This is a genomic window from Ensifer soli (assembly GCF_041928815.1).
GTDB lineage: Bacteria > Pseudomonadota > Alphaproteobacteria > Rhizobiales > Rhizobiaceae > JBHFEI01.
This window is the reverse complement of record NZ_JBHFEI010000015.1, coordinates 1-54,529: the sequence shown is the minus strand read 5'-3', so window position 1 is coordinate 54,529 and position 54,529 is coordinate 1. Positions and strand designations below refer to the sequence as shown.

The following is a 54,529-nucleotide window of genomic DNA, read 5'->3' as shown; positions in this document are numbered from 1 at the left end:
CCGATCGTCGTGCCTGAAAGTCGGCGGAACTCGCCGATCAGCAGCGAGATGCGCAACGTCATCGAAATCCTGCTGGCGAGGTGGAAGAGGCGGCCGTTCTGCCCCTCGAAATAGACGGGCACGACGCTCGCGCGCGCCGACTGGATGAGCTTCGCCGGAAACATCTTCCAGGGCAGGTCCTCGGCCCGGCCGAAACCGCGCCGCGCCGTCGCCACGCCGCCGGCCGGGAAGACCACGACGGTGACGCCGTCCTTCAGCAGCCGGACAGCCTCGTGCCGCGTCGCCATGTTGAGCGCCAGCGCCTCCTTCGTCTCGTCGAAGGAGATCGGCAGCGAATAGGGCGCCATTTCGGGCACCTTCAGCAGTTCGTTGTTGATGAGCACGCGGAAGGGCCGCCCGAGTTTTTCGGCAAGCGCCAGCACGGCGATGCCGTCGCCGATGCCGAAGGGATGGTTGGCAACGAGGACCAGCGGCGTGTCGGGCAGGTCTGGCGGCGGCCAATCCCCCTTCACCGTCATCTTCACGTCGATCAGGTCGAGCATGTCGGCAAAGACCGAGGCACTGCGGCCGACGACGTCGCTGCGCCAGCGCGCGTAGAGCCGCGTGTAGCGGTTGCGCCCGGAAAGCGTCTCGATGGAGCGGATGAGCCAGCGCTTCAGCCGGCGGTCGTTTTCATTGGCATAGGACAGTTCTTTGAACTGCACGGAGATCCCCGATGGCTCGATGGTGTCGGACGGCCGAAAGAAAAGGCGGCGGGCCGAAGCGCCGCCGCCTTGAGTCTCCGGTCGTCTCTCCGTCGCATTCGAATGTGACGGATTTCTAACAAAATCGCCAATGCCTCAGAATTTCGGCAGGGACCGCCCTTTCCGCACCAGATCCGGCGGGGTCGCCTCGGCGATCAGCGCGCCCATCGCCTCCTGCAGCGCCATCGGCACCTGCGCCTGCGACCCGAGGCGGCGCATGTTGACGGAACGCTCCTCCGCCTCGCGCTTGCCGATGACGAGGATCACCGGCACCTTGGTCACCGAATGCTCGCGGACCTTGTAGTTGATCTTCTCGTTGCGGAAGTCGGTCTCGACCACCAGCCCTTCCGCCCGCAGCAGTTCCGCCACCTCGCGGCCGTAGTCGTCCGCCTCCGAGGTGATGGTGGCGACGACGACCTGCACCGGCGCGATCCAGAGCGGCATGTGGCCGGCGAAGTTCTCGATCAGGATGCCGAGGAAGCGCTCCATCGAGCCGCAGATGGCGCGGTGGATCATTACCGGCTGCTGCTTCTCCGACGCCTGATTGATGTAGAAGGCGCCGAACCGCTCCGGCAGGTTGAAATCCACCTGCGTCGTGCCGCACTGCCATTCGCGGCCGATCGCGTCCTTCAGCGTGTATTCGAATTTCGGCCCGTAGAAGGCGCCCTCGCCCGGCAGGATCCCGGTCCTGATCCGCCCGCCGGACTGTTCCTCGATCGTCTTCAGCACTTCCGTCATCACGCTTTCGGCGCGATCCCAGAGCGCGTCGGAACCGACGCGCTTTTCCGGCCGGGTGGACAGCTTGACGACGATCTCGTCGAAGCCGAAATCCTTGTAGACCGAGAGGATCAGGTCGTTGATGCGCAGGCATTCCGCCGCCATCTGCTCGTCGGTGCAGAAGACATGCGCATCGTCCTGGGTGAAGCCGCGCACACGCATCAGCCCGTGCAGCGCACCGGACGGCTCGTAGCGATGGACGTTACCGAATTCCGCAAGCCTTATCGGCAGTTCGCGGTAGGACTTCAGGCCATGCTTGAAGATCTGCACATGGCCCGGGCAGTTCATCGGCTTGAGCGCGAAGACGCGGTCGTCGTCATTGTCGTCGCCGGCGACCGTGACCTTGAACATGTTGTCGCGGTACCAGCCCCAGTGGCCGGAGGTCTCCCAGAGCGACTTGTCCAGCACCTGCGGCGCATTGACCTCCTGGTAAGTGCCGGCGAGCCGGCGGCGCATATAGGCGACCAGCGTCTGGAACACGCGCCAGCCCTTGCCGTGCCAGAAGACGACGCCGGGGCCCTCCTCCTGGAAATGGAAGAGGTCCATCTCGCGTCCGAGCCGGCGATGGTCGCGCTTCTCGGCTTCCGCCAGTATATGCAGGTAGCGGTCGAGATCCTCCTGCGTCGCCCAGGCCGTGCCGTAGATGCGGGTCAGCATCGGATTGTTGCTGTCGCCGCGCCAGTAGGCGCCGGCGACCTTCATCAGCTTGAAGGCGGTGCCGATCTGGCCGGTCGCGGCCATGTGCGGCCCACGGCAAAGGTCGAACCAGTCGCCCTGGAAATAGATCTTCAGATCCTGCCCTTCGGGGATCGCGTCGGCAAGCTCCACCTTGTAGCTCTCGCCCTTGGCGGCAAAGGTCTCCTTCACCTTCTCGCGCGACCAGATCTCCTTGGTGAAAGGCCTGTTGCGGGCGATGATCTCCTTCATCCGCTTCTCGATCTTCGGCAGGTCGTCGGGCGTGAACGGCTCGTTCCTGGCGAAATCGTAATAGAAGCCGTTCTCGATGACCGGGCCGATCGTCACCTGCGTGCCGGGCCACAGTTCCTGCACGGCTTCGGCCATCACATGGGCGGTGTCGTGGCGGATGAGCTCCAGCGCGCGCGGATCGTCGCGCGTGACGATCTCGATGCGGCCGTTCTCGACGGGATCCGAGAGGTCGCGCAGCGTTCCGTCGAGCGCGATGGCGACAGCCTTCTTCGCCAGCGACTTGGAAATCGATTCCGCGACGTCACGCCCCGTCGCGCCGCTCGGGAAGGAACGCTCGGAACCATCGGGAAATGTGAGGGAAACGGTGTCGGACATCTGAAAGTCTCCTGTCCAGTCCCGCCAACGAATGCGGGTGGTGTGATCGGGAAGCGCTTTTTGCGCGCCGCCCTTTTAGTCGAGGCCGGTTTGGCGGTAAAGCCCGGCGCGCGCCCTCAGCGGCGATAGCGCCAGGGCAGGTACCAGCGATGCCGGTCATCGAGCGCGGGCGGCACGGGATCGAAGCCCCAGCCACCGAAGGGACCGCAACGGCCGACACGAAACAGCGTCATCCAGCCGCCCGCCCAGAGCCCGTGCCGGGCGATCGCCTCGTAACCATATTCGGAACAGGTGGGCAGGTGGCGGCAACTGCGGCCGACGAGGCTCGACAGCGTCAGCTGGTAGGCGCGCACGAGCGCCATTCCGACGATCCGCCCGGGTGTACGGCGGAAGGGGCCGGACCAGTTGCGGCCGGAGGACCTCTCGTCCTTGCCGCAGGCGGCACACATCCGCGCCGCCTAGAGCGCCGAGACGGCGGCCGGGCGAGCGGCGCGGTCCTCGATCTGGCCGATGGCATCGACCACGGCGTCGAAGGTCAGCATGGTGGAGGCGTGCCGCGCCTTGTAGTCGCGCACGGGAAGCAACGCGCGCATGTCCTCGAAGCGGCCGGAAGGCCCCTCGCCGCCCTCCTTCAGCATCGAAAGCATCGCCGACCGCGCGGCGCGCACGTCCTCCGCCCGCGCGCCGACGATGTGGCGCGCCAGGATCGAGGACGAGGCCTGGCCGAGCGCGCAGGCCTTGACCTCGTGGGAGAAGCCGGTGACGACGCCGTCGCGCATCTTCAGCCAGACGCGCACCCGGGAGCCGCAGAGCCGCGAATGGGCAGACGCCTCGGCATCGGCATCCTCGAGCCGGCCGATCGCGGGGATGTTTCCGGCGAAGTCGAGGATGCGGGCGTTGTAGATGTCGTCGATCATGGTTCTGCCGGCCTTTCTGGAATGCCATGCTCCGGGTGGGCCGGATCGGCGACGTCGCTTTCAAAAAAGAACGATGTGTAAACCGACCGGCCCTTTCGTGAAGGCACAGCGATAATATATGGTAGATCGTGGCGCGGTTGAAGGTATGGACGACCTGACCGCGCCACTTGTTTGGGAAATCGTTCGGTCGATGATCCGCGCTGGCGGTCAGAGCGTATATCCCGGTCAAACGCGCCCACCGCCGATCTTGCCGACGGCGCGCGTTGCGGAGACACGAGCATGGATGCCATTGTCAAGACTTTTCCCAACATGAACAACCCGACCGACCGGCCGAGCCAGAAGGAAGCCGAGGACGCCGTCCGCGTCCTGCTGCGCTGGGCGGGAGACGACCCCGAACGCGAAGGCCTCATTGACACGCCTGCCCGCGTCGCAAAGTCGTACAAGGAGCTTTTCTCGGGCTACGACCTCGCCGCCGAGGACGTGCTCGGCCGCACCTTCGAGGAGGTGGCGGGCTATGACGACATGGTCCTCGTCAAGGACATTCCCTTCTTTTCCCATTGCGAGCACCACATGGTGCCGATCATCGGCAAGGCGCATGTCGCCTATCTGCCGAACGGACGGGTGCTGGGCCTGTCGAAGATCGCGCGGGTCGTCGATATTTTCGGCCGCCGGCTGCAGACGCAGGAGGCGATGACCTCGCAGGTCGCCCGCGCCATCGACGATACGCTGCGCCCGCGCGGCGTGGCGGTGATGATCGAGGCGGAGCATATGTGCATGGCGATGCGCGGCATCCAGAAACAGGGCTCGACCACGCTCACCACCACCTTCACTGGCGCCTACAAGACGCAGCCGGCCGAGCAGGCCCGCTTCATGATGATGGTGCGCGGCGCCTGAACGCCGCGACCGGAGACGCGCCGCGCCCGAGGCCTCGCTCCGGATCGAAGGCGGCATCGGGCGCTCTGAACATGAGAATGCGCCGATGACCCTATCCTTCCCCGTCCCGCCCGGAGACAAGCACGCGCTCGAAGCCGCCAGCGTCTTCTCGCCGCGCTTCGACGACCGCGGCCTGATCACCGCGATCGTGACCGATGCGCGGGACGGAGAATTGCTGATGGTTGCATTCATGAACGCGGAAGCGCTGTCGTTGACGCTCGAAACCGGCATCGCCCATTATTTCAGCCGGTCTCGCGGCCGGATCTGGAAGAAGGGTGAAACCTCCGGCAACCTCCAGTCCGTCATCGAGCTGCGCGCCGATTGCGACCAGGATGCCCTGTGGCTCAAGGTGTCCGTCGCCGGCCACGACGCGACATGCCACACGGGTCGGCGCTCCTGCTTCTACCGGACGGTGACGCTTGCGGAGGGCGTGGCCACCTTGACCGTGGTCGACGACGCGATACATTTCAATCCTGAACAAGTGTATCACAAATAGCGGGCAATTGCCGTTTTTTGGGTCAGTTCCGGTCCGCATTCACCAAACTGCAACCCGTTCCGGCCTAGCATGGACGCAATGGGACCGCTCGGCCCAGACGGTTCGAAGGCGCGCTGGCGGCTTCCAGATGGCCTTCCCGATCGTGCTGACCCGATCCTGCCGGCATCGGCAGGCGCAACGAGGGTGCGGAATGCTGAACTGGACGTTTCATCGCTCTCCCCTGTCCGCCGGCCCGCTTTCGACGGCCCCTCACCTCTCGCCTGCATCCACCGCAATCGTCGAAAAGCCGCCGGCTCCGGCCCGCGCGAAGATCGCGCTCGCGCTCGGCGGCGGCGCGGCGCGCGGCTGGGCCCATATCGGCGTTCTGCGCGCCCTCGACGAGGAGGGCATCGCCGTCGGCATGATCGCCGGCACCTCGATCGGCGCGCTCGTCGGCGGCTGCTATCTCGCGGGAAAGCTCGATGCGCTCGAGGAATTCGCCCGATCGCTGACGATGCGGCGCATTGCCGGTCTCCTCGATTTCGCCATCGGCGGGGGCGGCCTGCTCGGCGGCATGCGGCTGACCCGGCGGATGCAGGAACATATCGACGACAGAAGCATCGAAAGCCTAGACCGTCCCTTCGTCGCCGTCGCCACCGACGTCAACAGCGGCCACGAGGTCTGGATCAACGAAGGCTCGCTGATCACGGCGCTGCGCGCATCCTACGCCTTGCCGGGCATTTTCGAACCGATCCGCTGCAACGGCCGCATGCTCGTCGACGGCGCGCTGGTCAATCCGGTTCCGGTCTCCGTCTGCCGCGCCTACGAACAGCCGCTCGTCGTCGCGATCAATCTGCATTACGATCTTTACGGGCGTTCCGCCGTGATCAAGCATCGCGCCTCGCCCCCCGGCACGGAGACCGCTCCGGCGCCCTCGACGCCGACGACGCGCATGGGCCTGACCGGCGTGATGGTGCAGGCCTTCAACATCATCCAGGATCGCATTTCGCGGGCCCGCCTTGCCGGCGATCCGCCGGACCTGTCGCTGCACCCGAAATTGAGCGACATCGGTCTTTCCGAGTTCCATCGCGCCGGAGAGGCGATCGACCGGGGCTACCAGGAAGCCAAGATGAAGATCGGCGAGCTGCGCCGGCTGCAGGAGACGGTCCTCCGATAGAGGCGTCTCTCTTGAAGTGCAACCGGCGGAGGGCCCGTCAGCCGGCGATATAGGCCTTGATCTCTTCCGCCTCGCGCTCGATCGCGCGGATGTGGTTCTTGACCACGTCGCCGATCGAGACGATGCCGGCGAGCGTGTTGTCGCCGACGACCGGCAGATGCCGGGCGCGCCGCGAGATCATCATCTCCATCAGCGTGTTGACGGTCATCTCCTCCGTGCAGACATGGACGTTGCGCCACATCACCTCGGACACGGGCATTGCGAGGCTGGCGGCGCCGTGATGGGCGACGGCGGCGACGATGTCGCGCTCCGTCAGGATGCCGACGACCTTGCGGTTGACGCCCAGAATGACGACGGCGCCGATCCGGTTCTCGTGAAGGATGCGGGCCGCCGCCTCCACGGTCAGGTCCGGCGCCACGGTGACGACCGACCGGCCTTTTTCATCGAGAATGGTCTTCACGGTTACCGACATGCTCGCTCCTCCTGTTCGATGTCACGGCCTGTCCCGCGATGCGGACGGAACAGGTGTTTGCCGGCCCGGACATGTCCCGCCACGCCTGAGCGCGCGCACGCCGCTTTTCTCCATCCCCCGATCCGCCTCTTCCCGGGAGGCGGCAGACGCATGGTGCGGCAAGGGAGGCATGAAATCAACCGTCTTTCGCGAAGCCCTGAAATGCAAATCGATTTAGCGACTTAGAGAATTTTCGGCGGACGGGCCTCCCTCCGCCGTCATCGGTCCCGTCGCAGTCCGGCACGGACCCTGCCCTCAGCGCCGCGGATCGAACAGCGCAAACAGGAGGAAGCCGAAAAGGAAGCCGCCGATATGGGCCTCCCAGGCGACAGGCGCCGTTCCCGCGACCGAGAACAGTCCGAGGCCGATGAAGATGTTGGTGGCGAACCACAGGCCGGAAAAGACGAGCACGGAGCGATTCGCGAGGCATTCGGACAGCGACAGCCTCCGATTGAGATGGGCGAGGCGCCGGTCGACGCCGCCATGGGGCGCGAAGACGAAGCGCGCCGCCGCCCCCATCAGCCCCGCGACCGCGCCGGAGGCGCCGACGACGATGCCGAAATCGGCCCAGTGGAAGAGCGTGTGAAAGCCGACGGCGGCCGCCGAGGACAGGCACCAGAACGCCGCGAAACGCCCCGGCCCGATACGCCGGACGACGGGCGCGCCGAAGGCCGCCATCCAGAAGGCGTTGAAGATCAGATGCTCGAAGCCGCCATGCAGGAAGGAATAGGTGACCGGCGTCCAGAGCCAGGCAAGCGACTGTTCGGCAAGCGGGAAGGCGTAGCGCGCCGGCGTGAAGGCGAATTCGAACAGCACGTAGCCGTCCTGGTCCGGCGTCAGGAGGTAGGCCCGCACCAGATGGATCGCGACGAGGACACCGAGCAGTCCGGTCAGCGCCGTGGGAAGGTTGAAGGCGGGCTCATGGCGACGGGGCCTCAGGTCGGGCTCGGGTCGGCCGCCCTCCTCGGGCGGGGCATCATGGGACATCGGGCGCTCTTTTCGGGACAGCGGGGCAGGCACGGGATCGCGGCCACGTTAGCGGACAAAAACCGCCACCGCCATCGCCTGGCGCAGATCCGCGCCGCCTTGCCGACAAAAAGAAAGCCGCCGGAAAGGACCCGGACGGCTGACCGGCCCGGAAAACCGGGCGTTCGAGGAGGTGCCGAAGGCTGACCTTCATCGACACGTCTCTTCGCACGGCCCCCGGTGCGCTTCAATCGAAACGCTTTGTTAACCTTAACGGTCCCGCCGGACGGGAGGCTGGCGCGCTGGCACGGATTTCGCTGCGTGGATGCCAGAAACGCGGTCGCCCCTTTCATCCGTGCCAGATCGGAACAGGCCGGCCGCCCCATTGGAATTTGGAATCATGCGCAGCAAGTCGGCCATCGAGATCTTCACCTACTGGAACGACCTTCGCGGAACCCGCAAGGCGCCCTACCGGCAGGAAGTCGAGCCCGCCGGTATCCGTGGAATCCTGCCGGACCTCTTCATCCTCGAAATGCGCCCGGAGGCGGATCTGCGGTTCCGCCTGGCCGGCACCCATGTCTGCGCCCTCTTCGGCCGGGAGCTGCGCGGGACGACCTTCGACAGCCTCTGGCGGGCCGACGAGACGAAGCGCGTCAACCGCGTGGCAGCCGAGGTGATGACGGAGGCGACGCCGATCGTGCTCTCCGCGACCGCGCTGTCGATGACGCGCGAGCCGTTGCAGACGGAACTCGTGCTGCTTCCCCTCGCCTCGCCGGACGGCGAGATCGACCGCATCATCGGCGCGATCGCGCCGCTGTCCCGCCCGGGCTGGCTGCACGCGACGGCGATCGCCTATCTCGATCTCGCCGGGCTGAGGGCGATCGACATCGACAAGACGGAGCCCTTCCTGCAGAACCGGCCGGAAATCGTGCTGCCGCCTCCGGCTCCGGCGCGGCCCGCGCCGGAGCCGCTTTTCGGCGGAACGATCCGCCGCGTGCTGCATCTGCGCGTCTTCGAGGGTGGCCGCCAGGACTGAAAGGTTACCTCTGCCCGGCCGGTTTCAACCCTTTGTTAAGCCGGATTTGCTAGGACGAAGGGTGTCGTCAGTCTGTCTGGTTAGGATGAAGATGTATTCGTTTCAACAGGCACAGCCGTCCGGCCGCAAGGAATACGACGAGCGGGCGTTCCAGCGCGTCGCCGTCAACCTCAACGGCCGCCTCATGCTTGACAATCATGATGAATATGATTGCAAGGCCATAGACATGTCTCCGGGCGACGTGATGCTCGCCTCGGACGCCAAGCCGCGCGCGGGCGAGCGCATCATCGCCTATGTGGAACATGTCGGGCGCCTCGAAGGCACCGTGACGCGCATCGCCGAGCGCAATTTCGTCATCCGCATCAATGCGACCGACCGCAAGCGTGAAAAACTCGCGGCGCAACTGACGTGGATCGCCAACAAGCACGAACTCGGCCTGCCCGAGGATCGCCGCCACGACCGTCTGACGCCGCGCAGGACGCGCACCGAACTGACCTTCGACGACGGCACGAAATACCATTGCCGCATCATCGATCTGTCGCTGTCCGGCGCCGCCGTCGACATCGAGGTGCGCCCGCCGCTCGGCATGGCGGTGATGATGGGCAGCATGCGCGCCCGCGTCGTCCGGCATTTCGAGGAGGGCGTCGCCCTTGAATTCACCGGTGTGCAGTCGCGCGAGGCGCTGACCGAATTCCTGTAAGCCATCGTCCCGCGAATGCGGGAGGGCGCGCGAACGCGCTCACTCGCCGGGCGGACAGGGGGCGACCGCGATATCGACCCAGAACCGGGTAAAGCCCTCGGCGAAACGGCGATAGCCGGTTACCGAGGAGGGCTTCAGCGCATAGGCATTGGCGCCGTTCTCGTAGGAACGGTAGATGTCGATCTGGCTCATCGACGACGTGAACATGATGACTGGCAGCACCGCCGTCCTCTTGTTGTCGCGAATGCGCCGCAACAGGTCGACCCCACTGATGCCCGGCATGTTGATGTCGAGCAGGACATAGTCGAAATCCTGGGAATCCAGCATCAGCGTCGCCGCGTCGGCGTCGTCGGCATGGGTGATCGCGACCTCATGGGTCACTTCCGAAAACGCTCTCACGACGAAGCGCACATCGACGCCGTCATCGTCGACGATCAGCAGCTTCCGTTTCAGTCTGGCACTCATGGCCCCTCTCTTCCGGCGGCCGATGCCTTCGGAAACGTCACGACGAACCGGGCCCCACCGGTGAATCGACGATCCAATTCTATGAAACCATTGTGGCTTTCGGCAATACGTTTTGCGAGCGCCAGGCCTATTCCGGTGCCTGGATAGACGCTTTCGTCGCGGTGAAGCCGCTGGAACACATCGAAGATCTTCGTCGCGAAGCGCGGATCGATACCGATGCCGTTGTCCTCCACCGTCAGGCGGACGCTCTCTTCGCTGTCCTCGGTGCGGATCTGCACCACCGGCGCAATGCCGGGCCGGCGATATTTGACGGCGTTGCCGATCAGGTTCTGCAACAGGCGCTTCAGCAGTTCGGGATCGCCGGTGATGGCGACCAGATCGCCGAGGCGGATCTCGGCCTGCGCCTCGCGGATGAAACTTTCGAGATCGAGCACCACCGTGTCGATGACCTCCTTCAGGTCGACGGTCCGCCACTGGCCGATCTGGTAGGCGATCTGGGAGTAGTCGAGCAGACTGTCGATCAGCCGGTCCATGCGGCGGGCGCTGTCGCGCAGATGGCCGGCATAGACGGGCAGTTCGTCGAATGTCTCGGAGCGGATGTCGTCGACGATCATCTCGGAAAACATCGAGATGTGCCGCAGCGGCGCCTTGAGATCATGCGACACGGTGGCGGTGAACTGGTTCAGCGCCTCGTTCTTGCGGTGCAGTTCGTCGCTCTGCCTCGCGATCCGTGCCTGCTGCTGTTTCAGCCGCGTGATGTCGCGGCCGACGGTGACATATTCGACCAGAATGTCGTTCTCGAAGACCGCCATGTTCGACCACATGATCCAGAGGATGCGGCCGTCGGCCATGACGCGCTTCTGCTCGGTGGTGATCAGCGGCATCTTCGGTCCGAGACTGTCGAGCACGCCCTCGACACGCCTCCAGTCGTCGGCCGGGACAAGATCACGCAGCGGGCGGCCGACGAACTCCTCTGCCGGCAGGCCGACGAAGCGGGCATAGGGGTCGTTGGCGAAAAGGACCGTCTTGTCGGCGGCGATCCGGGTCACGAAATCCGGGATGTTCTGCACCAGGGTATAATATTCGAGACGTTGCCGCTCGAGCGCCACCTGCGCCTGCTTCAGTTCCGTGATGTCGATGCGCATGACGGCGGTGTTGCCGTCGGCGGTGCGCCGGCTTTCGACCTGCACCCAGCGCCCGTCGCTGTAGGGAAAGGCGGCGGGCCGCCCGTCCGGCGTGCGGAAATCCCGCAGGCGTCTCGCGATCCATTCCTCGACATTGGCCGCCCCCGGCAGGGCCTCGGGGAAGATCGCATCCTCCTGGAGGAGGCGCACGATCTCCTCGGCGGTCATGCCTGCGCGGATCATCGGCGCCAGGTGGCCGAAGGCGCCGCGATAGGCCTCGTTGAAGGCGATCAGACGCTCCATCGGATCGAAGATTGCGAAACCGCCCGGCATGGCGTGGAGCGCGGAGTCAAGCACGGAAAGCGCCTTCTGGCGATCGACCTCCAGCGCGAGATAATCGGAAATGTCCTGCACGACGGCAATCATGCCGCATTCGTCACCGGCATCGTCGAAGACGCGCGTGGTGCGCAGCCGCGCGGAAAAGACCGAGCCGTCCTTGCGGCGATAGCGGTAAACCGAGGATGTTTCGGGCGGTGTCGCGATGCCGAAGCCGCGCACCGACATGCAGTTCGCATAATCCTCGTCGTCGGCATAGAGCATGCGCGCCGGCGCGCCGACGAATTCGCCCACCTCGTAGCCGAAGTGCTGCAGGGCCGCGCTGTTGGCGGCCAGAAGGATCTTCTCGTTGCTGACCGCCACCACGGGATCGGGGAAGCTCTCATAGAGCGCCCTGACGAAATGTTCCTGCTTGAACGGCATGACGACGGGCCCGGTTCTGGCGCTTCCCCCAACCGCCGCAGGACCGGCGGGACTTCACTTTCGACGGATCCCGCCCGAAGACCGCCGGCCGGCTCGCCCGCGCCTCAGGCGGATCAGCCCGCGCGCACCACCGCATCGCCGCGGGCGGCGAGCGCCGCAAGATCGGCGGGCTTCAGTTCGACCGATTCGCCGCAACCGCAGGCGGATGTCTGGTTCGGATTGGTGAAGGTGAAGCCCGAGCGCAGGCGCGTCGCCTCGAAGTCCATCCGCGTGCCGAGCAGGTAGAGCACGGCCTCCGGCGCCACCCAGACCTTCGCGCCCGCATGCTCGACCAGGTCGTCCCTGGCGTTCACATTGGCATCGGTGACGAGGTCGACGGCATATTCCATGCCGGCGCAGCCGCCCTTCTTGATCGAGACGCGGATGCCCCGCGCCGCCTCTCCCGCATTCTCGACGATGGCCTTGACCCGGCCGGCGGCCGCGTCGGTCAGCGACATCACTGCAAAACCCATATCCGCTTCTCCTGGATGCTGCCGGGTTCAAGGCCCGGCGCCCACACTCCGAATGTAGTGCTTTGCGCGCAGGCGATCAACTGCCGCAAGGCCCCGAGATCTCGCGGTTCAGTACCAGCCGACGGCGACCTTCGCCTCCTCCGACATGCGATCCGGCGTCCATGGCGGATCGAAGGTCATCGACACCTCGACGCCGGAGACGCCCTCGACAGCGCCGACGGCATTTTCCACCCAGCCGGGCATCTCGCCCGCGACCGGGCAGCCGGGCGCCGTCAGCGTCATGGCGATCTTCACCATGCGGTCGTCCTCGACGTCGATCTTGTAGATCAGCCCGAGTTCGAAGATGTCGGCCGGGATCTCCGGATCGTAGACCGTCTTCAGCGCGGCGATGATGTCGTCGCTGAGCCGTGCCAGTTCGTCGGCGGGAATGGCGGAATGGATGATGCCCTCGCGGACATCCACCTCTTCGGCGGCATCGGTGGACATGAGGCGTCTCCTCTCAGGAAAAGAAGGCGCGCGCCTGGTTCAGCGCGTCGGCAAGGATATCGATTTCGGCGCGGGTGTTGTAGAGGCCGAAGGAGGCGCGGCAGGTGGAGGTGACGCCGAAGCGCTTCAGCAGCGGCTGGGCGCAATGCGTGCCGGCACGCACGGCGACGCCGGCGCGGTCGATGACCATCGAGACGTCATGGGCGTGGATGCCTTCGAGCTCGAACGAGACGATCGCTCCCTTGCCCGGCGCGTTGCCGATGATACGCAACGCATTGATCGCCCGCAGTTTCTCCGTGGCATAGGCGGCAAGGTCGGCCTCGTGCGCGGCGATCGCGGCACGCCCGATCCCTTCGATATAGTCGAGAGCATGGCCGAGCCCGATCGCCTGGACGATCGGCGGCGTGCCGGCCTCGAAGCGGTGCGGCGGATCGTTATAGGTGACGGCGTCCTCCGACACGTCGACGATCATCTCGCCGCCGCCCATGAAGGGCCGCATCTCCTTCAGCCGCTCTGCCTTGCCGTAGAGAACGCCGATGCCGGACGGGCCGTAGAGCTTGTGCCCGGTCATCACATACCAGTCGCAATCGATGTCGCGGACGTCGACCGGCAGGTGAACGGCGCCCTGGCTGCCGTCGATCAGAACCGGGATGCCGCGTTCATGGGCGATGCGGCAGATCTCCTTGACGTTAACGATGGTGCCGAGCGCGTTCGACATGTGGGTGATGGCGACGAGCTTGGTCCGGTCGGTCAGCCTCGCGGCAAAATCCTCGACATGGAGCGCGCCCTCGTCGTCGACGGGGACCCAGACGAGCCTCGCCCCCTGCCGCTCCCGGATGAAATGCCAGGGCACGATGTTGGAGTGGTGCTCCATGATCGAGAGGACGATCTCGTCGCCGGCGCCGATCGCCGGCATGCCATAACCATAGGCGACCGTGTTGATCGCCTCGGTCGAGGACTTGGTGAAGACGATCTCGTCGACGGAGGACGCGTTGAGGAAGCGCCGGACCTTTTCCCGCGCCGCCTCGTAGGCATCCGTCGCCGCATTGGAGAGGAAGTGCAGGCCGCGATGGACATTGGCATATTCGTTCGAATAGGCCGACGAGATCGCGTTGATCACCGATTGCGGCTTCTGCGCCGAGGCACCGTTGTCGAGATAGACGAGCGGCTTGCCGTAGACGCTGCGCGACAGGATCGGGAAATCCCTGCGGATCGCCTCGACATCGTAGGCGGGGGTCGGCGCGGTGCTATCCATCCTGGTCCTGCCTCATGCATGCGCCTCCAGCCAGTCGGCGATGATGCCTTCCAGCACCTCGACCAGCGCCTCATGCTCCAGTTCCTCGACGATCTCGTCGACGAAGGCGTTGACGAGCATGGCGCGCGCCCGGCCTTCCGGAATGCCGCGGGCGCGCAGATAGTAGAGATGCGTGGGGTTGATGTCGATCACGGTCGCGCCGTGGCCGCACTGGACGTCGTCGGCGAAGATCTCCAGTTCCGGCTTCGCGGAGAAATCCGCGTCGTCTGACAGGAGCAGCGTGTTGCACGCCATCTTCGCATCGGTCTTCTGCGCATCCTTGGCGACGCGGATCTGGCCCTGGAAGACGCCCTTTGCCCGGTCGAAGACGACGTTGCGGATGATCTCCGACGAGGTCGTGTTCGGCACGTCATGGCCGAGCGTGAAAGTGACGTCGGTATGCGTGTCGCCGCCGAGAAGATTGATGCCGCGCAGGTCGAGATGGGCGCCCTCGCCGCTCGTCACGCCATGCACCTCCTGGCGCACCAGCCTGCCGCCGGCATTGACGACGTAGAGCTTCAGCCGCGCATTTTCCGCAAGATCGAAGTTGATCTGGCCAAGATGGGTGTCGGCGGCCCCCTGCTGCTGCAGGATGATCCAGGTGACGTCGGCGTCCTCGTCGAGGATCAGGTCGCTGACGCAGGTGACGAAGCTCGCATCCGCCGAGGTCGAGACGTGGCGCTCGACCACCGTCGCCTTCGCGCCCGCTCCGAAGGTCACCGGCAGGCGGACATGGCTCTGGCCGCTGCTCTGCACGACCTGGAGTTCCAGAACCGCGTCGATGTCGGCCTTGTCGGCGATCTCGATCTCGTAGCCGTCGCGGACGAAGGCACCGTTGATCCGGCCGATCGCATCGTCGCCGCCGCGCTCGATCAGATCGGCGGCGGCCGTGCCGTCGGTCAGGCTTTCCCGATAGGCCTTGACGGCGATCGTCTCCGGCAGATCGACGGAAGAGGAGACACCGTTGCGCAGCGTCATCACCAACGCCCCGTCGACGAGCGGCTCGATCCTGCCGACGAAGGCGGCCGGATCGAAGGCCGGAACGGCGCGCAGCAGCGTGCGCAGGTCGGTATAGTGCCAGGCCTCGACGCGGCGCGTCGGCAGGCCGGCGGTCTTCAGGTCGTCGAGGAGCGTGTCGCGGGCGGTCACGACCGCGCCGTCGCCCGGCAGGTCGCCGGCCTGGGCGACATAGGCGTCGACCAGCGCCGTTTCGGCGGCCGTCATCCGGATGCCCGTTTCGATAGTCATGCCGTGCCTCCTCAGGCCGCCGCGCCGACGATGTCGGCGTAGCCGTTGGCCTCGAGTTCATGCGCCAGCGTCTTGTCGCCGGACTTGATCACCTGGCCCTTGTAGAGGACATGCACCGTGTCCGGCACGATATAATCGAGCAGGCGCTGGTAGTGGGTGATGACGATGACGGCGCGCTCCGGCGAGCGCAGCGCGTTGACGCCGTCGGCGACGATCTTCAGCGCATCGATGTCGAGACCCGAATCGGTCTCGTCGAGGATGCACAGCTTCGGCTCCAGGAGCGCCATCTGCAGGATCTCGGCGCGTTTCTTTTCGCCGCCGGAGAAGCCGACGTTCAACGGTCGCTTCAGCATGTCGGGATTGATCTGGAGTTTCGCGGAGGCTTCCTTGACGCGGCGGATAAAGTCCGGCGTCGAAAGCTCCGGTTCGCCGCGGTATTTCCGCTGCTCGTTCAGCGCGACCTTCAGGAACTGCATCGTCGCGACGCCGGGGATTTCGACCGGATACTGGAAGGCGAGGAAGATGCCCTTGGCGGCGCGTTCGGACGGGTCGAGTTCGAGGATGCTCTCGCCATTGTAGAGGATGTCGCCCTCGGTGACCTCGTAGTCCTCGCGGCCCGAAAGGATGTAGGAGAGCGTCGACTTGCCGGAGCCGTTGGGGCCCATGATCGCCGCGACCTCGCCGGCCTTCACCGTCAGGTTCAGGCCGCGGATGATCTCGGTGCCGTCTTCGGCGATACGGGCGTGAAGGTTCTTGATTTCAAGCATCTTGTTCTCTCAAGCTTCCGATTGTGACATAGCGATACGTCAGCATTCTCATAATCTCGATTTCGAGTTTCGAAGCAGTTTCAAAACCGAGCTTTCCTCGACTTTCCAGCTCCATAGGACTAGGCCACCACGTCAAATCGAACACATTAGGTCCGTAGCATACGATATCGAGACTGCTGCCGCTTTCGCTTTTCAGTTCAACTATATTTTCGGTGAGGGAGACCTCAATTTTTTGATCGTTATCTTCCACTAATTCTCGAACTTGATTCGATAGAATCTGCGCTCTCATACGGCATTCAACGATATCAAAATTCTCCCTATAGTCGTCCGGCACAGGCACGTCGCGATCGAACTGCCAGACGGTTACAACTAAAGGATAATTTTCGTCCATCAGCCGACGGAACCCTCCAGCGAAATTCCGATCAGCTTCTGCGCCTCGACGGCGAACTCCATCGGCAGTTCCTGGATGACCTCCTTGACGAAGCCGTTGACGATCAGCGCGATCGCGGCCTCCTCTGGAATGCCACGCTGCAGGCAGTAGAAGAGCTGGTCTTCGGAGATCTTCGAGGTGGTCGCCTCGTGCTCGAACTGGGCGGTGGCGTTCTTCGCCTCGATATAGGGGACCGTGTGCGCGCCGCAGGTGTCGCCGATCAGAAGCGAATCGCACTGGGTGAAGTTGCGCGCATTCGCCGCCTTGCGGTGGGCCGAGACCTGGCCGCGATAGGTGTTCGACGAGAAGCCGGCGGAAATGCCCTTGGAGATGATGCGGCTCGATGTGTTCTTGCCGAGATGGATCATCTTCGTGCCCGAATCGATCTGCTGGTAGCCGTTCGACACCGCGATCGAGTAGAATTCTCCGCGCGAGCCGTCGCCGCGCAGGATGCAGGACGGGTATTTCCAGGTGATCGCCGATCCGGTCTCGACCTGCGTCCACGAAATCTTCGAGTTCCGTCCGCGGCAATCGCCGCGCTTGGTGACGAAGTTGTAGATGCCGCCCTTGCCCTGCTTGTCGCCGGGATACCAGTTCTGCACCGTCGAATACTTGATCTCGGCCTCGTCCAGCGCGACGAGCTCGACGACGGCGGCGTGAAGCTGGTTCTCGTCGCGCTGCGGCGCCGTGCACCCCTCGAGATAGGAGACGTAGGCGCCCTCGTCGGCTACGATCAGCGTGCGCTCGAACTGGCCGGTGTTCTTCTCGTTGATGCGGAAATAGGTCGAAAGCTCCATCGGGCAGCGCACGCCCTTCGGCACGTAGACGAAGGAGCCGTCGGTGAAGACCGCAGAATTCAGCGTGGCATAGTAATTGTCGGTCGTCGGCACCACGGAGCCGAGATATTTGCGCACCAGTTCGGGATGCTCGCGGATCGCCTCAGAGATCGACATGAAGATCACGCCGGCCTTCTTCAGCTCCTCCTTGAAGGTGGTGACGACCGACACCGAATCGAAGACGGCATCGACGGCGACGCGCGGCCTCTCGACGCCGGCGAGGATTTCCTGCTCGCGCAGCGGAATGCCGAGCTTCTCATAAACCTTCAGCAGTTCCGGATCGACCTCGTCGATCGACTTCGGCCCGCTCTGGTTCTTCGGCGCCGCGTAATAATGGAGGTCGTTGAAGTCGATCTTCGGATAGTCGACGCGTGCCCATTGGGGCTCGTCCATGGTCAGCCAGCGGCGATAGGCGTCCAGGCGCCATTCGAGCATCCAGTCGGGTTCGCTCTTCTTCGCCGAGATGAAGCGGATGATCTCCTCGGACAGGCCTTTCGGCGCCTTGTCCATCTCGATGACGGTCTCGAAACCGTATTTGTACTGGTCCACATCGATCAGGGCGACCTGATCGATTGTTTCCTGCACGGCAGCCATGTCGTTCTCCAATCTCGCCGGTTCAAGGCCGGCAGCTTGTCGGCGCGATGGATAGCATCGTCGCACCGCCTATGTAGTGGCTGGAAGGCCATTTTCACACGCCTTGCAAGCGAAAACGCCGTCCTCTCCCCATTCTTTCCGCCTTACGCCGCGATTTCCGCCGCCCGACGCCGCGCCGCGACCCGGGAAAAGGCCAAAAGCGCCCCGTCGATGTCCTCCGCGCGCGTCGCGGGCCCGAGCGAGATCCGCAACGCCCCGAGGCGCGGGTCGCAGCCCATCGCCGTCAGTACATGGCTGCGCCCGACCTTGCCGGACGCGCAGGCGGAACCGGCCGAGAGCGCGATCCCCTCGAGATCGAAGGCGATCTGCCCCGTCTCTGCCTTCAGTCCCGGCAGGCTGAAGAAGCAGGTGTTGCCGATGCGCTCGGCGCCCTCACCATGGAAGACCACATCGGAAGCGATCGCACGCATTCCCGCCTCGAGCCGGTCGCGAAGCGCCCGCACCGCCTCGGGCACTCCCTGGTCCAGCATCTCGCGGCAGGCACGCGCCGCAGCCGCGAACCCCGCGATCGCCGGACCGTTCTCCGTGCCGGAGCGGTGGCCCCGCTCCTGCCCGCCGCCGCGAATCACAGGCGCGGGCATCAGGGCGGAACCGCGGGCGATCAGCGCACCGGCACCCTTCGGGCCGCCGATCTTGTGGGACGAGACGATCAGGAAATCGGCACCGAGATCGCCGACCGACAGCGCCATCCGTCCGGCCGCCTGCACCGCGTCGACGACGAGGAGGCCGCCCCGCGTCTTGACCCGCGCCGCGACCTCGGCGACGGGCTGGACGATCCCGGTCTCGTTGTTGGCCAGCATCACCGCCACCATCGGCAGGCCGAGCGCGGCATCATGGGCATCGAGCATGGCCGAAAGCGCGTCGAGATCGACGATGCCGGCCGGCGTCACCGGAATTTCGCTGACGCGACCGGCGGAAAAGCGCCCGCCTTCGCGCACCGCCGGATGCTCGATCGCGGAGACGTAGAGATGGCCGATGGCGAGCGGCGTGCGCCCCATGCGATAGTCGGGCGTCAGAGCGAGGCTCGTCGCCTCGGTCGCCCCGCTGGTGAAGACGACGTCGCCCGCCTCAGCGCCGGCCAGAAGCGCGACGTCGCGCCTGGCATTCTCGATCAGCGCGCGGGCCGCCCGTCCCTCCCTGTGCACGGAGGACGGGTTGCCGCCCTGGTCGAGCGCGGCAAGGACAGCCTCCCGCGCCGCCGGCAGAAGCGGCGCCGTGGCATTCCAGTCCAGGTAGATGCGCCGATTGGCCATTCCCGTGTCCCGCATGGTCCTTCGCGCGCGACGGTCGCGCAGCCGTGCATTTTCCTTGAAAGTTCCGCGCCGCTTGCCGTAAAGACGGGGCACATCGCGGAATGACCGTGTCCAGTTTTTGAACGGTTCTAAACTGACTTCTAGAAAAGCTGACCCGTTTCGTCAAGACAGGCCGGCGGCCGAATGCGGTTTTGAACCCAGAATCACACCCGGAGATCGAATGCCCGAAATCATTTTCAACGGACCTGCCGGCCGCATCGAAGGCCGCTACCAGCCGTCGAAGCAGAAGAGCGCGCCGATCGCGATCATCCTCCATCCCCATCCGCAATTCGGCGGAACGATGAACAACCAGATCGTCTACCAGTTGTTCTACATGTTCCAGAAGCGCGGCTTCACCACGCTGCGCTTCAATTTCCGCGGCATCGGCCGCAGCCAGGGCGAATTCGACCACGGCGCCGGCGAGCTTTCCGATGCGGCCTCCGCCCTCGACTGGGTGCAGAGCCTGCATCCCGATTCGAAGAGCTGCTGGGTGGCCGGCTACTCCTTCGGCGCCTGGATCGGCATGCAGCTCCTGATGCGCCGGCCGGAGATCGAAGGCTTCATCTCGATCGCCCCGCAGCCGAACATCTACGATTTCTCCTTCCTCGCCCCCTGCCCCTCGTCCGGCCTGATCATCAACGGCGATGCCGACAAGGTGGCGCCGGAGAAGGACGTCAACGGGCTGGTCGAGAAGCTGAAGGCGCAGAAGGGCATCCTCATCACCCATCGCACGGTGCCCGGCGCCAACCATTTCTTCAACGCCCAGGTCGAGCCGCTGATGGCGGAATGCGAGGACTATCTCGACCGGCGGCTTGCCGGCGAACTGACGCCGGAGCCGGCGGCCAAGCGCATCCGCTGAAACCGACCCATGCGCATGTCGGGCCGCCGGATTGCCGGCGGCTTTTTTCATGTTCAGGTGCCGGGCCTTGCGAGCACCCCGCCGCTGACTGGCATGCGTACTCCTGTCGTCCCTGGAAATGTCAGCGGCAGGCCCTTCAGCGAACGCACGGCGAGATAGGCCCAGGCCTCCGCCTCCATCGCGTCGCCGTCGAGCCCTGCCTCTTCCGCCGTCATGACCGACGCGCCGATTTTTCCCGCCAGATCCGCCAGATCGTCCATGATGATGCGGTTCAGGCGTCCGCCGCCGGAGACGATGAAGGTGCGCGGCGGTTCCGGCAGATGGCCGGCCGAGCGCAAAATGGCGGCGGCGGAGACGTAGGCGAGCGTGCGGGCGCCATCCGCAAGGCTCGCCTCGGTGCCGGACGGCGGCAGGAAATCGTTGCGGTCAAGGGAGCGCCGCTTTTCCGCCGCGAAGAAGGGATGATCGAGGTATCGCGCCGCGAGCGCGGCGACGACGCCGCCCTCGCTGGCGATCATGCCGCCCTGGTCGAAGGGAATGCCGGCATGGGCCTCGACCCACTGGTCGATCAGCGCGTTGCCCGGGCCGCTGTCGAAGGCGACGGGTCCGTCCGATCCGACGAAGGTGAGGTTGGAGATCCCGCCGATATTGACGAAGGTTACCGGCGCCACGATGTCCGGCCGTCCGGCGAGCGTCGCGGCAAGCGCTGCATGGTAGGCCGGGATCAGCGGCGCGCCCTGCCCGCCATGGACCATGTCGTTGGCGCGCATGTCATAGACGACGGGGATCGCGATCTCGCGGGCGAGCCGTCCGCCATCGCCGAGCTGCACCGTCAGCCGCTCGTCCGGGCGGTGCAGCACGGTCTGACCGTGGAAGCCGACCACGTCGATGTCGGCGGCACGGAGGTCGTGGGCCGCGAGAAAGCGCCGGACCGCGTCCGCATGCCTGAGCGTCAGCTCGCGCTCCGCCTCGGCCAGGATACCCGGCCGCGCGTCGCGGGCGCGGATGGTCCTGGCATCGTCGAGGCATCGCTTCAGCCGGTCGCGAAACGCCGTCTCGTAGGAAATGCCGAGGAAGGGACCGCGCTCGACGCGGCCTTCTCCGTCGGTGCGCAGCAGCGCGACATCGATGCCGTCCATGCTGGTGCCGCTCATCAGGCCGATCGCCGTTTTCATGCCGTCCGCCATCCTTGTCGCGCCTTTGTTGCCTCGGGGATCAGATCGCCCGCGGAGACAGGTGCAACGCGGGCGAAACAGTGCTAAAGGCCGCGCCGATGTCTGCCAAGCCTCGGCCGTCCGGGTGCGGCCGCGATCCCTCCGTCCTGAAGAGATGTCCGATGTCCGAGTTCAAGTCCGATTTCCTCCGCACGCTCGCCGAGCGCGGCTACATCCACCAGACCTCCGACAATGAGGGGCTGGACAAGCTGTTTTCGACGGAGACCGTGACGGCCTATATCGGCTTCGACCCGACCGCGCCGAGCCTGCATGCCGGCGGGCTGATCCAGATCATGATGCTGCACTGGATGCAGGCGACCGGCCATCGGCCGATCTCGCTGATGGGCGGCGGCACGGGCATGGTCGGCGATCCCTCGTTCAAGGACGAGGCGCGCCAGCTGATGACGCCCGAGACGATCGAGGCCAACATCGCCTCGATCAAGACCGTGTTCTCGAACTACCTCACCTATGGCGAGGGCCCGAAGGACGCACTGATGATCAACAATGCCGACTGGCTGCTCGGCATCAACTATCTCGAATTCCTGCGCGACGTCGGACGACATTTTTCCGTGAACCGCATGCTCTCCTTCGACAGCGTCAAGACGCGGCTCGACCGGGAGCAGTCGCTGTCCTTCCTCGAATTCAACTACATGATCCTGCAGGCCTACGACTTCGTCGAGCTTTACAAGCGCACCGGCTGCCGCCTGCAGATGGGCGGCTCCGACCAGTGGGGCAACATCGTCAACGGCATCGACCTCGGCCACCGCATGGGCACGCCGCAGCTCTACGCGCTGACCTCGCCGCTGCTGACCACCGCGTCCGGCGCGAAGATGGGCAAGTCGGTCAACGGCGCGGTCTGGCTCAACCCGGACATGCTGTCGGCCTATGATTTCTGGCAGTACTGGCGCAACACCGAGGACGCCGACGTCTCGCGCTTCCTGAAGCTCTACACGACCCTGCCGATGGACGAGATCGCCCGCCTCTCCGCGCTCGGCGGCGCCGAGATCAACGAGGTGAAGAAGATCCTCGCCACCGAGATCACCGCCATGTTGCACGGCCGCGCCGCGGCGGAGGCGGCGGCCGAGACGGCGCGCAAAACCTTCGAGGAGGGCGCGCTCGCCGACGACCTGCCGTCGATCGACATCCCGGCCGGCGAACTGGAGGCCGGCATCGGCGTGCTGGCGCTCTTCGTCCGCGCCGGCCTTGCCGAATCGAACGGCGAGGCGCGCCGGCATGTGAAGGGCGGAGGTCTCAGGCTGAACGGCGCCGTCGTCACCGACGAGCGCCAGCTCGTCGGCACGGCGGAGGTCACCGCCGACGGCGTGATCAAGCTGTCGCTCGGAAAGAAGAAACATCTCCTCGTTCGCCCGGCGTAACACGCGTCGAGGCCGGGCCGCCAGCGCTGCGCCCGGCCTGGCCCCACACCGGCGTCAGAATTCGAAGATCGAGCGGAAGACGCCGGGCGCGATGATCGACAGCGGATTGATCGTCAGTTGCGGCCGGGCGATCGGCCCCGTCAGCTTGAACGTGATGCCGAGCAGGCCGCGGTCGCGGCCATTGCCGAGGATCGTGCCGATCAGCGGCAGTTCTGCAAAAAGGCGGTTCAGGCCATAGGCCGGCATGAAGGTGCCGGTCATGTCCATCCTGCCGGAGGCGTCGCGCAGCGTCCCCTGGAAGGTCGCGCCGATTTCCGTTCCCCGCAGCACGCCGCGATCGAGTCGGACCGTTCCCTTGTCGAGCATCAGTTGCGCCGCGCCGCGATCGAAGGAGGCGGTACTGACGTCGATGTCGCGGCGGACGGCGTCGTTCAGGCTGCGGCCGCTGCTGTCTGCGGGGGTCGAGACGATCGACTGCAGGCGCGCTTCGTTCACCAGCGAGAATTTCCGCACCTCGATGCCGCCGCGCCAGGAGCCGGCGCCGCGATCGCGCAGGCGCAGGTTCAGCAGCCCGCCGCGCATGTTCTCGTAAAGACCGGAGAACCGCGCCAGCGCGCCGGCATTGCCGGCGGCAAGTTCGACCACGGGATCGCCGCCCTCTTTGACGAGCTTGGCCACCAGCGCCTGTCCGCCCTCGAGCACGGCCGAGAGATCGAGCGTGTCGATCAGCGGCCCGCGGGTCGCATAGGAGAGCGCGACGTTGCCGACCGCCTCGCCGTTGAAACCGATCACCCGGTCGAGGTCGGCGCGCACGGTCGTGGAGGTCCCGCCGCCCGCGCGCGCGTCATCGCCGTCCTTCAGCTTGGCCAGCACGGGGCGCAGATCGGCCTGCGCACCCTTGACCGAAACGGAGAAGCCGCGCCCGCCGCGCTCGAGGCTGACCGAGAAATCATCGCCGGGGGCGAGGCGCACGGATTGCAGCCGGGCATCGGCGAGACCGTTGCCGTCAAGGCGGAGATCCCCGGAAGCGCCGAAACCGTCGCCGCTGAGGCTGAAATCGCTGATGCGGGTCGCCTCCCCCGTCTTCTGCACGACGAAGCGCACCGTTGCGGCGATGCCGCTTCCCTTGGTCCAGCCGACCCAGGGCAGGTTCACCTCGGCCTTGCCGAGGCCGGCCTCGACCGATTGCCGGCCGTCCGCGCCGAACTCCACCGCCACGTCGACCGGCCCGTCGACGATACCGTTGAGGCCGGGGGCGAACCTTGCGAGCGCGGCCGCGCCGAGCGTCCCCCTGGCGCTGCGGCGGCGCACCGCAGTGCTGTCCTCGCCGACCGGCTCGACGAGCGTCACGTCGAGCGGCGCACCGTCGACCGTGGCCTTCGCTTCAAGTTCGGCCTTGTCAGTATCGACGCGCAGGCGGCCGTCGAGATCCGTTATGCTTCGGCCTTCCAGCGGGCGCGTGAGCGCGACGCCGTTCAGCATCAGTTCGGCCTGCCATTGCGGCTTCGGCGGCTTTTGCGCCGAGATCAGGCCGAAATAGGCCCCGATCGCCGCCGTCATCGGCCCGGAAAAATCCTCGGGCCTGAACGGCGTGCGCTGAAGGGCGGCGATCGGACGATAGCTCGCGAGTTCCGCCAGCGCGTCCGCCTCGCCCGCGACATGCAGCTTCATCTCCGCCATCAGCGGCTTGGCGTGGATGTCGGGAATGGCGAAATCGCCGTCGTCCAGCCGCACCGTCCGGCCGGAGGGAAAAAATGCCGTGCCCTTCCGGATCGCCACGTCCATGCGTTCGCCCGTAAGCAGGAAACTGCCGCCCGCGTCCCTCAAGGGTGGGATATCGCCTGCCAGATTGACGCGGGTGTCGTCGATGTCGAAACTGATCTTCAGCTCCTCGTCGGTCAGTTCGACCGGCCCGGCGGTATTGGCAAGGCGCCCCTTGTCGATGACAACCTCGATGCGACCGTTGCGCACCGTGCCGCCGAAGATGTTGGCGACGACCCAGCGCCGGGCATTCCTGCCGACCCACCAGGGCCAGAGCTGCTTGACGGCCGAGGACTCCATCGTGTCGATCAGCCCGACGAAGCTGATGCGCGGCGACGTGTCTGCGAAGGCGATCGCCAGCGAACCGGCCATGGCACCGCGCGGGCTCGATATGCGCAACTGGTCGAAGACGAGGCGATGGTCGGCGACGAGGAAGCTGCCGGTCGCCTTGGCGTCGAAGGCAAGCGGCGGGTCCGAAACGTCGACCGGGGCGACGCGCGCGCCGCTGACGAGCAGATCGATGGTCACGCCCGGCGCACCGTCGACCGCCGCCCTGTCGACCAGCGACCCCGTGACCGGGAATGTCGAGCGGCCGACATTGACGACGGAGGGAAGAATCTCGATCGCGCCCCGGTCGAAATCATAGCCGAGACGCAGTTCCGACGGGTTGAGCGCGGAGGATAGGCCGCCGGCGTCAAAGACCCCGCTCGAGGTCTTCAGGGTGACGGCGAGGGCCGGCGCGTGCTCGGCCGATCCCCTTTCGGCCGAAAGCGTCACCGCCGCCGTCGCGTCGATGCCGAAGGCGGCCTCGGTCGCCGTTCCGGCGCGGTGGGTGAAGGGCGAGAGCGGCACGCCCTCGACGCTGCCGGCGAGCCGCGCGATGCGGGCGCCTTCGCCGGCGGCCGTCAGATCCAGCCGTGCCTCGGCGCCGTCGACGGTCACCGCGCCGGTGATGTGCATCGCACCCTGATCGGAGCGCTGAAAGGCCAGCCTGTCGATGACCAGCGCCACGGTCGTTCCACGCGGCCCCGCAAGCGACAGCGACGTGTCGCTGATCTCGACCGCGGCGGTCTGGCTCGAGGCGACGATACGCGCGATCCTGTCGATCTCCGCAAAGACGGAATCGAGCGCCTCCGGCACCGCGTCGACCTTGAGGGCGGTGAGATCGATCGCCCTGCCCTTCGGCATCAGCGCGGGATCGAGCGTGGCGCCCGACGCTTCGAGGCGCGACACCGCGACGTGACCGGTGAGGAGCGCGAAGGGATCGAGCACGATCGAGATCGATTGCGCGGTGACGAGGCTTGCGCCCGATCGCCGGTCGGCGAGCGAAACGTCGCGCGCCTCGAGCGCGAGGTCGGCGCGCGACGTCACCCTCAGCACCGTGCTTCCGACGGTTGCGGCATAGTCCTCGCCGAGCGCGGCGTTCAGCGCCCGCGACGCCCGCTGGTTCAGCGCCGCATCGACCATGCCCGTCTCGATCGCGACGATCGCCGTGCCGAGCACCAGGACGACGAGGCAGGCGGCGGCGATCGCCGCGCGAATGCAAAAGGAGAGAGGCCCCCGTCCCTCGGGGGCATGAACGATGATCGGCTCGTGCGCCTTGGCCGAGGGCAGGTCGTGCAGGGCGACGATGTCGTCCCTGCCGAAGCTTACCTTCTCGCCGCGTATGTCAGCCATTCACCGCCCTTCACAAAAGGCATCCCGCGCGCCTCCCTGCCGATGCCCTTTCGACGGCCGGGCATCCGTGAATCGCGTTGCGGGCGCGTCATTAAACCACGAAACGGTCATCCGGGACATCGAACTTTCCGTATCGGCCCCGTCGGCGCACGAACCTGCTGGATCTTCCGGCGGGCACGTTTTATCTGCGGTGCCGGCACCTGTTCGAAAAAACCGGCCAAAGAAAGGTCTCATCATGGCGGAATTGAGCGTCGGCATGAAAGCTCCCGATTTCTCGCTGTCCCGCGACGGCGGCGGAACGGTCTCGCTTGCCGATTTCGCCGGCAAGGCGGTGGTTCTCTATTTCTATCCGAAGGACGACACGAGCGGCTGCACGGCGGAGGCGATCGCCTTCAGCGGGCTGCTGCCGGATTTCGAGGCGGCCGGCGCGGTGATCATCGGCATGTCGCCGGATCCGGTGAAAAGCCACGACCGCTTCGTCAAGAAGCACGGCCTGTCGCTCATCCTTGCCTCGGATCCGGAGACGGGCGTGCTCGACGCTTACGGCGTCTGGAAGGAAAAGAGCATGTACGGCCGGACCTATATGGGCGTCGAGCGGACGACCGTGCTGATCGGCCCCGACGGGACGATCCGGAAGATATGGCCGAAGGTCAAGGTTGCCGGCCACGCCGAGGAGGTGCTCGAGGCCGTCAGGGCATCGTAAGGGCGGGTGCGGGACTCTGGACGCGGGAGACACATGGACGCTGTAAACATGGACGCGGCAGCGGGGCTGACGATCGAAAGCCTGCGCGGCGGCGCGATCGCGGCGATCCGGGCCGACGATCTCGACCGGAAGACGCTCGTCGCACAGGAGACGGCGCGGCGGTGGCAGGCCCGCGTCCTGTCGCTGCGCTCGCCGCGCGATGCGCCGCTGCCCGACCGCCCCGGCCGGCCGGCGAGGCCCGAGCTCGTTCCGCCGACGCGTGTGGAGCACCGCTCGCTTGTCTCGACGAAGGGGCGCATCGCCCTCCTGCACGCGATCGCCCATATCGAGCTCAACGCCGTCGACCTGGCGCTCGACATCGTCGCCCGCTTCGCCGGCATGTCCGTGCCGCATTCCTTCTTCGACGGCTGGATGCAGGTCGCCTTCGAGGAGGCGAAGCATTTCCGCCTGGTGCGCGGACGCCTGCGCGCGCTCGGCGCCGACTATGGCGACCTGCCCGCCCATGACGGGCTCTGGCAGGCCGCCCACGACACCCGCAACGACCTGACCGCGCGGCTCGCGGTCGTGCCGCTCATTCTCGAGGCGCGCGGCCTTGACGTGACGCCGGCGCTGCAGGCGAAGATGCGCGCGGCCGGCGATATCGACAGCGCCGCGATCCTCGACATCATCTACGAGGACGAGAAGGGCCATGTCGCGGTCGGGGCGAAATGGTTCCGCTTTCTCTGCGCGCGCGAACGGAAGAACCCGGCGGCCACCTTCCAGGGCCTCGTCCGCGCGAATTTTCGCGGACCGCTCAAGGCGCCCTTCAACGATGTCGCGCGCGCGGAAGCGGGCCTGACGCCGAGCTTCTACCGCTCGATGACGTCGTCGCTCGGCCGGTAGCACCTTTCGCGGCGCAAGCGAGACATGGATGACGCGCCTCGCCGCACAGGATTGCGGTCGCCCCTCCGAACCTTCCGTGAAGCAATTGTTAACCTTAACGGTGTGTAATCGCGCCAGAGCCGGGCGACATCACCGGGTCCTGACGTGCGGAGGTGTTCGTGTCTCATCGATCGGAAAGCCGGATCTTCGGCAAGCGTTCTGAAAAGCACGTCATCATCGTCGCCAAGGGAGATCAGGTCCGGCACATGACCGTGCAGCCATGGATGGCGGCCGGCGCCGTCGGCCTCGCCTGCGCCTTCAGCATCGCCTATCTCGCCGCCACCTCCTACCTCGTGCTCAGGGACGACCTGATCGGCGGCACGATGGCGCGCCAGGCCCGCATGCAGCACGACTACGAGGACCGGATCGCCGCCCTCCGCGCGCAGGTCGACCGGGTGACCAGCCGCCAGTTGCTCGACCAGCAGGTGGTCGAGGAAAAGGTCGAGAAACTGCTGCGCCAGCAGTCCGCCCTGTCGAGCCGCAACGGCAAGCTCGGCTCGCTGCTCGAACGGGCCGAGGATTCGGGGCTCTCGACCGGCGCGATCGCCCCGCCCGATGCCGGCGCGACAGAGGATCGCCGTGCCGATGCGGCCGCCGGGATCGGCGCGATCGAGCGGCTGATGGGCCTTGCGTCCGGCGACCAGGCGCCCCGCGTCGCGGCGCTTGCCTATGCCGCGCCGGGCGAGCCGCAAAAGGGCGAATCAATCTCGGAACGGGCGGACAGGCTGTTCTCGCGCATCACCCTGTCGCTGAAGGGCATCGAGCGCCAGCAGCTCGACCAGATCCGCACCCTGACCGCCAATGCCGAGGAGACGTCCGACAAGATCGAGAGCATCGTCCGGCGCACGGGCGTCGACATGGACGAAGCGCTCGACAGCGCCGCCCTCATCCCGGCCGCCGATCCGCAGGCCGACATCGGCGGACCGTTCGTCGCGCCGGAGTCGTCCGACATCTTCGACGGATCCCTGGTAGCGCTTGACACGGCGCTGGAGCGGCTCGAGCGGACGCGCGACGCAACACGCAAGCTGCCTTTTGCCAATCCAGCGCCGGCAAGCGACATCACCAGCCGTTTCGGCAACCGGGTCGATCCGTTCCTCGGCCGTCTCGCCCTGCATGCCGGCATCGATTTCCGCGCGGCGCCGGGGACCGGCGTTGCCGCGACCGGTGCCGGAACCGTCACCGTCGCCGGCCGCAACGGCGGCTACGGCAACATGGTCGAGATCGACCACGGCAACGGCATTTCCACGCGTTTTGCCCATCTGTCGGCGATCCTGGTCAATGTCGGCGACACGGTCGCGGAAGGCGAGACGATCGGAAAATCCGGAAACACCGGACGTTCCACCGGCCCGCATCTGCATTACGAGGTCAGGATCAACGGCGAGGCGGTGGACCCGATGCGCTTCCTGAACGCCGGCCTGAAACTGTCGCATTTCATGAATTGAGCCGTTTTTCTCGCCAGCCAAGACGAAAACGACGCAATCACGCGCTTTTCAATCGCAATTTACAGTATCAAGCCGCTGGTTTTCTTGACTTTGCAGGGGAATGCGATTATCAGCGCCTTGCCGGCGACGATCCGGCCTTCCCCAGTCACCTGTGTTCTCCCGAAGAACCGGAACGGAAATCGATTTCCCTTTGACACGTTTTGCCGAGCTTGGCCTGAGCCAGAAAGTCACGTCCGCCGTTGAAGATGCGGGCTATACGATCCCCACACCGATCCAGGCGGGTGCCATTCCGCCGGCGCTGCAGCGGCGGGATATTCTGGGGATCGCGCAGACCGGCACGGGAAAGACCGCCTCCTTCGTCCTGCCGATGCTGACGCTGCTCGAAAAGGGCCGCGCCCGGGCGCGCATGCCGCGCACCCTGATTCTGGAGCCGACGCGCGAGCTTGCCGCGCAGGTCGCCGAGAATTTCGAGAAATACGGCAAGAATCACAAGCTGACCGTCGCGCTTCTGATCGGCGGCGTCTCCTTCGAGGACCAGAATCGCAAGCTGGAACGCGGCGCCGACGTGCTGATCTGCACGCCAGGCCGGCTGCTCGACCATTGCGAGCGCGGCAAGCTCCTGATGACCGGCGTCGAGATCCTCGTCATCGACGAGGCCGACCGGATGCTCGACATGGGTTTCATCCCGGACATCGAGCGGATCGCCAAGATGATCCCCTTCACCCGGCAGACGCTGTTCTTCTCGGCGACCATGCCGCCGGAAATCCAGAAGCTCGCCGACCGTTTCCTGCAGAATCCGGAGCGCGTCGAGGTCTCGGCACGCTCCTCGACGGCAACGACCGTGACGCAACGCCTCGTCGCCGCCCATGGCAAGGATTACGAGAAGCGCGCGGTTCTGCGCGACCTGATCCGCGCCCAGGACGACCTGAAGAACGCGATCATCTTCTGCAACCGCAAGAAGGATGTCGCCGACCTGTTCCGCTCACTGGAGCGTCACGGCTTCTCGGTCGGCGCGCTGCACGGCGACATGGACCAGCGCTCCCGCATGACGATGCTGGCGAATTTCAAGGATGGCGGCATCAAGCTGCTGGTGGCGTCCGACGTCGCCGCCCGCGGCCTCGACATCCCCGATGTCAGCCATGTGTTCAATTTCGACGTTCCGATCCATGCCGAGGATTATGTCCACCGCATCGGCCGCACGGGCCGGGCCGGGCGGTCCGGCGCCGCCTTCACCCTGGTGACCAAGAAGGACACCAAGTTTTCCGACGCGATCGAAAAGCTGATCAACCAGAAGATCGAATGGCTGAGCGGCGATCTTTCCGCGCTCCCCGAACCGATGGAAAGCCATGAACCCGCCCCGCGCGGTCGTGGCGGCAAGAAGGAGCGCGGCGAGCGCGACCGCGGCGGCCGCTCCCGCGATCGTGACCGGTCCGCGCCGCGCGCCAGCGAGAACAGTCACACGGCTGACATCGCCGGCGACGATCATGTCCAGGAAAAGCAGACAGCGAAGGTCGAGACCGTGAAAACAGAACGCAAGGCCGAACACAAGCACGACACGTCCGGCCGCGGCGCCCGCTCCGGCCCGTACGCCGCCAACGACGATCATCGCGACCGCCGCAACCGCTATCGCCGCGACCAGGACGACGGCCCGACGCCGGTCGGCTTCGGCGACGACATTCCGGCCTTCATGCTGATCGCCGCCAAGGCCTGATCAGGGTCCGGCCGCAGAACGGCGGGCGTCGCACGCTCCGGTTATTTTGCCCGCAGCGACGCTTCCTTCGCCAGGCGGATCCACTGCGCCATGTCGTCGGGATCGTCGAGAGCGCTGTCGGGGATCGACCAGTAGGGCATGCGCACCGGCTTGCCCTTTCCATCATAGGTCCATTGCCGGCTTCCGGCCGCCTCGAAGACCGGCGCCGTTTCCGCGTCCGCCTTGAGAAGAACCTCACCGTAAATCTCAAGCGCAAGGATCCGGCCGTCGCTGTAGATCCCCTTGCCGCCGAACATGCGCCGGATCGTCACCGGCCCGAGCGACTGGAACATGTCCTCGATATCGGCATTGTCCATTCTCGCTATCCTCTCAGGCTGCCGCCGGCGGCGATGACGGCCTCGGCCGTGTCGAGGTCGAGCCGTGCGGCGTCGCCGATGTCGATGTCGACGACCGGCAGGCCCGATGTCTCTATGACGGGACGGGCGCCGACATCGCCGGAAAGCCTCCGGATCGCGTCGAAGGTCGATCGCGGCAGGATCACCGGATTGCCGCGCTTTTCGCCCGCGCTCGCCCTGACGATCGCCTGCCCGCCTTTCGCGCGGAATGCCTCGATGAGCGCCGTCAGGTGACCGTCGGTGATTGCCGGCATGTCGGCAAGAAGCACGAGGATGCCCTGTATCTCCTTCCCGACGGCATCGAGCCCGGCGATCAGCGAGGAGGCCATCCCGCTCGCATGGTCGGGATTGTGGACAATCCTCACCCCAAGTCCCGAAAGCGCGTCGCGAATATCGCCCTCCCTGTGGCCGGTCACCACCGTCACATCGGCGCCGGGCACGGCAAGCGCGGTCTCGACGCTGCGCCGGACCAGCGGAACGCCGCCGAATTCGGCGAGCAGCTTGTGGTGGCCACCGGCGCCCATGCGGCTGGCGCGCCCGGCCGCCAGCACGATGGTGGCGACCGGTATGGCGGCGGGATCATGCGCATCCTCCGCGTCCTGCGCGTCGCGCGGCTGCGGCCGGGTCGAAATCTCCATCAGCAGACCTCCGACACCGAGGCCGGTAATCTCGTCAGGCCCCGGGTCCTCGCCGGCGAGAATACGCTGCAGGATCCAGTCAAAGCCGTTCTCCTTCGGGCTGCGGGCGCAACCGGGCGCGCCGATCACCGGGACGGCGCCGATGCGGCCGAGCACCAGAAGATTGCCCGGATCGACGGGCATGCCGACATGGATAACCCTGCCGCCGGCCATGCGGATCGCACCGGGAATCACATCCGCAGGGTCGGTCACGGCGGAGGCGCCGAACACGATCACCAGATCGGCCGCGTTTGCGTGCCCGGCGAGCACGCGGGCGAGCGCCGCCTCGTCATGGGCGACGCGGATTTCGGTGACGGGCGGCGATCCCAGGCGGCGCAGGCGCGCCTCCAGCGTCCGTCGCGTCTTGTCCATGACCGACGGCTTCAGGCCGGGCAGTTCCGTCGCGACGAGGAGGGTGCGATGCGGGCGGAACGGCTTGACCGTCATCGCGGATGCGGCGGAGAGCGCCGCCACCGCCGCATCGACGCAGCCTCCGGCGACGGCGAGCGGAATGATCTTGACGGTCGCCACCATGTCGCCGGTCCGCACCGGCGCGCGGTCGGGCAGGCAGGCGAGCGTGATCGCCGGATCGATCCGGTTGACACGGTCGATCGTCCGGCGATCCGCGACGAAGAGCCCGTCATGCCGGGCGAAGACGTTGACGCGCCCGGTGCTTGCGGGCGAAAGGCTGGTGCCGGCGCTTACAAGCGGTGATGCGATCCGCGCCGCTGCCGCGTCCTCCAGCACGTCGCCGGGCTCGAGCCGTGCGACGATCAGCGAACCGATACCCCTTTGGCCGATGGCGGCGATATCGCCGTCCGTCAGGACATGCCCCTTGGAACGGGAAAAGCCGTCGAGTCGCAGGGCATGGGCGAGGATCGCGCCTGCGGCATCGGCGGTGGCGACGGGTCCGAAGATCACGCGGGCGCCTTCCGGAGCGCCGCGATGACCTGGGCAAGGATGGCGACGGCGATCTCCGCCGGCGTCGCCGCGCCGATATCGAGGCCGATCGGTGCGGCGATCCGGGCGATCTCATCCGGCGAGGCACCGGCTTCGGCAAGACGCTCCACCCTTTTCGCATGGGTCTTGCGGCTGCCAAGCGCGCCGACATAGAAGCAGCCGGCACGAAGGGCAGCGACCAGCGGTTGGTCGTCGATCTTCGGATCATGCGTCACCGCGACGAGCGCGGTATAGGCGTCGAGCGGCTCGCCCGCCAGCACCTCGTCCGGCCAGTCGGCGAGAAGGCGGACATCGGGAAAGCGCTCACGCGTGGCGAAGGCCGTGCGCGGGTCGATGATCGTCACGTCGAAGCCGGCGATCGCCGCGATCCTCGCAAGCGCCTGGGAAATATGCACCGCGCCGATGACGACGATGCGGGCGGCCGGGACGTGCACGTTCAGGAAGACATCGCGCCCGTCGATCGTCACGAGACCGGACCTGCCGGAGCGGAACGCCGCCTCGACCGCCTGCGCCAGCGGGTTCGCTTCAGACTTCAGACCGTCGCGGAAGACCACACGGCCGGAACCCGACGCGTCGAGGTCCGCCACGTAGACGGCCGCGCGGCGCGACATGCGCGCTTGATTGAGCGCTTCGAGATCGGCGATCTTCATGGGGATCACCCGAGCCTTTCGACATAGACGCGGATGCGCCCGCCACAGGAGAGACCGACGCGCCAGGCCGTTTCGTCCGCGACGCCGAAGTCGAGCATCCGCGCATCGCCCGAGGCGATCACCTCGGCGGCTTCGGCGATCACCGCGCCCTCGACGCACCCGCCCGAGACCGAGCCGTGGAAATGTCCGTCACCGTCGACGACGAGATGGCTGCCGGCGGCGCGCGGGGCGGACCCCCACGTCTCCACGACGGTCGCGAGTGCGACCTTGCGCCCGTCCTGTCGCCAGCGTTGTGCGACGCTCAGCGGATCGGTCTCATCGCCTGCCATCGTTCCTCTCCCTGTCAACCGGATGCCATCTGACCGCGCGCCTCATCGCCGCTCGAGAAAGCGGCGCGGATCGGAGGCGCCGCCCCCCTGCCCGGAGAGGGCGGAGACCAGATCCTCCAGCGCCTGAAGATTGTGTACGGCGCGCAATTCGTCAACATGCGGCAGCATCGCGCGGACGCCGCGCGCGCGCGGCGAAAACCCCTCGAAGCGCAGCAGCGGATTGAGCCAGATCAGCCGGCGGCAGGAGCGGTGCAGCCGGTCGATCTCGCTTTCAAGCTCCTGCGTGTCGTCGCGCTCCAGGCCGTCCGTGATCAGCAGCAAGACCGCCCCCTGCCCGAGCACGCGGCGCGACCAGCGGCGATTGAAGAGCTTCAGCGTTTCTCCGATCCGCGTCCCACCGGACCAGTCGTTGACGAGGGCGGAGAGTTCGGCAAAGGCCTCGTCGGGATCGCGATGGCGCATCTGGCGCGTGACGTTGGTGAGCCGCGTGCCGAAGACGAAGGTGTGCACGCGCCGCCGCCGCTCGGTCAGCGCATGCAGGAAATGCAGGAAGATGCGGGTATACTGGCTCATCGAGCCTGAAATGTCGGCGATGACGACGAGCGGCGGGTGGACGACGCGCCGCTTGCGAAATTTCGGCAGGATGATGCCGCCCCCGATCCGCATCGCGTCGCGCATCGTCGCCCGCGGATCGATCCGGCCGGGGCGCAGGGCCGGACGGAAACGCCGCGTCGGCACGCGATCGTCGGGAAGGACGAGGCCGGCCATCGCCCGTTTCGCGGCGGCGATTTCCGCCGCCGTCATCTGGGCGAAGTCGGTGTGGCGCAGCACGTCCCGTTCCGACGCCGTCAGCCGGGCGTCGATCTCGATCCGCTCCTCTTCCTTCTCGACCGCGCGCCGCTCGCGCCCGGCGAGAAGCGCATCGCTCACCCGTGTCTCGCCCGCCTTACGCCTTTCCTCCGTCGCGGCCTTCTGCCGCGACGGCGACATCAGCGCGATCAGCTTGCCGACGACGTCGCGCGAGCGCCAGTAGCTCGCAAAGGCCTCGTCGAAGACGGGCTGGTCCTCCCGGCGCTTGACGAAAACGGCGCCGAGCGTGGCATGGAAGACCTCCCGCGAACCGACCCCGGCAACCCGCGCCGCCTCGATCGCGTCGATCACGGCGGCCGGCCCGACCTTCATGCCCGCCCGCCGCAGAAGGCGCGCGAAATGCACGATATTGTCGGCGAAACGGCCGTCTTCGGCCCCGCCCATCTCAGCCGGCCGCGCGCAGGTCGGCCCGCACCTCCTCCAGGAGGCGCGCGCCCTCGCCGCCGCCGATGCGGGCGATGTCGTCCTGGTATTTCAAGAGCGTGCCGAGCGTGTCCGAGATCGTTTCCGGATCGAGCGCCACCCGGTCGAGCTCGGTCAGCGCCACCGCCCAGTCGATTGTCTCGGCGACGCCCGGATTCTTGAAGAGGTCGAGGCCGCGCAGCTTCTGGACATAGGCAACGATCTCGCGCGACAGCGCCGCATTGCAGCCGGGAACCCGGCGCTCGACGATCGCCAGTTCCTGCGCTGCGGCCGGATAGTCGACCCAGTGGTAGAGGCAGCGCCGCTTCAGCGCGTCGTGCACCTCGCGGGTGCGGTTGGTGGTGATGATCACGATCGGCGGCTCGCTGGCGCGCACCGTGCCGAGTTCGGGAATGGTGACCTGGAAATCCGACAGGACTTCGAGCAGGAAGGCCTCGAAGGCCTCGTCCGTCCGGTCGAGCTCGTCGATCAGGAACACCGGCGCCTGCCCTGCCGGCGCGGAAATCGCCTGCAGCACCGGACGGCGGATCAGGAAGCGTTCGGAAAAGAGGTCACCCTCGATGCGGGCGCGGTCCGTGGCCCCCGTCGCTTCGGCAAGGCGGATCTCCAGCATCTGCGCCGGATAGTTCCACTCGTAGACGGCCGAGGAGACGTCGAGCCCTTCGTAGCATTGCAGGCGGATCAGCGGCCGGCCGAGCGCCTTGGCCAGCACCTTGGCGATTTCCGTCTTGCCGACGCCCGCCTCGCCCTCGAGGAACAGCGGCCGTCCCATCCGCAGCGACAGGAACACCACCGTCGCCAGCGCCGTGCCGGCGAGATAGCCATGGCGTTCGAGGAGATCCGCCGTTTCCGTGATCGATGCCGGGAGCGCCGTCATGCCGTGTTCCTCAGGTTCCCGTCAGCGCATAATAGCTGCGGTTGAAATAGGTGAGCGCCTGTTTTTCCACCCCGAGCAGGATCGAGGCGACCTCGCCGATGAGAATGCGGTGGCTGGCGACGGTGCGGGCCTCGACGAGCCGGCAGTCGAAGGCGACGACGGCGTGGGCGAGGATCGGCGCGCCGGTGACGAGCGTCGTCCAGTCTGCCCGGGCGAAACGGTCGTCGTGGTCGAGGCCGCCGCGCCCGGCAAAGGCGTCGGCGAGCGCTTCGTCTCCCGGACCGAGCAGGTTCAGGGCAAAGGCGCCGCTCTGTTCGAAGAGACCGTTGCGCGGATTGGCGGCATTGATGCAGACGAGCAGCGTCGGCGGCGTGTCGGAGACGGAACAGGCCGCCGTCACCGTCAGGCCGCGCCTCTCGGATCCCGTCGACGCCGTCAGGATCTGCACATGCGCCGCCAGCCGGCTCATCGCCTCTCGGTAGGCCAGCCTCTCCTGATCGATCGATTCCAGCATCGCCTCCCTGCGCGCATCTGCTTCATACATAGCCGCTCACGAAAAATTTGAAAGCAGCGTGGCGGAAATTCACCAAACGGCCCGAAAGGCATGGCGAAGTATCGGTAACCTCTGATCTTTTCCTTTGACGCAGGTCCGCTCTCCAGTAAAACAGGGCCGGTCGGGCGAACGGATCCGGCCACAGCGGCACGCGCCAGGGCCGGGCGCGAACGAAATGCTGTATCTCATGATCGAAACGGCACGGTTTCCCTTGATCGTCAGCGATTGCGGAGAGCGTGGCGTGCGGCACGGACGACGGGACGAGGGCGTGGACGGAGTGACGCGACAGGGAGTGTTTCAGGCGGCCGCCGGCCTTGCCCTGATCCTTGTTTTCGCCGCCGGCTCCGCCAGCGCGGCCGGTCTGAAGATCGCCGTGGTGGCGCCGACCTCCGGCCCTTACGCGGCGCTCGGGGCGCAGGTGCTGGCCGGCGCCGGCTTCCAGGCGGGCGAGCGCGGCAGCGAGATCGTTTCCATCGCCGAGACATGCGAGCCATCGGACGGTGCCGCACTGGCAAAGGCCGTCATCGACAGCGGCGCGGAGGCCGCGATCGGATTTCTCTGTACGGAAAGCCTTGAAGCGGTGCTTCCGGCGCTTGCCGGCAAGCCCGTTCCGGTCGTCACGCTCGGCGTCCGCTCGGGCATCCTGATGGAGGACGCCCGCAAGAAGGGCTGGCCGTTCTTCCGCCTCGCGCCCGACAGCACGGCGGAAGCGCGGAAAGCCGCCGAGATCATCCTCAACCGCTGGAGCGGCGAGCCGGTCGCCTTCGTCGAGGACGGCACCATCTACGGCCGCGAACTCGTCGACAGCGTCCGCACGTCGCTCGCGGAAAGCGGATTGACGCCGATCTTCTCCGATACCTACCGGCCCGCGCAGGAACAGCAGGTCGCCCTCGTGCGGCGGCTGCAGAAGAGCGGGGCGACCCATGTCTTCATCGGCGGCGACCGGCAGGATGCCGCCATCATCGCCCGCGACGCGGCCTCCGAGGGCATCGGCCTCACCCTTCTCGGCGGTGAGGCGCTGCTGGCGGCCGACCAGCCGGTTCGCCTGCGCGACGGCGTGCAGGCGATCGCGCTGCCCGAGGCGGCGACGCTGCCGGCAGCGCGCGACACCGCCGCCGCGATGACGCAGGCAGGCCTCGTGCCGGACGGCTATGTGCTTCCCGCCTTCGCGGCCGTGACGCTCCTCGAACAGGCGAAGGACCGGGCTGAGGCAGCGGAGATCGCGCTCGACGCCGCGCTCGTCGATCATCCCTATCCGACGGCGATCGGGGAGATCCGCTTCACCGCCGGCCATGAGCTTGCCGACAATCCCTATCGCCTGCTCGAATGGCGCAACGGCCGTTTCGTCCCGCCGGAGGCCGGCGAGACAGAATAAGTCCCGGCCGCATCGTCGCGGCCGTCTCCCCCCGCATCCCGGAGCCACAGACCATGAACCGTCCCGTACGCATCGCCCCGTCCATCCTCGCCGCCGATTACGCCCGGCTCGGGGAAGAAGTCCGCGACGTGGTCGCCGCGGGTGCCGACTGGGTGCATCTCGACGTGATGGACGGACATTTCGTGCCGAACATCTCCTTCGGCGCCGACGTGATCCGGGCGTTGCGGCCGCACACGACGGCGCATTTCGACTGCCACCTGATGATTGCGCCGGCCGACCCCTACCTCGAAGCCTTCGCCAGGGCGGGCTGCGATTCGCTGACGGTCCATGCCGAGGCCGGACCGCATCTTCACCGTTCGCTGCAGACGGTGCGCAGCCTCGGCAAGAAGGCCGGCGTGTCGCTCAATCCGGGGACGCCGCTCGGCGTGCTGGAAGAGGTGCTCGACACGGTCGACCTTATTTTGGTGATGACCGTCAATCCGGGCTTCGGCGGACAGAGCTTCATCCCGGCGATGGAGGACAAGATCCGCCGCGTCCGGGCGCTGGTCGGCGACCGGCCGATCGACATCGAGGTCGACGGCGGCATCGGCGTCGACACGGCGGCGACGGTCGCGAAGGCGGGCGCCAACGTTCTGGTCGCCGGTTCCGCGATCTTCAGGGGCGGTTCCGTCGAGGCCTATCGCGCCGCCATCGAGGCGATCCGCAGGCCGGCGGAAGCGGCCCGCGGATGACGCGGCCCATGAGGACGCTGGCGCTGCTGATCGCGCTCGCCGCCGCGCCGTCTGTGGCGCATGCCGGCGATATCGCCAGCCTGCAACCGATCGGGTTTTCCTCAGACGGCAAGGTCTTCGCCTTCGAGGAATACGGCATCCAGGACGGATCCGGCTTCGGCTATTCCAACATCTATGTCCTCGACACGGTCGAGGACCGCTTCATGCCCGGCGCGCCGGTGCGCATCGTGATCCAGGAGGAAGGCGAGCGCGGGCTGAACCGCGCGCGGCGCGAGGCGCGCCGCGCCGCCGCGCCGATCATCGACGCCTATCGCCTGCCGGACCATCCCGGCCGGCTGCTTGCCTTCAATCCCGAAACGGAGGTCGACAGCGCACCGCATGCGCTCGCCTATGACATGTTCCCGAGCGAGGGCCCGTCCGGCCGCAGCACGCGGCTGGCGCTCGAGGAAAAGACGTTTCCGGCCGACGGCCCGTGCAAGGACGTCGTCGAAAGCGTGCGCGGCTTCCGGCTCGTGATGACCGAGCGCGAGGGCAAGGCCGCCGGCCTCGTCATCGCCGACGACACGCGGGTGCCGGCCAGCCGCCAGTGCCCGACCGGCTACCGGATCGGCGGCGTCATGGCCTTCGACGACGACACCGGCATGACGACGCAGGTCGTCTTCGTCCTCGTGAAATCGGTCGGCTTCGAGGGATCGAACGGGCGCTGGATCGCCCTGCCCGTGCCGGCAACGCCGCGATGACCTCCGGCGGGGCGGCAACGGGCAAAGGGCTCCGCCCGCGGCTTCGCGCGAGCCTGCCGCCCGCCCGCCTTCTTCTCGCCGGAGCGCCGCTCTGGGGCATGGCCATGGCGCTTTCGGCCTCCGCGTCGATCACGCTGCGCATCGGCGCCACGGGCCGCCTGCCGGAGGTGATGCAGCTCTATTTCATCGGCGGAACGCTTGCCTGGCCCTTCGCGCTGGTCGCCGCCCGCTTTCTCGCCGCGGCGCGCCCGCGCACCGCCCGCTTCTGTGCATTCCTCCTCGCGCTGGTCGCCGCCACTCTCGCCATGACCGCCTTCCTCTTCGCCATGGACTACCGGCTCTTCTATGCGCAGTGGCACCAGCCTTTCGGCACGCGGATCTGGGCCTACCAGTTCGTCTTCACCTCCGCCGCCGCCGTCTACCAGTTCGTCGTCATCGGCGTCAGGCTCTATCTGCCGATCGGCGCCGCCGTCCTCGTCGCCACAAGCCTCTGGCTTTCCGCGCGCGACCCCGTGGAAACGGCCCGCCCGGTCGCCCCTGATTGAGCTTGCCGTCCATCTTTGCTAGGAGGCACGCCTGATCCTACCGTTATCGAAAGCACGCCGATGATCCCCCGCTATTCCCGCCCGGACATGGTCGCCATCTGGTCGCCCGAGACCCGTTTCCGCATCTGGTTCGAGATCGAGGCGCATGCCTGCGACGCGCTCGCCGAGCTCGGCGTCATCCCGAGGGAGGCCGCCGCGACCATCTGGGAAAAGGGCGGCAAGGCGACGTTCGATGTTGCCCGCATCGACGAGATCGAGGCCGTCACCAGGCATGACGTCATCGCCTTCCTCACCCATCTCGCGGAAATCGTCGGCCCCGACGCCCGCTTCGTCCATCAGGGCATGACCTCCTCCGACGTGCTCGACACCTGCTTCAACGTCCAGCTCGTGCGCGCCTCCGACATTCTCCTCGCCGATCTCGACCGGCTGCTCGAGGCGCTGAAGCGGCGCGCCTTCGAGCACAAGGACACGGTGACCATCGGCCGGTCGCATGCCATCCATGCCGAGCCGACGACCTTCGGCGTCAAGCTGGCGCTTGCCTATGCCGAATTCGAACGCTGCCGCCGCCGGCTCGTCGCCGCGCGCGAGGAGGTGGCGACCTGCGCGATTTCCGGCGCGGTCGGCACCTTCGCCAACATCGATCCGCGCGTCGAGGAGCATGTCGCGAAAGCCATGGGGCTTGCCCCCGAGCCGGTCTCGACCCAGGTCATCCCGCGCGACCGGCACGCGATGTTCTTCGCGACGCTCGGGGTCATCGCCTCCTCGATCGAACGGCTGGCGACGGAAATCCGCCATTTGCAGCGCACCGAGGTGCTGGAGGCGGAGGAATATTTCTCGCCCGGCCAGAAGGGCTCCTCGGCGATGCCGCACAAGCGCAACCCTGTCCTCACCGAGAACCTGACCGGCCTTGCCCGGATGGTGCGCTCCTTCGCCATGCCGGCGATGGAGAACGTCGCCCTCTGGCACGAGCGCGACATTTCGCACTCCTCCGTCGAGCGCATGATCGGCCCGGATGCGACGGTGACGCTCGATTTCGCGCTGTCGCGGCTGACCGGCGTCATCGACAAGCTGCTCGTCTATCCCGACAACATGCTCGCCAACCTGAACAAGTTTCGCGGCCTCGTCCACTCGCAGCGCGTGCTGCTTGCCCTGACGCAGGCCGGAGCCTCACGCGAGGATTCCTATCGCCTCGTCCAGAGAAACGCGATGAAGGTCTGGGAAGAAGGCAAGGATTTCCTTGAGGAACTGCTCGCCGACGCCGAGGTTCGCGCCCTGCTCCCCGAAGTGGAGATCCGGGAGAAGTTCGACCTCGGCTACCACACCAAGCATGTGGACACGATCTTCCGCCGCGTGTTCGGCTGAGGCGAGCGCCGCGACGCGCGCGCGGACGCGGCCCGTTTTCGCACGGATGCGTCAAATGCGAGCAGGATCCTTAGTCCCGTTTTGAGAAAGCGGCGCTATCGTTCCTCCCGATCCGGCATTGCTGGCAGGAGGGGACATGGACGCGCATCTCTCGCAATCGAAACACATCCGGCGAAGCGCGCCGCGCGCCCGCGCGCGCTTCACCGCGATCGTCACCGGCCGTGTCGGCGTCAGCAGCGGCGTCGTCAAGGATCTGTCGCCGGGCGGCATCTGCTTCGAACTCAAATTCGACATCAATGCCCGCTCCGGCGAGGCTGTGAGCATCAAGAGCGAGGAATTCGGCCTGCTGACCGGCCGCGTGCAATGGACGCGCGGCTGCCGGATCGGCATCAAGCTCGACCGGTCGTCGCGCACCGACGCCCAGATCGCCTCTTACTTCCGCTTCTTCCGCTGACGACGCCGTCGCGTTCGGCTGAGGAATGCCGGCACGGACGGCTTGACGAAGCCCGTGCCGCACCGCACATAACGGCCATGAAAGTCGCCGACGCCGATATCCTCATCATCCCCGGCTATACCAATGCCGGACCGGACCACTGGCAGACACGCTGGCAGCAGCGTCTGTCGACCGCACGCCGGGTCGAACAGGCCGAATGGACGAAGCCCGTGCGCGACGACTGGGTGATGCGCGTGCGCGCCGAGATCGAAACGGCGACGCGGCCCGTCGTGCTCGTCGCCCATTCGCTCGGCGTCGCGGCGGCGGTGCATGCCTGCCGGGATCTGACAGGCAGGGTGGCGGGCGGCTTCTTCGTCGCCCCGCCCGACGTCGCCAATCCGGCGATCCGCCCGCAGCACCTGTCGACCTTCGGCCCCTACCCCCGAGATCCCCTGCCGTTTCCCTCGGTGGTGGTCGCGAGCCGGAACGATCCCTTCGGCGCCTACGAACAGGCGGCGGACACCGCCAATGCCTGGGGATCGCTGCTCGTCGACGCCGGCGAGTCCGGCCATATCAACGCCGAGTCCGGCCACGGGCCCTGGCCGGAAGGCGGAATGGTCTTCGCCCGCTTCCTCAGCCGGCTCGACCCGGCGTCGGCGAAAACCCGGGCCTAGCGATCTTTCGCGGGCAAAGTTAATGCCAATTTCACCGTCAGGCTGTATAGTCCGGCTTTACCTGCGACGGCTGGAACCATGGCACAGCACAGTGAGGCGGACAAAGGGCATGGCCCGGACGCAGCGGACGAGCGCCGCTGCCTCGCGATGATGGCCGATCGCCTTCCCCTTCCCTCCCTGATTGCCGATGCCGACGGCCACGTTCTCCATGTCAACGCGGCGCTCGCCCGCCTCGCCGGTCTTGACGCCGCGACCGCACTTGGTGGCGCATGGGACGGACTCCTCCTCGATGCCGCCGATCTCGATCTTGCGGACCTGACCCTTGAGGCGCGCGACATGCAGCTTCGGACACAGGCATCCTCCGGGATCTGGGTCCGGGCAACCGCGACGTTCGTTTCCGGCCTTCATCTCATCCAGTTCCAGCCGATCGACGACCTCAAGCAGGCGCTTGCCGATGTCGGCAACGAGCGCAAGCGCTGGAAATATGCGCTGGAAAGTTCGATCCAGGGCGTCTGGGACCACGATTTCGGCCACGGCGAGCTTTATTACTCGCCGACCTGGAAGCGCCTGCGCGGTCTGCCGGCCGACAGCGAGGTGGACGGCGCCCTGGAAAGCTGGATCAAGAACGTCCATCCGGACGATCGCGCCCGGGTTCTCGCCAGCATCGAACTGCAGGAAAGCGGCCGGGCCGCCTTCAACATCTTCGAATATCGCGAGCGCCATGCGGACGGGCATTGGGTGTGGATCGAGAGCCGTGGCGCGAGCGTGGAGTGGGGCGAGGACGGCAAGCCGCTGCGCGTCATAGGCACCGACACGGACATCACCGCCCGCAAGCGCGACGAGGCGCGGCTCGAAGCGCTGTCGCGCCGGCTCCAGCTCGCCCTCGACGTGTCGCAGATCGGCGTCTTCGACTATGACATGGAAACGGATACCGTGCTCTGGGACCAGAGGATGTTCGAGATTTACGGGGTGGTCGCCCGCGACGCCAATCCCGGCAAGGGCACATGGGAGAGCCTGCTGCATCCGGACGATGCCGCAGCCGCGATCGCGCGGAACGAGCGCGGCATGGCCGAAAGTACATCCTTCACCAATGCCTTCCGCATCATCCGTGCCGACGGCAGCCTGCGCCACATCCGCGCCAATACGGCGCCTTATGTCGATGCCGACGGCCACCGCCGCCTTGTCGGCGCCAACTGGGACGTGACCGGCGACGTGCGCCTGCAGGAGGAGCTGACGCGGGCGAAGACACTCGCCGAGGCCCGCAGCGCCGACCTCGAGGCCGCCAAGATCCGCATCGAGTACAACGCGCTCCATGATCACCTGACGGGCCTGCCGAACCGGCGCTATCTCGACCAGCGGCTGGCCGATCCCGATGCCCGCCATTCCGGCGTGCTCCACATCGACCTCGACCGCTTCAAGCAGATCAACGACACGCTCGGCCACAAGGCCGGCGATGTGATGCTGGTTCACACGGCGACATTGCTGCGCTCCTTCGCCACGGCCGGCGACTTCGTGGCCCGCATCGGCGGCGACGAGTTCGTCTTTCTCTGTGGTGCCGAACGCAGCGAGGAGGATATGGCCCGCGTCTCCGGCGACCTTGTCGAGGCGCTGCGCCAGCCGGTCGCCTACAAGTCCCATATGTGCCGGTTCGGCGCGAGCATCGGCATCGCCTCCGCCGCCACGTCGGGGACGGACGCCAAGCAGATGCTCGTCAATGCCGACATCGCGCTCTACCGGGCAAAGAGCCTCGGGCGCAACCGCTACGCCTTCTTCTCGAGGGAGATCCAGGCACAGATCCTGCACTCGAAGCGCATGGCGGACGACATCCTCGACGGGCTGGACGCCGGCGAGTTCATTCCCTTCTACCAGCCCCAGTTCGACGCCCGCACACTCGCGATCAGCGGCGTCGAGACCCTGGTGCGCTGGCGCCATCCGGTGAAGGGATTGCTGACGCCCGACCGTTTCCTGAACGTCGCCGAGGAGATCGGCGCGCTCGCCACGATCGACCGCAAGATCGTCGAGCAGGCCCATCGCGACTTCCGCTCCTGGCAGGCGCGCGGCCTGCGCATCCCGCGCTTCTCCGTCAACGTCTCGTCACGGCGCCTGCGTGAGGCGGACATCGCCGAAACCATGGGTTCGCTCGGCATCGAGCCGGGCACGCTGTCGTTCGAACTGCTGGAATCGATCTTCCTCGACGATCTCGAGGACACGGCGATCGAAACGGTCGCGGCGCTGAAACAGCTCGGCATCGACATCGAGATCGATGACTTCGGTACCGGCCACGCGTCGATCGTCAGCCTGCTGCGGCTCAGCCCGTCGCGTCTGAAGATTGATCGCGCCCTGGTCAATCCGATCGTCATCGGTCCGGACCAGCGCCAGCTCGTCTCATCCATCATCGAGATCGGCCACTCGCTCGGCATCGAGGTCGTGGCGGAGGGCGTCGAAACGCTCGAACATGCGCAGATCCTGCGCGGCATGCATTGCGACGCGCTGCAGGGCTATGCGCTCGGCAGGCCGATGTCGAAGGCCGACCTCGAACGCTTCGCCCATGCCCACCGTCCCCTGGATCTCGATGCGCCGCTGACGCCGAGGGGACTCGGACGCATCGCCTGACGGGACGGTGTCGACGACATGCGCGGACGATCCCGGCGGGCGGCCCAGCCGGGATCTCTTGCCGTCAGCCTCAGGAGGCGTTCTGGATCTGCGCCACGGCGTCGCCGAGCAACTCCACCATCTTCAGCCGGATCTGGTCCTCGCTGATCGACACGCCGGCCGCATCGAAATCGGCCTTGACCTTGCGCACCACGTCCTCATGGCCGACCTCCTCGAAATCGGCGGCGACCACCTCGCGCGCATAGGCGTCGGCATCGGCCTTGCCGAGCAGGCCGGCGGCCCAGAGCCCGAGCAGCTTGTTGCGCCGGGCCTCCGCCTTGAACCTCAGTTCCTCGTCCAGCGCGAACTTAGACTCGAAGGCCTTCTCGCGATCGCTCATGTTCGTCATGTGATGTCTCCTCGTCCTGCCCGAACCCTGCTGGGCACGTGAAAGCAGCCCCATAAACCAAAAGCCGGCGGCAAGCGCAATGCATCCCCGCGCAGGCCCGCCATTTCGCCGCAATGCGGATGCAGGGTCGCGCCTGCGCGGGCGCGTCCCGTATTTCCGGGGACGGGTCCGTCAGGCCGATTGTGAATTCCTTTCATTTCGGATATGGACCCGGTTGGACAAACCATCAGGCGTTGCCCAAGAACGCCTGCAACAAAGAGACACAACAGATGAACCGTCGCCGCCGTATCTATGAGGGCAAGGCAAAGATCCTTTACGAGGGTCCTGAACCGGGAACTCTGATCCAGTTCTTCAAGGACGACGCCACGGCCTTCAATGCGAAGAAGCACGAGGTCATCGACGGCAAGGGCGTTCTCAACAACCGCATCTCCGAATATATCTTCACCCATCTGAACAAGATCGGCATTCCGACGCATTTCATCCGCCGGCTCAACATGCGCGAGCAGCTGATCAAGGAAGTGGAGATCATTCCGCTCGAGATCGTGGTGCGCAACGTCGCCGCCGGCTCCCTGGCCAAGCGCCTCGGCATCGAGGAAGGCATGGTGCTGCCGCGCTCGATTATCGAATTCTACTACAAGGCCGACCAGCTCGACGATCCGATGGTCTCCGAGGAACACATCACCGCCTTCGGCTGGGCGAGCCCGCAGGAACTCGACGACATCATGGCGCTCGCCATCCGGATCAACGATTTCCTCTCCGGCCTCTTCCTCGGCGTCGGCATCCAGCTCGTCGACTTCAAGATCGAATGCGGACGCCTTTTCGAGGGCGACATGATGCGCATCATCCTCGCCGACGAGATCTCGCCGGACAGCTGCCGGCTCTGGGATGTCGAGACGAAGGAAAAGATGGACAAGGACCGGTTCCGCCGGGACCTCGGCGGCCTCGTCGAGGCCTACCAGGAAGTCGCGCGCCGGCTCGGCATCATGAACGAAAACGAACCGCCCCGTGGCTCCGGCCCGGTGCTGGTCAAGTAGCAGATCGGAGACGGCAAGCGTGATCAAGGCGCGTGTAACGGTGACGCTGAAGAACGGCGTGCTCGACCCGCAGGGCAAGGCGATCGAGGGCGCGCTCGGCGCGCTCGGCTTCGGCGGTATCGGCCAGGTCCGCCAGGGCAAGGTTTTCGATCTGGAGATCGATTCCGCCGACCGGGCGGCCGCGGAAGCGAACATCAAGACGATGTGCGAAAAACTTCTCGCCAACACGGTGATCGAGAACTACAGCATCTCGCTCGCCTGACGGCGACATCGCAGTCAGGTCGCAAGGACGCCGCTGCCGCAAGGTTTCAACCGTGGCCGCGATGCAAACCGCCCCATGGCAGATCGACTGCGCGGGGCCACTCTTGAAGGTCGAGCCTCCGCCATGAAATCAGCCGTCGTCCAGCTTCCCGGATTGAACCGCGATCGCGACATGATCGCGGCCCTGACGAAAATCTCGGGGAAAGCGCCGGTGACGATCTGGCAAACCGAAACAGAGATCCCGGACGTCGACCTGATCGTCATACCAGGCGGCTTTTCCTACGGCGACTACCTTCGCTGCGGGGCGATCGCCGCGCGGATGCCGGTCATGCACGCGATCCGCGCCAGGGCCGAGAAGGGCGTCCGGGTGCTCGGCGTCTGCAACGGCTTCCAGATCCTGCTCGAGGCCGGCCTCCTGCCTGGCGCCCTGATGCGCAACGCCTCGCTGAAATTCGTCTGCCGCGAGGTCCGCCTTGAAGTCGCCAATGCGGCGACTGCTTTCACACGCGGCTATGCGAACGGTCAGGTCATCCGCTGCCCCGTCGCCCATCACGACGGCAACTACTTCGCCGACGACGCGACGCTCCGGGCGATCGAGGACAGGGGGCAGGTCGTGTTCCGCTACGCCGAAGGCACCAATCCGAACGGCTCGATCAACGACATCGCCGGCGTGATCAACGCGGCCGGCAATGTGCTGGGCATGATGCCCCATCCGGAGAACCTGATCGAGGCGGCCCATGGCGGCGCGGACGGGCGCGCCCTGTTCGAATCCGCGGTGGGTTTGGTCGCTGCCTGACGACACCGGGAGCCTGCCCATGCCAGCCCTGACCGCCATGCCTGCGCTTCGCCGGCGTGTCTTTATCCGCCTCGCCGCGATCGTCACCCTCGCGGCAGGCCTTGCCGGCTGCCAGTCTTCCTCCGCGCCGCCTGCGCCGACGCATGACACGGGCGCGCTGACGACGATGGAGCGCATCGCCCTCGGTGCCAACCGGTGCTGGTTCAAGTCCAGGGACCCGGCCTTCGCCGCCTATCGGCTGGCACCGGAACTGAACTCCTTTTCGGGCCGGCCGCGCATCCTGATCGTGCCGCGCAACACGCCGGAATCGCGCCCGCTCGCCGTGGTTCAGGCGGAGGGACAGCCGGCGCGGCTGCAGGCTTTCGGCCCCCTCTTCACCGAAAGCCAGGGCGCGCGCATGAGCGCGGACATCCGCCGCTGGGCCGGCGGATCATCATCCTGTGGATGAACGGTAAACCTTTAGAAATCGAACGGCTTGCATGCCGTCCCGTCTTGAAACAGGTTTGCAATCGGGCAAATCTGCGCGCACGTTCGACGGGGGAACGGCCATGGCAGTGACGATATATTATGATGCGCGATCGGCGACCTGCCGCAAGGTGCTGAAGCTGATCCGGGAGACCGGGGTCGATCCGACGGTGATCGAATACGAGAAGACCCCGCCCGGCCGGGAAGAACTCGTCGCCCTCATTCTTGCGCTCGATGCCCTGCCACGTACGCTTCTGCGCAAGAAGGAAAAGCTCTATCACGATCTCGGGCTCGACGACGAAAGCCTCAGCGACCGGGAACTGATCGATGCGATGCTCGAAAACCCCTCCCTGATCGAGCGACCGATCGTCATCGGCCCAAAGGGCATTCGCCTCTGTCGCCCGCGCGAACGGGTCTTTGAGATCCTGTAACGCCAGCTTGCTGCCCGTCGTCGCGGCGATGGCACGGCGTCCCAATCCGCAGCCGGTCAGTTGTAGCGGCGTATGAGACCGACGAGTTTGCCCTGGATCTTGACCCGGTCGGGACCGAAAATCCGGGTTTCGTAAGCGGGATTTGCGGCCTCCAGCGCGATGGAGGCCCCTTTGCGCCTGAACCGTTTCAGCGTCGCTTCCTCATCATCGACAAGAGCGACGACGATCTCCCCCGGATTGGCGGAAGAGGCGTTGCGGATGATCACCGTATCCCCGTCGAGAATGCCGGCCTCGATCATGGAATCACCGCGCACTTCCAGCGCGTAATGATCGCCGGTGCCAATCATCTCGACGGGCACGGAAATGTCGTGAGTGTTGTTCTGTATTGCCGAGATCGGCACTCCTGCCGCAATGCGTCCCATGACGGGTACGGATACGGTATCGCGCACGGGTGCTTTCACAGTGGCCGTGGCCGATGCCGCCGGCTTGCCGAGGCTGCCCTCGATCACGCTCGGCGAGAAGCCGCGCCGCTGGGCGAGGCTCGGTGTGTATGCCTCCGGCAGCTTGATGACCTCCAGCGCCCGCGCCCTGTTCGGCAACCGCCTGATAAAGCCTCTCTCCTCAAGTGCTGTGATGAGACGATGAATTCCGGATTTCGACGCGAGATCGAGAGCGTTTTTCATCTCGTCGAAAGAGGGCGGCACGCCCGATTCCTTCATCCGCTCATGGATGAAAAGCAACAGTTCCTGTTGTTTGCGTGTCAGCACGGTATCACCCAGAATCTCGAAACAAACCCAGAACGGACCGTATCTGTTCGCACTGTGTTCCACAAGCCTTGGGTGTAAATTATTTTTTGGAAGTGGCGGCTGGAGGCGCGGAAGATAATCCGGAATGGAATTCAGAGATAAATGGGAACGAAATCGGCTTCGCTTCGTGGATTTTTCAGTGTTTTTTGGCTGAAAACAGGAGTTACCAATGCGCCAATTGGTAAGGCTATTCTTGTCCATTCCAGCGTAAATATTATCCTACTGAAAACATTCAGGTAATTGAGGACCATCGATCACATGAAGCCTGCTATTTGAGAGGATGGGGGACCTTATTGGGGACCTTCGCCTCTTCTAAATCTCCTCATCTGCCTCTCTAACATTTCGGGCACCGTTGGATGACGAGAGGTTGAAATTTTTCCATCAGATATCATATATTCATTGTAATTCTCATTGATTCTCTTTACCAAATTAGCTGCGGCAAGCTGTTTTTTATTGTGAAATTCCATATCTTCTGGAAAGCCACTATCGGGTCTATAATCTGTATTGATTAATTAGCCCCCCCCAATGATGACCAAAGACTATCCCAAAGCGGCCAATACTTTAGATCAAAATTACCTTCCATGATGTACTGATTATCTATGCCCAATAACTCTAGTATTTTTACATATACGTCTGTCGGAATTCTATTTGAGCCCGATAGGTAATTTTGAAGCGATCGGTACGGAAGGCCGATGTCCGCACTGAGAGATTTCATAGATCGCTTTCTCTCCTTCATCATTCTTTTGATACCGGCGACAATGCGGTCGTTGTAGTCGTCCATTCACTGTGCACCCATTTAGGTGCATTTTGACTAAATCATATCACCTGATTTGGCGCAAAATGCACGAGATCCGTTACTCAATTACGTTTGCGATTGTCGGCTCCTCCGAACTCTACCTCGCTGTTCGAGCAGGCTTCGTCAATCAGGGCACCTCGTTGAACAAGTGGTGTATCGCAAATGGTGTAACCCGGCAAACAGCCGAGAAAGCCCTGCGGAGGGAGCGACGCGGCTCCGCATCTGTTCGACTTTCAGGTGAACTTATTGCGGCAGCGGGGATTCGTTCTGCACCGGATGCAATACTTAAATGAGCGTTTGGATCACTTCCGTAGAATTTGGCGAAACTTGCGGTATTCATCGACGCGTAGCCAATCGTATCTGCAAGCAATTTTATGAGGGTAGAAAGTCGACTTGGCGTCATTGTGCACTTGAAGTCCAGATATGCCATGGTCGCGGCGGCCGCTCCGGCATCCAGGACCAGGTCAAGGTTTCCAGCCTTCCACCGCACCTCCAAGACCGTTTAAAGACCCTTCAAACTGCCGACGAGGCCTCCTTGAACCTTCGCCTCGGCGACGAGGCGGCGCGACTGGAACGCGGCTGGAAATACGAAATCATCAAAGGCGCCGTTGCGCACCCCAAGGTCATCGCCGAGCGTAAAGCCGAGATCGACAAGCTTCATGGCGAACAGAAATACGACTGGACAGGCCATATGCGCCGGCTCACCAGAACCACGCTTTATAGCTGGATCGATATTTGCGAGAACGAAGGCATTCACGGCCTCGCCCAGAAGGTGCGGGGCGACAAGGGCGAAAAGAGAGCCCTGATCAATCGGACATGGATGCAGACGGTTCCCTTTGACGAGATCGCCAAGGAAACCATTGCCGAGGACATCGTCCAGTTCATTCGCGGGCTGATCGTCAAGGGGACGACGCGCAAGCTGATCCGGTTCCTTGCCGCCGATGAGCTGCGCCGCATCACGGCCGCCTACGGCTATGTCGTGACCGACGAGGCGGTCGCCGCCAGGCTCTTCAACATTCCGGACGCGCTCGTCTCGGCGGAGGCGCGTTTCAAGGCGGTCTCCCGGCACAATTTCGACCGCAAGGCCAGCGAGGACGACAAGCCCCGCATCCGCCGCACGATCGCCGGCCTTCAGCCGATGGAGATCGTCGTCATGGACGTGCACCATATCAATGTGATGGTGCGCCGGGACAACGGCACGGCCGCCAGCCCGAAATTCGTCGGCTTCCATGATGTCGCGACGAACCGCGTCTTCGGCGGGCTCGTTTTCATGGACGAGCGCGGTGGCGTCCGAAACGTCGACGTGATCGAAGAATTCAAGCGCATGTGCCAGGATCCGGCCTACGGCATGCCTCAGAAGCTCTATTGCGACAACGGATCGGAATACGGCTTCGCCGACCATCTGGAAGACGCCCTGAAGCTGAACTGCCGCGTCACACCGTTTACGCAGGAAGAGCGCGCCCGCGTCATCCGCGCCAAGCCCTACAACGCATCGGCCAAGGTGATCAAAGGTTTCTTCCGGCAGATGAACCAGCAGTACTTCCGGCACATTCCCGGCTGGATCGATGACAATCGCATGAACCCGAAGCGGCGGGAGCTCGGCAAGCCGATGCCGCCCTTCGAAGGCGGGTTCGACGCATTCAGCAAGATGGTGTTCCAGCTTCTCCAGACCTACGAGCAACTGCCCCAGACGGGCGCGTTGGCCGGCAAGTCACCGGCGCAAGTGTTCGACAGCCATGTGAAGGCTGGATGGGCGGCGACCCTGATCGAAGACAGCCAGTTCTATATGGCCTTCGCCAAGCCGGAGCGCCGCAAGCTGACCAAGCATGCCTTCAGCCTCGGCGGTCGGCTCTGGACCGGCCCGGAACTCGACCGATGCTTTGAGCCGACCGTGATCGTCCATGTACCTGCCTATCATGGCTTCAACGAATTGCTCGTGGAGACTGTCCAGGGCGAACGAATCGGGTGGGCCACCGGATCGCGCGTTCATCTATGACGATCCGCGTGGCGCGCAGACAAGCGCCTCGCGTGACAAGGAGCGCAAGCGGGCTTTGCGCGAGATGCAGCGTTCCGTGCCGGACATCGACGTTCTGGGCAAGCTGATCGAGATTGGCGAGAGCGCAGCAACCGTCGTTCCGAACGCGCCTGCCGCGCTGATCTCGGTGGATGTCGACGGTGGCAGCGGCCGTGCCATCGTACCTACGCGGTCGGCAAAAACAACCCGTCAACAGTGGGAAAAGAGCAGCGCCGGATTGATGAGGACCGCTCTCGGTTTGTCAACTCTATTCATGGAGGTGGCATATGACCACGCTCGTCAGAACGACCATTCCGACGAAAGAGCACTTTGCCGAGATCGGCTCGGTAAAACGAATTCGCGACGGTATCACCTATACCTTGAAGCTCGGGTGGCCGACCCGCGTCATCGCGTCGGCGGGATACGGCAAGACGACGGCGCTTTTCTATCTCGCCGAGGAATTCGAGGGTGTCTACTGCAACGTCGGCCATGCGCACAAGCAGGTCGCCGATATGTACCGCATGCCGATCAGGGCGAGCGGCCATGCGCCCCAGGCTGCATATGGCCGGGACCTGTTTGACGAAGTCATATGGTGACTGCGGCCGCGCGATCACTTCTCCTTTGACGAGAAAAAGCGCCGACTCGTCATCGTGGACGAGGCGCAGACGTTGGAAGCGACCGCGCTCCGGGAACTCCTGAACATTCAGGAGACCTGCGAATTTGCGTTGATTATCAGCGGCAACGGCGAGCGCATCGCCAAGACCAAGTTCGACAAGGGCGCCTGGGAGCAGATCGACACGCGTGTCGGGATGGATATCACCCTGCCCGGCCTGAACCGCGAAGACTGCCAGATGATCGGCGCGACCTATGGCGTCGAGGGAATGGATGCTTACAACACCATATCCAACTTCGGCACACGCACCAGCGTGAGATTGCTCGCTCGCCTGCTCGACAACGCCAGGTCGCTCACCGCCAAGGGCGGCGCGATCCGGCTGAAACATATCGAAACCGTCATCAACGGAAATCCGAAACTCGGATCGCTGTTGCTCTTGAAGCCAGAACCGGCCTGACCGGCCGCGTCCCGACACTACCACGCCTGAAACACAATGTTCTCCGCGCATCTGTGTGGCGTAGTGCGGAGCTATGCCCGAAGGAGACCTTGAAATGGCAATCGTGAGAACAGTAGAGTATAGTGACGTATCCAGTCTTCTCGATGAATTGAACAACCAGAGCAGCATGCTCAAGGCGCTCAGCACAATGCTCGAATGCTCGATGCGTGATCGCATTAATTTTTTCCCCGAGCTTATAAGCGAGGGTGTTTACATGATTCTCGAACGAAATTGCGCCATGCTCGACTTCGTTTCCACGAGCATCGGCGATGAGCTCAATGGCATGAGGGCAGCCAAACTCAAGGTGCTCGACATCGACACAGTGGCCGCAGCGTGCGGCGTTCCTTATTTGGTCGCTCTGAGCGTCGTCAGCTTCGCAACCGGTATCCCGCAGCGATACTTGGAAGCAAAGGGAGAGCCGGCATGAGCTCCCGCCTCCGCCCCTGCCTGACAAACTATGAAGATCAGTCTGTCGCGATCCACATCGAGAATGTCGAGCGCCGGCTTCGGCTGATGTGCCGCGCGATGCAGCATTGCGTCGGGCACGAGGAAGACAATGTCAGTTCGAGCCGTGAAGCTATGTCCAACGTTTTCGGCTATCTCGAAATTTTCCATGAGTATGTCGATCACCAGATGGACCAGTTGAAGGAACTGCGCGAGATCCTCGACAAGGAGTTCGAATGGATCTCGATCACCGGCCTTCGCGCGGGACAGGATTTCTGACCGACGATAGAGCGGCCTGGGAAGGAGGCGATCCGCCGATGACCCCGCGCACAAACTCGTCTTTCATCACGAACAAGCAGATCGCCTTGCTTCATGTCGCGAAGAAACAGCTTGGCCTCGATGACGACACATACCGGGCGATCCTCGCCCGGTATGGCCGATGCGAAAGCGCAGCCGATCTGACGCAACCCGGCTTCACGGCCGTCGTGAAATACTTCACCGCCATGGGCTTCCGCTCGACCTGGACGCAGCGCACCTACGGCTATCGCCCCACGATGGCGACCCCGGCGCAGGTTGATCTCATCCGCTCGCTCTGGCGCAAATATCTCTGCCAGCCTGACGAGGGCGACACTGAGATCGTGTCCCAGGAGGTGGTGTAGCTGGATTTCATAGCCATCGGTGATTCCCGGTAGGGTCGGGTTGCTTATGAC

The 54,529-nt window shown here is 65.3% G+C and carries 58 protein-coding genes (1 of these 58 cut by a window edge); 30 read left to right on the top strand and 28 right to left on the bottom strand.

Features of this window, described 5'->3' with window-relative positions:
• From ACEVQ6_RS19440 to ACEVQ6_RS19425, 4 genes are all read right to left on the bottom strand, one after another.
• Positions 1 to 704 carry the 5' portion of a lysophospholipid acyltransferase family protein gene (locus ACEVQ6_RS19440; RefSeq protein ID WP_374890707.1) on the bottom strand. The gene continues 139 nt to the left of window position 1, outside the view, so the window shows 704 of its 843 coding nt (coding positions 1-704); its start codon is at positions 702 to 704; its stop codon lies off the left edge, out of view.
• 135 nt (positions 705 to 839) lie between these two features.
• A complete protein-coding gene (gene thrS / locus ACEVQ6_RS19435) occupies positions 840 to 2,822 on the bottom strand; it encodes a threonine--tRNA ligase (protein ID WP_374890706.1) in 1,983 nt (660 codons plus the stop codon).
• 116 nt (positions 2,823 to 2,938) lie between these two features.
• Positions 2,939 to 3,271: a membrane protein insertion efficiency factor YidD gene (gene yidD, locus ACEVQ6_RS19430; protein ID WP_374890705.1), complete on the bottom strand. Its 333-nt coding sequence runs from the start codon at positions 3,269 to 3,271 to the stop codon at positions 2,939 to 2,941.
• A 9-nt stretch (positions 3,272 to 3,280) separates the two neighbouring features.
• Positions 3,281 to 3,739, bottom strand: coding sequence for an iron-sulfur cluster assembly scaffold protein (locus ACEVQ6_RS19425; protein WP_374890704.1), 459 nt, complete (start codon positions 3,737 to 3,739; stop codon positions 3,281 to 3,283).
• Positions 3,740 to 4,018: 279 nt separating this feature from the next.
• Between ACEVQ6_RS19425 and folE the strand changes: the two genes are divergently transcribed.
• The 3 genes from folE to ACEVQ6_RS19410 all read left to right on the top strand — a co-directional run bounded on the left by folE (position 4,019) and on the right by ACEVQ6_RS19410 (position 6,324).
• The gene (gene folE / locus ACEVQ6_RS19420; RefSeq protein ID WP_374890703.1) at positions 4,019 to 4,633 is read left to right on the top strand and encodes a GTP cyclohydrolase I FolE; all 615 of its coding nucleotides are present in this window, start codon (positions 4,019 to 4,021) and stop codon (positions 4,631 to 4,633) included.
• A gap of 85 nt (positions 4,634 to 4,718) precedes the next feature.
• Positions 4,719 to 5,168, top strand: coding sequence for a phosphoribosyl-AMP cyclohydrolase (gene hisI, locus ACEVQ6_RS19415; protein ID WP_374890702.1), 450 nt, complete (start codon positions 4,719 to 4,721; stop codon positions 5,166 to 5,168).
• Between the two features lie 190 nt (positions 5,169 to 5,358).
• Positions 5,359 to 6,324: a patatin-like phospholipase family protein gene (locus ACEVQ6_RS19410; protein WP_374890701.1), complete on the top strand. Its 966-nt coding sequence runs from the start codon at positions 5,359 to 5,361 to the stop codon at positions 6,322 to 6,324.
• Positions 6,325 to 6,361: 37 nt separating this feature from the next.
• On the opposite strand, the gene ACEVQ6_RS19405 is transcribed toward ACEVQ6_RS19410, so the two are convergent.
• Together ACEVQ6_RS19405 and ACEVQ6_RS19400 are read right to left on the bottom strand one after the other, a co-directional pair.
• Positions 6,362 to 6,796 (bottom strand): CBS domain-containing protein, encoded by a 435-nt coding sequence (locus ACEVQ6_RS19405; RefSeq protein WP_374890700.1) that lies wholly within the window; start codon positions 6,794 to 6,796, stop codon positions 6,362 to 6,364.
• A gap of 294 nt (positions 6,797 to 7,090) precedes the next feature.
• Complete coding sequence (locus ACEVQ6_RS19400) at positions 7,091 to 7,822, bottom strand: rhomboid family intramembrane serine protease (protein WP_374890699.1); 732 nt, start codon at positions 7,820 to 7,822, stop codon at positions 7,091 to 7,093.
• A gap of 379 nt (positions 7,823 to 8,201) precedes the next feature.
• Between ACEVQ6_RS19400 and ACEVQ6_RS19395 the strand changes: the two genes are divergently transcribed.
• Positions 8,202 to 8,837, top strand: coding sequence for a PAS domain-containing protein (locus ACEVQ6_RS19395; protein WP_374890698.1), 636 nt, complete (start codon positions 8,202 to 8,204; stop codon positions 8,835 to 8,837).
• A gap of 91 nt (positions 8,838 to 8,928) precedes the next feature.
• Positions 8,929 to 9,537 carry a PilZ domain-containing protein gene (locus tag ACEVQ6_RS19390; protein ID WP_374890697.1) on the top strand — a complete coding sequence of 203 codons (609 nt, stop codon included), beginning with the start codon at positions 8,929 to 8,931 and terminating at the stop codon, positions 9,535 to 9,537.
• Between the two features lie 39 nt (positions 9,538 to 9,576).
• On the opposite strand, the gene ACEVQ6_RS19385 is transcribed toward ACEVQ6_RS19390, so the two are convergent.
• The 10 genes from ACEVQ6_RS19385 to ACEVQ6_RS19340 form a co-directional block, all read right to left on the bottom strand.
• Positions 9,577 to 10,002, bottom strand: a complete 426-nt coding sequence (locus ACEVQ6_RS19385; protein WP_374890696.1) for a response regulator — start codon at positions 10,000 to 10,002, stop codon at positions 9,577 to 9,579.
• Positions 9,999 to 11,885 (bottom strand): PAS domain S-box protein, encoded by a 1,887-nt coding sequence (locus ACEVQ6_RS19380; protein WP_374890695.1) that lies wholly within the window; start codon positions 11,883 to 11,885, stop codon positions 9,999 to 10,001. Before ACEVQ6_RS19380 ends, ACEVQ6_RS19385 begins: the two co-directional genes overlap by 4 nt.
• 113 nt (positions 11,886 to 11,998) lie before the next feature.
• A complete protein-coding gene (gene sufA / locus ACEVQ6_RS19375) occupies positions 11,999 to 12,397 on the bottom strand; it encodes a Fe-S cluster assembly scaffold SufA (RefSeq protein ID WP_374890694.1) in 399 nt (132 codons plus the stop codon).
• A gap of 108 nt (positions 12,398 to 12,505) precedes the next feature.
• Positions 12,506 to 12,883: an SUF system Fe-S cluster assembly protein gene (locus ACEVQ6_RS19370; protein ID WP_374890693.1), complete on the bottom strand. Its 378-nt coding sequence runs from the start codon at positions 12,881 to 12,883 to the stop codon at positions 12,506 to 12,508.
• A gap of 13 nt (positions 12,884 to 12,896) precedes the next feature.
• A complete protein-coding gene (locus tag ACEVQ6_RS19365; protein ID WP_374890692.1) occupies positions 12,897 to 14,138 on the bottom strand; it encodes a cysteine desulfurase in 1,242 nt (413 codons plus the stop codon).
• 12 nt (positions 14,139 to 14,150) lie between these two features.
• Positions 14,151 to 15,425, bottom strand: a complete 1,275-nt coding sequence (gene sufD / locus ACEVQ6_RS19360; RefSeq protein WP_374890691.1) for a Fe-S cluster assembly protein SufD — start codon at positions 15,423 to 15,425, stop codon at positions 14,151 to 14,153.
• An 11-nt stretch (positions 15,426 to 15,436) separates the two neighbouring features.
• Complete coding sequence (gene sufC, locus ACEVQ6_RS19355; protein ID WP_374890690.1) at positions 15,437 to 16,192, bottom strand: Fe-S cluster assembly ATPase SufC; 756 nt, start codon at positions 16,190 to 16,192, stop codon at positions 15,437 to 15,439.
• The gene (locus ACEVQ6_RS19350; RefSeq protein ID WP_374890689.1) at positions 16,185 to 16,583 is read right to left on the bottom strand and encodes a hypothetical protein; all 399 of its coding nucleotides are present in this window, start codon (positions 16,581 to 16,583) and stop codon (positions 16,185 to 16,187) included. The genes sufC and ACEVQ6_RS19350 overlap by 8 nt, the downstream gene beginning before the upstream one ends.
• Positions 16,583 to 18,052 (bottom strand): Fe-S cluster assembly protein SufB, encoded by a 1,470-nt coding sequence (gene sufB / locus ACEVQ6_RS19345; RefSeq protein ID WP_374890688.1) that lies wholly within the window; start codon positions 18,050 to 18,052, stop codon positions 16,583 to 16,585. Before sufB ends, ACEVQ6_RS19350 begins: the two co-directional genes overlap by 1 nt.
• 143 nt (positions 18,053 to 18,195) lie before the next feature.
• Positions 18,196 to 19,365, bottom strand: a complete 1,170-nt coding sequence (locus tag ACEVQ6_RS19340; protein WP_374890687.1) for a cysteine desulfurase family protein — start codon at positions 19,363 to 19,365, stop codon at positions 18,196 to 18,198.
• Positions 19,366 to 19,585: 220 nt separating this feature from the next.
• On the opposite strand from ACEVQ6_RS19340, the gene ACEVQ6_RS19335 reads away from it, so the two are divergent.
• Positions 19,586 to 20,263, top strand: coding sequence for an alpha/beta hydrolase (locus ACEVQ6_RS19335; RefSeq protein ID WP_374890686.1), 678 nt, complete (start codon positions 19,586 to 19,588; stop codon positions 20,261 to 20,263).
• Between the two features lie 53 nt (positions 20,264 to 20,316).
• On the opposite strand, the gene ACEVQ6_RS19330 is transcribed toward ACEVQ6_RS19335, so the two are convergent.
• A complete protein-coding gene (locus ACEVQ6_RS19330) occupies positions 20,317 to 21,438 on the bottom strand; it encodes an anhydro-N-acetylmuramic acid kinase (RefSeq protein WP_374890685.1) in 1,122 nt (373 codons plus the stop codon).
• Positions 21,439 to 21,599: 161 nt separating this feature from the next.
• Here ACEVQ6_RS19330 and tyrS point away from each other — a divergent pair, with 161 nt between their 5' ends.
• Positions 21,600 to 22,853: a tyrosine--tRNA ligase gene (tyrS, locus tag ACEVQ6_RS19325; protein WP_374890684.1), complete on the top strand. Its 1,254-nt coding sequence runs from the start codon at positions 21,600 to 21,602 to the stop codon at positions 22,851 to 22,853.
• A gap of 54 nt (positions 22,854 to 22,907) precedes the next feature.
• Here the strand turns inward: tyrS and ACEVQ6_RS19320 are convergent, their stop codons facing one another.
• Positions 22,908 to 26,291, bottom strand: a complete 3,384-nt coding sequence (locus tag ACEVQ6_RS19320) for a YhdP family protein (RefSeq protein WP_374890683.1) — start codon at positions 26,289 to 26,291, stop codon at positions 22,908 to 22,910.
• A 235-nt stretch (positions 26,292 to 26,526) separates the two neighbouring features.
• Between ACEVQ6_RS19320 and ACEVQ6_RS19315 the strand changes: the two genes are divergently transcribed.
• From ACEVQ6_RS19315 to ACEVQ6_RS19300, 4 genes are all read left to right on the top strand, one after another.
• Positions 26,527 to 26,994, top strand: coding sequence for a peroxiredoxin (locus ACEVQ6_RS19315; RefSeq protein WP_374890682.1), 468 nt, complete (start codon positions 26,527 to 26,529; stop codon positions 26,992 to 26,994).
• 33 nt (positions 26,995 to 27,027) lie between these two features.
• Positions 27,028 to 27,876, top strand: coding sequence for a ferritin-like domain-containing protein (locus ACEVQ6_RS19310; RefSeq protein ID WP_374890681.1), 849 nt, complete (start codon positions 27,028 to 27,030; stop codon positions 27,874 to 27,876).
• Positions 27,877 to 28,034: 158 nt separating this feature from the next.
• Entirely contained in the window at positions 28,035 to 29,357 is a 1,323-nt protein-coding gene (locus ACEVQ6_RS19305) for a M23 family metallopeptidase (protein ID WP_374890680.1), read from the top strand.
• A gap of 190 nt (positions 29,358 to 29,547) precedes the next feature.
• Entirely contained in the window at positions 29,548 to 31,068 is a 1,521-nt protein-coding gene (locus ACEVQ6_RS19300; protein ID WP_374890679.1) for a DEAD/DEAH box helicase, read from the top strand.
• Between the two features lie 41 nt (positions 31,069 to 31,109).
• Here the strand turns inward: ACEVQ6_RS19300 and ACEVQ6_RS19295 are convergent, their stop codons facing one another.
• Genes ACEVQ6_RS19295 through ACEVQ6_RS19265 form a run of 7 tightly spaced genes read right to left on the bottom strand, consistent with a single transcriptional unit; the run spans position 31,110 to position 36,793 of the window.
• Positions 31,110 to 31,424, bottom strand: coding sequence for a TfoX/Sxy family protein (locus tag ACEVQ6_RS19295; protein WP_374890678.1), 315 nt, complete (start codon positions 31,422 to 31,424; stop codon positions 31,110 to 31,112).
• A gap of 5 nt (positions 31,425 to 31,429) precedes the next feature.
• Positions 31,430 to 33,061 (bottom strand): NTP transferase domain-containing protein, encoded by a 1,632-nt coding sequence (locus ACEVQ6_RS19290; protein ID WP_374890677.1) that lies wholly within the window; start codon positions 33,059 to 33,061, stop codon positions 31,430 to 31,432.
• Complete coding sequence (locus ACEVQ6_RS19285; protein WP_374890676.1) at positions 33,058 to 33,750, bottom strand: XdhC family protein; 693 nt, start codon at positions 33,748 to 33,750, stop codon at positions 33,058 to 33,060. The genes ACEVQ6_RS19290 and ACEVQ6_RS19285 overlap by 4 nt, the downstream gene beginning before the upstream one ends.
• Before the next feature lie 5 nt (positions 33,751 to 33,755).
• Positions 33,756 to 34,079 carry an XdhC family protein gene (locus tag ACEVQ6_RS19280; protein ID WP_374890675.1) on the bottom strand — a complete coding sequence of 108 codons (324 nt, stop codon included), beginning with the start codon at positions 34,077 to 34,079 and terminating at the stop codon, positions 33,756 to 33,758.
• A gap of 42 nt (positions 34,080 to 34,121) precedes the next feature.
• The gene (locus ACEVQ6_RS19275; RefSeq protein WP_374890674.1) at positions 34,122 to 35,333 is read right to left on the bottom strand and encodes a vWA domain-containing protein; all 1,212 of its coding nucleotides are present in this window, start codon (positions 35,331 to 35,333) and stop codon (positions 34,122 to 34,124) included.
• 1 nt (position 35,334) lies between these two features.
• The gene (locus ACEVQ6_RS19270; protein ID WP_374890673.1) at positions 35,335 to 36,249 is read right to left on the bottom strand and encodes an AAA family ATPase; all 915 of its coding nucleotides are present in this window, start codon (positions 36,247 to 36,249) and stop codon (positions 35,335 to 35,337) included.
• Between the two features lie 10 nt (positions 36,250 to 36,259).
• Positions 36,260 to 36,793, bottom strand: coding sequence for a flavin reductase (locus ACEVQ6_RS19265; protein ID WP_374890672.1), 534 nt, complete (start codon positions 36,791 to 36,793; stop codon positions 36,260 to 36,262).
• 286 nt (positions 36,794 to 37,079) lie between these two features.
• On the opposite strand from ACEVQ6_RS19265, the gene ACEVQ6_RS19260 reads away from it, so the two are divergent.
• The 8 genes from ACEVQ6_RS19260 to ACEVQ6_RS19225 all read left to right on the top strand — a co-directional run bounded on the left by ACEVQ6_RS19260 (position 37,080) and on the right by ACEVQ6_RS19225 (position 45,275).
• Positions 37,080 to 38,177, top strand: coding sequence for an ABC transporter substrate-binding protein (locus ACEVQ6_RS19260; RefSeq protein WP_374890734.1), 1,098 nt, complete (start codon positions 37,080 to 37,082; stop codon positions 38,175 to 38,177).
• Positions 38,178 to 38,230: 53 nt separating this feature from the next.
• Positions 38,231 to 38,908 carry a ribulose-phosphate 3-epimerase gene (gene rpe, locus ACEVQ6_RS19255; RefSeq protein ID WP_374890671.1) on the top strand — a complete coding sequence of 226 codons (678 nt, stop codon included), beginning with the start codon at positions 38,231 to 38,233 and terminating at the stop codon, positions 38,906 to 38,908.
• On the top strand, positions 38,905 to 39,648 hold the full coding sequence (locus ACEVQ6_RS19250; RefSeq protein WP_374890670.1) for a DUF2259 domain-containing protein: 744 nt from the start codon (positions 38,905 to 38,907) through the stop codon (positions 39,646 to 39,648). The genes rpe and ACEVQ6_RS19250 overlap by 4 nt, the downstream gene beginning before the upstream one ends.
• A complete protein-coding gene (locus tag ACEVQ6_RS19245) occupies positions 39,645 to 40,193 on the top strand; it encodes a hypothetical protein (protein ID WP_374890669.1) in 549 nt (182 codons plus the stop codon). Before ACEVQ6_RS19250 ends, ACEVQ6_RS19245 begins: the two co-directional genes overlap by 4 nt.
• A gap of 60 nt (positions 40,194 to 40,253) precedes the next feature.
• Positions 40,254 to 41,555: an adenylosuccinate lyase gene (gene purB, locus ACEVQ6_RS19240; protein WP_374890668.1), complete on the top strand. Its 1,302-nt coding sequence runs from the start codon at positions 40,254 to 40,256 to the stop codon at positions 41,553 to 41,555.
• Between the two features lie 136 nt (positions 41,556 to 41,691).
• A complete protein-coding gene (locus ACEVQ6_RS19235) occupies positions 41,692 to 42,009 on the top strand; it encodes a PilZ domain-containing protein (protein WP_374890667.1) in 318 nt (105 codons plus the stop codon).
• Positions 42,010 to 42,086: 77 nt separating this feature from the next.
• The gene (locus ACEVQ6_RS19230) at positions 42,087 to 42,662 is read left to right on the top strand and encodes an RBBP9/YdeN family alpha/beta hydrolase (protein ID WP_374890666.1); all 576 of its coding nucleotides are present in this window, start codon (positions 42,087 to 42,089) and stop codon (positions 42,660 to 42,662) included.
• 78 nt (positions 42,663 to 42,740) lie between these two features.
• On the top strand, positions 42,741 to 45,275 hold the full coding sequence (locus tag ACEVQ6_RS19225) for a sensor domain-containing protein (protein WP_374890665.1): 2,535 nt from the start codon (positions 42,741 to 42,743) through the stop codon (positions 45,273 to 45,275).
• 70 nt (positions 45,276 to 45,345) lie between these two features.
• Here the strand turns inward: ACEVQ6_RS19225 and ACEVQ6_RS19220 are convergent, their stop codons facing one another.
• Positions 45,346 to 45,663 (bottom strand): DUF1476 domain-containing protein, encoded by a 318-nt coding sequence (locus tag ACEVQ6_RS19220; RefSeq protein WP_374890664.1) that lies wholly within the window; start codon positions 45,661 to 45,663, stop codon positions 45,346 to 45,348.
• Positions 45,664 to 45,932: 269 nt separating this feature from the next.
• Here ACEVQ6_RS19220 and purC point away from each other — a divergent pair, with 269 nt between their 5' ends.
• The 5 genes from purC (at position 45,933) to arsC (ending at position 48,650) form a co-directional block, all read left to right on the top strand.
• Positions 45,933 to 46,697 (top strand): phosphoribosylaminoimidazolesuccinocarboxamide synthase, encoded by a 765-nt coding sequence (purC, locus tag ACEVQ6_RS19215; RefSeq protein WP_374890663.1) that lies wholly within the window; start codon positions 45,933 to 45,935, stop codon positions 46,695 to 46,697.
• Between the two features lie 19 nt (positions 46,698 to 46,716).
• On the top strand, positions 46,717 to 46,959 hold the full coding sequence (gene purS, locus ACEVQ6_RS19210) for a phosphoribosylformylglycinamidine synthase subunit PurS (protein ID WP_374890662.1): 243 nt from the start codon (positions 46,717 to 46,719) through the stop codon (positions 46,957 to 46,959).
• Between the two features lie 123 nt (positions 46,960 to 47,082).
• The gene (gene purQ, locus ACEVQ6_RS19205; RefSeq protein ID WP_374890661.1) at positions 47,083 to 47,754 is read left to right on the top strand and encodes a phosphoribosylformylglycinamidine synthase subunit PurQ; all 672 of its coding nucleotides are present in this window, start codon (positions 47,083 to 47,085) and stop codon (positions 47,752 to 47,754) included.
• 37 nt (positions 47,755 to 47,791) lie between these two features.
• On the top strand, positions 47,792 to 48,202 hold the full coding sequence (locus ACEVQ6_RS19200; protein ID WP_374890733.1) for a hypothetical protein: 411 nt from the start codon (positions 47,792 to 47,794) through the stop codon (positions 48,200 to 48,202).
• Between the two features lie 100 nt (positions 48,203 to 48,302).
• Positions 48,303 to 48,650 carry an arsenate reductase (glutaredoxin) gene (gene arsC, locus ACEVQ6_RS19195; protein ID WP_374890660.1) on the top strand — a complete coding sequence of 116 codons (348 nt, stop codon included), beginning with the start codon at positions 48,303 to 48,305 and terminating at the stop codon, positions 48,648 to 48,650.
• A gap of 56 nt (positions 48,651 to 48,706) precedes the next feature.
• Here arsC and lexA read toward each other — a convergent pair whose 3' ends face one another.
• Both lexA and ACEVQ6_RS19185 read right to left on the bottom strand, forming a co-directional pair.
• Positions 48,707 to 49,417, bottom strand: a complete 711-nt coding sequence (gene lexA / locus ACEVQ6_RS19190) for a transcriptional repressor LexA (protein WP_374890732.1) — start codon at positions 49,415 to 49,417, stop codon at positions 48,707 to 48,709.
• 547 nt (positions 49,418 to 49,964) lie between these two features.
• Positions 49,965 to 50,192, bottom strand: a complete 228-nt coding sequence (locus ACEVQ6_RS19185) for a helix-turn-helix domain-containing protein (RefSeq protein ID WP_374890731.1) — start codon at positions 50,190 to 50,192, stop codon at positions 49,965 to 49,967.
• Between the two features lie 595 nt (positions 50,193 to 50,787).
• Here ACEVQ6_RS19185 and ACEVQ6_RS19180 point away from each other — a divergent pair.
• The 6 genes from ACEVQ6_RS19180 to ACEVQ6_RS19155 all read left to right on the top strand — a co-directional run bounded on the left by ACEVQ6_RS19180 (position 50,788) and on the right by ACEVQ6_RS19155 (position 54,478).
• Positions 50,788 to 52,248 (top strand): hypothetical protein, encoded by a 1,461-nt coding sequence (locus ACEVQ6_RS19180; RefSeq protein ID WP_374890659.1) that lies wholly within the window; start codon positions 50,788 to 50,790, stop codon positions 52,246 to 52,248.
• A gap of 305 nt (positions 52,249 to 52,553) precedes the next feature.
• Positions 52,554 to 52,862 carry a hypothetical protein gene (locus ACEVQ6_RS19175; protein WP_374890658.1) on the top strand — a complete coding sequence of 103 codons (309 nt, stop codon included), beginning with the start codon at positions 52,554 to 52,556 and terminating at the stop codon, positions 52,860 to 52,862.
• 54 nt (positions 52,863 to 52,916) lie between these two features.
• Positions 52,917 to 53,336, top strand: coding sequence for a hypothetical protein (locus tag ACEVQ6_RS19170; RefSeq protein WP_374890657.1), 420 nt, complete (start codon positions 52,917 to 52,919; stop codon positions 53,334 to 53,336).
• Between the two features lie 94 nt (positions 53,337 to 53,430).
• The gene (locus ACEVQ6_RS19165) at positions 53,431 to 53,802 is read left to right on the top strand and encodes a hypothetical protein (protein WP_374890656.1); all 372 of its coding nucleotides are present in this window, start codon (positions 53,431 to 53,433) and stop codon (positions 53,800 to 53,802) included.
• Positions 53,799 to 54,098 carry a hypothetical protein gene (locus tag ACEVQ6_RS19160; RefSeq protein ID WP_374890655.1) on the top strand — a complete coding sequence of 100 codons (300 nt, stop codon included), beginning with the start codon at positions 53,799 to 53,801 and terminating at the stop codon, positions 54,096 to 54,098. The genes ACEVQ6_RS19165 and ACEVQ6_RS19160 overlap by 4 nt, the downstream gene beginning before the upstream one ends.
• Positions 54,056 to 54,478, top strand: a complete 423-nt coding sequence (locus ACEVQ6_RS19155; RefSeq protein ID WP_374890654.1) for a phage protein GemA/Gp16 family protein — start codon at positions 54,056 to 54,058, stop codon at positions 54,476 to 54,478. The genes ACEVQ6_RS19160 and ACEVQ6_RS19155 overlap by 43 nt, the downstream gene beginning before the upstream one ends.
• Positions 54,479 to 54,529: the final 51 nt, after the last annotated feature.

What these genes read in the sequence shown, in the direction of transcription:
- thrS (WP_374890706.1), bottom strand. Translation starts at nt 2,822, where the DNA reads ATGTCCGACACCGTTTCCCTCACATTTCCCGATGGTTCCGAGCGTTCC.
- yidD (WP_374890705.1), bottom strand. Translation starts at nt 3,271, where the DNA reads ATGTGTGCCGCCTGCGGCAAGGACGAGAGGTCCTCCGGCCGCAACTGG.
- ACEVQ6_RS19425 (WP_374890704.1), bottom strand. Translation starts at nt 3,739, where the DNA reads ATGATCGACGACATCTACAACGCCCGCATCCTCGACTTCGCCGGAAAC.
- folE (WP_374890703.1), top strand. Translation starts at nt 4,019, where the DNA reads ATGGATGCCATTGTCAAGACTTTTCCCAACATGAACAACCCGACCGAC.
- hisI (WP_374890702.1), top strand. Translation starts at nt 4,719, where the DNA reads ATGACCCTATCCTTCCCCGTCCCGCCCGGAGACAAGCACGCGCTCGAA.
- ACEVQ6_RS19410 (WP_374890701.1), top strand. Translation starts at nt 5,359, where the DNA reads ATGCTGAACTGGACGTTTCATCGCTCTCCCCTGTCCGCCGGCCCGCTT.
- ACEVQ6_RS19405 (WP_374890700.1), bottom strand. Translation starts at nt 6,796, where the DNA reads ATGTCGGTAACCGTGAAGACCATTCTCGATGAAAAAGGCCGGTCGGTC.
- ACEVQ6_RS19400 (WP_374890699.1), bottom strand. Translation starts at nt 7,822, where the DNA reads ATGTCCCATGATGCCCCGCCCGAGGAGGGCGGCCGACCCGAGCCCGAC.
- ACEVQ6_RS19395 (WP_374890698.1), top strand. Translation starts at nt 8,202, where the DNA reads ATGCGCAGCAAGTCGGCCATCGAGATCTTCACCTACTGGAACGACCTT.
- ACEVQ6_RS19390 (WP_374890697.1), top strand. Translation starts at nt 8,929, where the DNA reads ATGTATTCGTTTCAACAGGCACAGCCGTCCGGCCGCAAGGAATACGAC.
- ACEVQ6_RS19385 (WP_374890696.1), bottom strand. Translation starts at nt 10,002, where the DNA reads ATGAGTGCCAGACTGAAACGGAAGCTGCTGATCGTCGACGATGACGGC.
- ACEVQ6_RS19380 (WP_374890695.1), bottom strand. Translation starts at nt 11,885, where the DNA reads ATGCCGTTCAAGCAGGAACATTTCGTCAGGGCGCTCTATGAGAGCTTC.
- sufA (WP_374890694.1), bottom strand. Translation starts at nt 12,397, where the DNA reads ATGGGTTTTGCAGTGATGTCGCTGACCGACGCGGCCGCCGGCCGGGTC.
- ACEVQ6_RS19370 (WP_374890693.1), bottom strand. Translation starts at nt 12,883, where the DNA reads ATGTCCACCGATGCCGCCGAAGAGGTGGATGTCCGCGAGGGCATCATC.
- ACEVQ6_RS19365 (WP_374890692.1), bottom strand. Translation starts at nt 14,138, where the DNA reads ATGGATAGCACCGCGCCGACCCCCGCCTACGATGTCGAGGCGATCCGC.
- sufD (WP_374890691.1), bottom strand. Translation starts at nt 15,425, where the DNA reads ATGACTATCGAAACGGGCATCCGGATGACGGCCGCCGAAACGGCGCTG.
- sufC (WP_374890690.1), bottom strand. Translation starts at nt 16,192, where the DNA reads ATGCTTGAAATCAAGAACCTTCACGCCCGTATCGCCGAAGACGGCACC.
- ACEVQ6_RS19350 (WP_374890689.1), bottom strand. Translation starts at nt 16,583, where the DNA reads ATGGACGAAAATTATCCTTTAGTTGTAACCGTCTGGCAGTTCGATCGC.
- sufB (WP_374890688.1), bottom strand. Translation starts at nt 18,052, where the DNA reads ATGGCTGCCGTGCAGGAAACAATCGATCAGGTCGCCCTGATCGATGTG.
- ACEVQ6_RS19340 (WP_374890687.1), bottom strand. Translation starts at nt 19,365, where the DNA reads ATGGCCAATCGGCGCATCTACCTGGACTGGAATGCCACGGCGCCGCTT.
- ACEVQ6_RS19335 (WP_374890686.1), top strand. Translation starts at nt 19,586, where the DNA reads ATGCCCGAAATCATTTTCAACGGACCTGCCGGCCGCATCGAAGGCCGC.
- ACEVQ6_RS19330 (WP_374890685.1), bottom strand. Translation starts at nt 21,438, where the DNA reads ATGAAAACGGCGATCGGCCTGATGAGCGGCACCAGCATGGACGGCATC.
- tyrS (WP_374890684.1), top strand. Translation starts at nt 21,600, where the DNA reads ATGTCCGAGTTCAAGTCCGATTTCCTCCGCACGCTCGCCGAGCGCGGC.
- ACEVQ6_RS19320 (WP_374890683.1), bottom strand. Translation starts at nt 26,291, where the DNA reads ATGGCTGACATACGCGGCGAGAAGGTAAGCTTCGGCAGGGACGACATC.
- ACEVQ6_RS19315 (WP_374890682.1), top strand. Translation starts at nt 26,527, where the DNA reads ATGGCGGAATTGAGCGTCGGCATGAAAGCTCCCGATTTCTCGCTGTCC.
- ACEVQ6_RS19310 (WP_374890681.1), top strand. Translation starts at nt 27,028, where the DNA reads ATGGACGCTGTAAACATGGACGCGGCAGCGGGGCTGACGATCGAAAGC.
- ACEVQ6_RS19295 (WP_374890678.1), bottom strand. Translation starts at nt 31,424, where the DNA reads ATGGACAATGCCGATATCGAGGACATGTTCCAGTCGCTCGGGCCGGTG.
- ACEVQ6_RS19285 (WP_374890676.1), bottom strand. Translation starts at nt 33,750, where the DNA reads ATGAAGATCGCCGATCTCGAAGCGCTCAATCAAGCGCGCATGTCGCGC.
- ACEVQ6_RS19280 (WP_374890675.1), bottom strand. Translation starts at nt 34,079, where the DNA reads ATGGCAGGCGATGAGACCGATCCGCTGAGCGTCGCACAACGCTGGCGA.
- ACEVQ6_RS19275 (WP_374890674.1), bottom strand. Translation starts at nt 35,333, where the DNA reads ATGGGCGGGGCCGAAGACGGCCGTTTCGCCGACAATATCGTGCATTTC.
- ACEVQ6_RS19270 (WP_374890673.1), bottom strand. Translation starts at nt 36,249, where the DNA reads ATGACGGCGCTCCCGGCATCGATCACGGAAACGGCGGATCTCCTCGAA.
- ACEVQ6_RS19265 (WP_374890672.1), bottom strand. Translation starts at nt 36,793, where the DNA reads ATGTATGAAGCAGATGCGCGCAGGGAGGCGATGCTGGAATCGATCGAT.
- rpe (WP_374890671.1), top strand. Translation starts at nt 38,231, where the DNA reads ATGAACCGTCCCGTACGCATCGCCCCGTCCATCCTCGCCGCCGATTAC.
- ACEVQ6_RS19250 (WP_374890670.1), top strand. Translation starts at nt 38,905, where the DNA reads ATGACGCGGCCCATGAGGACGCTGGCGCTGCTGATCGCGCTCGCCGCC.
- ACEVQ6_RS19245 (WP_374890669.1), top strand. Translation starts at nt 39,645, where the DNA reads ATGACCTCCGGCGGGGCGGCAACGGGCAAAGGGCTCCGCCCGCGGCTT.
- purB (WP_374890668.1), top strand. Translation starts at nt 40,254, where the DNA reads ATGATCCCCCGCTATTCCCGCCCGGACATGGTCGCCATCTGGTCGCCC.
- ACEVQ6_RS19235 (WP_374890667.1), top strand. Translation starts at nt 41,692, where the DNA reads ATGGACGCGCATCTCTCGCAATCGAAACACATCCGGCGAAGCGCGCCG.
- ACEVQ6_RS19230 (WP_374890666.1), top strand. Translation starts at nt 42,087, where the DNA reads ATGAAAGTCGCCGACGCCGATATCCTCATCATCCCCGGCTATACCAAT.
- ACEVQ6_RS19225 (WP_374890665.1), top strand. Translation starts at nt 42,741, where the DNA reads ATGGCACAGCACAGTGAGGCGGACAAAGGGCATGGCCCGGACGCAGCG.
- ACEVQ6_RS19220 (WP_374890664.1), bottom strand. Translation starts at nt 45,663, where the DNA reads ATGACGAACATGAGCGATCGCGAGAAGGCCTTCGAGTCTAAGTTCGCG.
- purC (WP_374890663.1), top strand. Translation starts at nt 45,933, where the DNA reads ATGAACCGTCGCCGCCGTATCTATGAGGGCAAGGCAAAGATCCTTTAC.
- purQ (WP_374890661.1), top strand. Translation starts at nt 47,083, where the DNA reads ATGAAATCAGCCGTCGTCCAGCTTCCCGGATTGAACCGCGATCGCGAC.
- ACEVQ6_RS19200 (WP_374890733.1), top strand. Translation starts at nt 47,792, where the DNA reads ATGCCTGCGCTTCGCCGGCGTGTCTTTATCCGCCTCGCCGCGATCGTC.
- arsC (WP_374890660.1), top strand. Translation starts at nt 48,303, where the DNA reads ATGGCAGTGACGATATATTATGATGCGCGATCGGCGACCTGCCGCAAG.
- ACEVQ6_RS19185 (WP_374890731.1), bottom strand. Translation starts at nt 50,192, where the DNA reads ATGAAGGAGAGAAAGCGATCTATGAAATCTCTCAGTGCGGACATCGGC.
- ACEVQ6_RS19175 (WP_374890658.1), top strand. Translation starts at nt 52,554, where the DNA reads ATGACCACGCTCGTCAGAACGACCATTCCGACGAAAGAGCACTTTGCC.
- ACEVQ6_RS19165 (WP_374890656.1), top strand. Translation starts at nt 53,431, where the DNA reads ATGGCAATCGTGAGAACAGTAGAGTATAGTGACGTATCCAGTCTTCTC.
- ACEVQ6_RS19160 (WP_374890655.1), top strand. Translation starts at nt 53,799, where the DNA reads ATGAGCTCCCGCCTCCGCCCCTGCCTGACAAACTATGAAGATCAGTCT.
- ACEVQ6_RS19155 (WP_374890654.1), top strand. Translation starts at nt 54,056, where the DNA reads ATGGATCTCGATCACCGGCCTTCGCGCGGGACAGGATTTCTGACCGAC.